Below are 57,671 nucleotides of genomic sequence, written 5' to 3'. Positions count from 1 at the left end.
GGCATTAATATCCTTACCAAAGACTGCACCGTGTTTTTGCAATGTGTTCAAAATGCCTTTTCCAGGAAAACTTTGCGTACCATTAAATGCCATGTGCTCTAAAAAGTGGGCCAAGCCTTGTTGGTCGTCGTTTTCTAAAACAGAACCCACATTCTGGATAATGTAATAAGATGCTGCATCTTTGACCACATCGGTACTTTTGATATAATAGGTCAATCCGTTGGGCAACGTGCCCTTACGAATACTTTTATCGACAGGTAAAGGTGCGTTATAATCAATTGATTGTGCCTCGAGGCCAAATGCCATCAAAAATAGTATACCTGATATTATTATTTTTCTCATGTGTTCTTGGAATGAAATTTTATATCGAATATTTTTTAACTTTTTCATCAAACAAGGACTTATGACCTTTTAATGGGCGATACATTTAATTTTTCTATTTTCTCGGCCATCGCTTTCTTATAGTGCTCCTCTCCCCTAGTTCCTTTTGATAGCTCTATGACTTTATTGTAATTAACCACGGCCTTATCGTTCTCACCCTCAAGTGCAAACAAATCGCCTTGGTTCCCAATTAATCTTATATCATCAGGAAAGGATTTTAGTTCTTTTACAACGAGTTTATGGCAACGTTCTATTTGGGCTTTGGTTAAGGAAGCGGCATCTTCATTATACCTAATATTAGCCAGCAAATTACCTACCGTTGCACTAGGGTACTTTTGGGGCTCCAGAGATGCCATATACTCACTATATTTATTGGACCAATCCAAATAGGCATCATAATCGTTTTGTGACATAGCGTAAGCTCCCTCTCCTACATATCTCATAATGGTATGGGAATCTCCTTTGCTTTGAGGGTTTTCTACTTTAGAATCTAAATGAGCTTGTTTTAAGCGACCGTTAATATCCTCCACGTACTGCCTAAAGGCAACGTCGCCTTCACCACTCGCCCTATGGATGGATTGGTTATTGGTGGTTAACACATACGAGGCCAACTCTTTTACCGAAGCCAATTTTTTGTACGCGTCGTAATTATCATATACAAACTCCACTACAGGATGGCCGTTATTAGGCCCTTCAAGAAATAGCTTGATAAATGAAAAGTCTTCTGCATTCAACATCTCTTTTGGGTCTTTTATGGCAAAATACCAATGGGCTATCTCTTTTATTTCCCCATAAAACTCTTGTTGTTTTTGAGGGTCATTTATGCCTCCAAAAAGATGCAAGCTGCCTTGAGCTAGAAGTTCTTTGATATACTTTAAATCACGATTTCCTTTTTTGTAATCTTCATAAAACGTCATAAAATCAACACCTCCTTCTAGAGCTTTTTTTGCGGAATTTATTAAAAAGTCTGCATTGGGAACAGCTCCAAAAATGCGCTTTTTTTCAGTTTCATCGGGATTTAAAAACAACAGTGTTGGGAAGCCCAGCACCTTATATCGTTTTGCCAAATCAATGCCTTCGCCTTTTTCGGCATCTATTTTTATGGACACAAAATGTTCGTTAAAATAATCGCCCACTTTTTTTACGGGGAAGATGTTGGCATCTATTTCTTTACAAGGGCCACACCAAGTGGTATATACATCTATAAAAACGAGTTTGTTTTCTTGTTTTGCTTTGTTTATCGCTTCTGCAAATGTTATTTTTTGAAAGGCAATGCCTTGTGCATTTATATTGCTTGCAAAAATTAGGCAAGTTACTGCCAGTACTACATAACTTATTTTCTTCATTGTGAGAGATTTTTGAATAATTTGTTATTGAACTATTTATTTTTATCGTATTATTGGTTAACACCTAAAAGCCGACCCGACAAATGGGTTACAAATTGTCTATCAAGGTCTACATGGTATGTTTTTCCCTAATGACTTTCCCCCGCTTTACAACAAAATCAATAGCTTTAGTGTTACTGATTTTTTTCAGCGGATTAGCGTTTAGAACCACCATATTAGCAACCTTACCGATTTGAATGGTTCCAATATTATCTTCTTCCCCAAGAATTTCTGCATTAATGATGGTAGCTGCTCTAATTGCATCAATATTTGACAGACCTGCCTTGGTCAGCAATTCCATTTCAGAATGAATGTTAATCGTATTATCATCTAATGAAATCATATGATCTGAACCTGCTCCAATTTTAACCCCCATATTATAGGCTATCTTTGTGGCCTTCATTGCTATTTTGTATTCTGTTGAGTCTATCTTTTGTCCGTTAATAGGTCTAGTTAAACCAAACGTATATACAAAAAGCGTAGCATCTATAATGGTATTGTTGGCTTTTACGGCATTGAACAGTTGTTTTACTTTGATTGAGTTTTTATCCCATGAAACAGTGTTTAATTTTTCATGATAGGCTTTACGCTCTTCAGTGGACTTAAATTCATGCCTTCCTTTTATGTTTCCTTCCTCAAACTCATACTGAACCATATCTCCTATATGCGACACAGCATCCGAACCTGCATTGGTAACGTCCAAAGCTTTGGTTGGTGGCACCACAGCATGCGACCACACTTTTAAGCCTTGGTACTTGGCTTCATCGGCAACTTTTTTAAACACCTGTTCATCTACGTTATCATATATTTTAATAGCGGTTGCGCCCAAACCTTTTGCTTCGGCAATGACCTGTCTAAAATCTGTGCTGTCGGTTACTGCTCTTTGCCACGATACTTGTCCTGCTTTTGCCCCTTTGGCCACTTGTTGCGGTCTTGGGTCATTTTTAAAAAACTCTGGGCCGGCTATCAAAGTAGAGAAGAATACATCTGGTCCTACATCTTCTCCTATCTGCATATTTTTCTTTAAAAGTGCCAGCATTCGGCCATCACCACCCATATCCCTAACACCAGTAACACCACTTTTTAGGGCAATGTGCAAATGTTCTTGTGCTTCTTTTAAGGTGCCGTGCGTTATATGTACATGTGCGTCTATTAACCCGGGAATGATATACTTTCCCGTTAAATCGTAAATTTTTGCACCTTCTGGTATTTCTAATGTGCCAGTATAGTCTACGGCTTCAATTTTATCCCCTTTAATAATAATATTTCCTTTCTTTCCTATATCTGAAACAGCATTGATGATAGTTGCATTTTTTAAAACAACATAGCTGCTGCCAATGTGCTCTTTTAGAGCGGTTATATATTCGGCAATGGCTTCTTTTACTTTTAAAGATTTACTGGTCTCTTTAATAAACCTCAGTGCACTCAACTGTGAAGCTTGATCGGGAGCATTGAACACAAAGGGAACTATCTCTTTCCTTATCTCTTCTGTATCGGTTAGTTGGTCAACTTTTGCGGTCAAAGTTATTAAGCTTGATTTGACGGAATCTGGTAATTGTGCCGATACTGTTACGGTAAACAAAACAGATATAAGTACTATAAATATTGACTCTTTCATTATTCCTGAATTATCAATGATTGAAAATTTTCCCCAGTACACGTTTAAAATTATCCCCTAAAACCATTTTAATATGATCATCCTTATAGCCTCTTTTTATAAGACCTTCGGCTATATCATAGGTTCTGTATGGGTGGTTCAAACCCTCAATCGTCAACAAATAATCTTCGTTGGTATGTACTTGGTATTTAGCTGGCGCATTATCCAATCTATTTTTACGCCATGCTTTGTTACCGTAATCTTCTGTGTATAGGCCTTGATCGCTGCCAATCCCCACGTGTTCAATTCCTGTTATTTGTACTACGTGGTCTATGTGGTCCAAAAAATGATTGAAGTTCACTGGTTCTTTTTCACGGATCATAAAGCGTAAAATCGGAATACCCACAACACCTCCTGTTTTGGCTATAGCTTTTATAGCTTCGTCGGTTTTGGCCCTTGCTACACCTTTGGCAATAGCTCTACAAGCGCCGTGTGTTACAAGTACGGGCTTGGTACTGGCTTCTATGGCTCCCATAGTGGTTTTATCGCCACAATGGGAAACGTCTATTGCCATACCAATTTCATTCATTCGTTTGATGATTTCCCTTCCATAATCAGTAAGACCCGTATCGGTATCCACAAAAGCACCACAACCTAATCTGTTTTCTCCATTATAGGTGATTTGTGAAACTCGTAAGCCTAAATGATAAAACAAATCAACATCATATACCGTTCTAAACTGACTAGATTCTTGATTGGTAATAAGCATTCCAATCTTGTTGGAAGTGTTGATGTTTTTCAACTTCTCTTTGGTATCAATCCGCTCAAAATAATCGGGATTGGAAGCGATTATCCCATTTTGAAGTGCCATAAACTCTAGCATACCTTCAAATGTTGGCACCATATTTCCCCAACCAAAAATGTTAATGCCACAACTGGTAACGAACTTATAATCTTCTTCTGTAAACGAATTTGGCTTTGTGCTCCAGCACTGCTCTAAACTCATACCTCCCCGTTGTGTAAACCAGTCACCATAAGTGCCCAACATATCAATACAAGTAGCTTCATTTACCAGTTTTTTGGCCTTTGGAGAATACTTTTTCAATACTTCTCTTTTTGAAGTGTCTTTGTCTTGCGTTACTACTACTTTTTCGTCTTTTTTAGGTTTACAGCTTATAAATGCCGGTAGCGTGGCAGCTCCTGTTGTTGCTAGCCCCATTTTTTTGATAAAATTTCTACGCTCTGAACCCATTTATTTTACTTTTTTAGAATTATGTCAAGCCAGCCACTTAAAAAAACCGTTATTATCTTAAATTGCTCTAGAACAAGGATTACAATATTGTTTTAAATATCCAGTATTGGAAGTTTCTCATTGCTCGGTGAACTCGGGCGATGGGATGTGATTTTGATTATTAATTGTAAATATTCACTATCGGGTTTTCAGTGAGGAACACGAGACCTGCAAACTTCCCAACTAAATATCCAACGCTTTTTTAATGGCGTCTTCCAGTTCTACTTTTTCGTCTATATTATCATTGATTCCGGGGGTATCCCTAAAATGAATAATTTTTCCGGTCTTATCAATCATTAGTACCGTAGGCAGGAAGCGTACTTTATACTGCTTTGATAATTCATGGTTTCCAAATACCAAATCAAAGGTGTACTTATGTTTTTTAAGGTACTCGGCGGCTTTTTCTTCTTGGCCTACATCTCCTGAAAGTACACTGATTACCTTTAAGCCTTTGTCTTTATATTTTTCGTGTATTTTCTGTAAATCGGGCATTTTGCCTTTACAGGGACCACACCAGGTAGCCCAAAAGTCTAACAGTACTAAGTTATTTGCATATTCTTTAGATAAAGTTTGTTCCCCGCCTTCTTGATTGGGTAACGTCCAATCTGGAGCTTGCATACCCACTCCCATACTCTCTTTGTCCCAAGGAGCCACATATACTTCTACTTTAAAATCTTCGGGCACTTTTACATCAAACTCAGGCAGTTCTTTATTAATGTGTAATTCTTTAATTAGGGTTTTGGTTACTACACGTCCTTCTTCTCCTTGATATTCAGTTGAATTGCCATAATACAGACCATCCTTTACGCCAAAATAATACCTATCAATGTTTCCTTTCAATAGGGGATTTGCCTGTGCAATTACATAACAATCTTTGCCATTTACAGCTTCAATAGCTTCCAGCGAAACATTACTAATATACTTCCCGTTTTGGGAAAATAAACTATCTGAAGCCCAGTCTCTCATACGGGAATAAAAATTAGCATCGCTATACACCCATGAAAATGCATATATAATCCTAGCATTGGTTCGCGCATCTTTATCGCCTTTTAATACTTTCTTTTGGTTAAGATGTAGTTCTTTTAATCCATTAGAGGTTAAAACACCTTTTATGTGGCTTTGATTTCCTTTTACGTTTTGTTTTGTTTCGTATAATTTACTGCCTTCTGTTCCCGGCTTTCCTCCAAATTCGATATGGATATCTCCGGCATATATTTCTTCAGCTTGCTTACCTTCTGCCTCTTTTGTAGATATTACTTGCGCGTAAACAGATTGAATATCCTTTAATTTGGATTCTGCAAAATCCATTACGGCTTTGGCTCCCGGTCCTGTACCTTGTACATTAGGGTCATCTAATTTTATGGTTTGGTTACAGCTCACTAAGGCAATAGCCAAAACGTATAATGTTATTATATTTTTTATCATTTCTTTTGTTTTTATTAGGTTGAAACTACTGTATCATCATTTCTATATCCTGCTCAATGGTTTTTGGTGGCAAACAAATGTTATCATCGCAGGTTTGGTAGGTTACTTTTGTATTTATGGTGTGTTTAGCCTGGTAAGCTCTCTCCATTTCTTCCCTGTTGGCAGATCTTTTTAGTTTAAACTCCTGTTTAAAGACCACGGCACCTTTGTATACTTTTGCCAGACCTTTATAGGATTCTTTGGGTACGACCAAGTTTCCAACAGGCTCTATCCATTCTGAAGGCTGAAAAGTTACTGTGGTAGGGATAAAGCCGTCCTTTTTGTTGGCTTTATTATCTACATAACCGTGCCACTTATCATCAAAAGTGATGGTTACTTCTGCAAAAAACGAACCTTTCCTAGGGTCAATGCGCTGTGGCACTTTAATTTGGTATTGCACAGGACCTGTTCCATTGCTCCCTACAACAACTTCATTTTTAATTTCTTCCAATACTTCGGCAGGGGCCGCTGTTACCGTTTTTGCAGTGGCTTTTGAGATGGCTTTTTTACCGTACATAACAAATACATAACCTCTGTGACGCATGGTTAAATATTTTTCATCATCTAAATTACCAAGCATCATTTGCTTAAAGAATTTTCCTTGCTGAGGGTCTAAAAATCTTTCTTTTATTTCTTTTAACCCTCCTTTATAATATGCTATTTGCCTCCCGGCATCTTTCCCCGGCATTTCAATCTTTAAGTCTCCAGCCCAAGCCCAAGCTATTTCGTTGGCTGCCTCAAAACCATTGATGGTTGGGATTGACAATCCGAAAACAATATCTTGTACGCCATCGTTGTTGTAGTCGGTCAACGTCATCATAGGTTGTACACCTGGTAAGGCCTTAGTGCCGTCTTTTGCAGTAACTAATGGTACTCTTTTTTCAAAACGGATACCTTTATCGGTATTGACTCCTCGGTAAAAATCAATGGCATTATGGTATTTCTTTTTGTATTCGTAGGTTACCAACAAGTCCAACACACCATCTTTATCCCAATCCACAGGTTTCATATAGGTTTTCCAAACGCCTGCCATACCCACGTATCTTCCACGTTTGGCGGCTTCATCAATTTTTTCTTGCGAGGGACGCTTTACTTCCAACAGCCTTCCGTCGACATGGTGCAGGTAGTTTCTATGACCAAATTTTGGTTGTTCCTTGGTGCCTTCGTTCAATGCCACACGCATATCGCCAGAGCCTCCAACAAACAGGTCTAGAAGCCCATCACCGTTAAAATCGGCAAAATCGGCCGTGGTGTAGTTCCAATAGCTATTGGAATCAGTTTTCCAAGGGGCTGCTTCTTGAGATAATGCTCTGGTATCTCTATATCCTTCCTGTTCTATAAATACACGGGGCAAAAAGCCCTCCTTGGAACCGCGCCACCACGAAATGGCACCGGGGTTATACTGGCCGGACAGGATATCATCATAACCATCCTGATCAAGGTCTACCAACCTTGGGTGGATGCCTATACAGCACCATTGGTAATTGGTGATGGTGTCGCCCTTTACATCGGTAGCATAAAAGTATTCTCCTGAAAATTTTGGGTTCTTCTTAGAGCCTTTGTTGATATATACTTTAATGTTGGAGCCTGTTTGCCCGGTTTCAAACTCACCTAATAACAAATCTTTTTTACCGTCCTTGTTCCAATCGTAAAACGCTGGGTAGATCAAACCGTGTTTTTCGGTCCTTATTTCTTGCTTTGTCCCTGTAATCAATTGGGGTTGCGAAAAGGTAATCGCTCCGGGAATTTCTGTACTCACCAACTCTTTTAACTTGGGGAAGTTGGTGGTCTTTATTTTATCTTCTTGTGGGTTTTGTGCCAATACTGCTGTTGCACAAAACAACCCTATTACTGTACTAAATAGTTTCATCTTTCTTATGTTATTGTAATTTAACCGTTGCATTTAAATTTTCTGTAATCTCTTTTGGTGGCAAACAAATATTTGCATCGCACGTCTGGAACTTTATATGTGCTTTTACTTCGTAGCTTTTAGGTAAGTCATAGAGTTCTTTACGGCTCGTTATTTTTTTGAATTTGAATTTTTGCCTGAATGTTACGTCTCCTTTGTAAACTTTAGATAATCCTTTGTAGGATTCTTTGGGTGCTACCACATCCTCTACGGGTTCAATAAAATCTGGATACTCAAAAGCTACCGTGGTTGGAATAAACCCATCTTTTCTGTTGGCTTTATTATCTACATAACCGTGCCACCCTTTATCAAATGTAATGGTTACTTCTGCTGTAAACATTTCTCTATGATTTGTTCTTTCGGGAACTTTTGCACTATAATTTACTGGCCCTTCTAAATTTCCTTTTTTTACGACTTCGTTCGGAATTAATTTCCTTTCATAAGCTGGTGCTGCTTCTACTCCCATTTTTGGTGTGGCTTTTGTGGTAGCTTTTTTCCCATACATCACAAACACATATCCACGGTGGCGCATCGTGAGATATTTATGATCCTCTAAATTGCCAAGCATCATTTGCTTAAAGAACTTACCTTGCTCTGGATCTTCAAACCTTTTTATAATCTCTTCCAGCCCCCCTTTGAAATATTGTAATTGTCTTCCAGCGTCTTTCCCGGGCATTTCAATTTTTAAATCTGCTGCCCAAGCCCAAGCGACCTCATTAGCTGCCTCAAAACCATTGATGGTTGGTACAGATAGCCCTAATACGATATCTTGTACACCGTCATTGTTATAATCTGTTAAGGTTATCATGGGCTGCACGCCGGGTAACGCTTTTGAACCGTCTTTTGCCGTAATAACTGGTACTCTCTTTTCAAAGCGTAAGCCTTTGTCTGTATTGACGCCCCTATAGAAGTCTATGGGGTTGTGTCCTTTTTTCTTGTACTCATAAGTAACCAGTAAATCCAAAACTCCGTCTTTATCCCAATCTACAGGTTTGATATAAGATTTTCCAACACCAGACATTAATGGGTACCTTAGTTGTTTTCTTGATGCATCAATTTCTTTTTGCTTTGGCTTTTTCACATATAAAATGCTACCGTCTACATGGTATAGGTAGTTGCGAAGTCCAAATTTTGGGTTTTCTTTAGTCCCAATATTAAGGGCCACACGCATGTCTCCTGATCCTCCCACAAATAAATCCAACAGCCCATCTCCATTAAAATCTCCAAAATCTGAAGTGGTATAGTTCCAATACGATAAATGTTCCGGTTGCCATGGGGCAGAACCTAATTTGGTTCGATGTGTATCGCTGGGACCGGCTGTATTGTATCCTTCCTGTGGCACTATTTTTCTTGGTAAGAATCCATCTTTAGAGCCTCGCCACCACGAAATGGCTCCGGGATTGTACTGGCCGGACAGGATATCGTCGTAACCATCCTGGTCAAGGTCTACCACTCTTGGGTGAATGCCTATACAGCACCACTGGTAATTGGTGATGGTGTCTCCTTTTACATCGGTAGCATAAAAGTACTCGCCCGAGAATTTTGGTTTCTTTTTAGAGCCTTTGTTGATATATACTTTAATATTGGAGCCTGTTTTTCCGGTCTCAAATTCGCCCAACAACAAATCCTTTTTTCCGTCCTTATTCCAATCGAAAAATGCCGGGTAGATTAATCCGTGTTTTTCAATTCTTATTTCTTGCTTTGTTCCTGTAATTAATTGGGGTTGCGAAAATGAAATGGCTCCGGGGATATCTGTACTAACCAATTTCTTTAATTTTGGAAAATTGGTAGTCTTTATTTTGTCTTCGTTGGGGTTTTGACCACTTACAATGGCTATGCAGAAAAGTGCCATTATTAAATTTATTGATTTCATGTGCTAATTTTTTATTGTTTTTTGATTGTCCATAATTATATATAATCCACATTTGTCACGCTGAACTGTCACACTGAGCGAAGTGGAAGTGTTGTTTCAGCATGACAAAAGTTTTATTTTTATGATGCATTTACGGATATTATTATTTTATTAAAAACAGGTACTCTTTAGGGAAGATTCACTTTTTGTGATTCTTTTAAAGTGACAACCAACAAGATTGATTAACTATGTTCTTTAATCAGCTTTACAATATCTTCGTACTCATTTGGGTTTGGTTTTGTGGAATGATATAATATCACACCTTTTTGATCGATAACGGTTACTGTTGGCAAAAACATCAAACCATAATCTTTGACCAATTGATCGTTACCATATATAAGTTTAAAGCTATACCCTTTATCGTTAAAATAGGCTTTTGCTTTATCTTCTGCACCAGAGTTCATAGCTAACATGCCCAACACTTCAACGCCTTTTTTGTTATAAGTTTTGTGTAGTTCTTGAATCTTGGGCATCTTCTTTTTACAAGGCCCGCACCACATGGCCCAAAAATCCAACACGACCATTTTTCCTTTAAAATCTGAAAGATTATAGGTGTTCCCGTTAGAAGCCTGCAACTCAAAATTAGGAGCGGTATCGCCAACCTTTAAAGTTTCCTGCGCAGATAGATTCAAACTAACGGACAACATAAATATAACTTTCAAAAAAATTATTTTCTTTTTCATACGATTATTTTTATAATTCTATAATAAATAAGGCGGTACAGCAATCATACCGCCTTATTTAGCTTATTATTTTATCTAGGGTTTTGCACAATTTCACCATTGCTCATATCTATCACATCAGAATAAATGGCATAGGTCCATCTATTATCGTTAGGTCCTAAGGTTTCTGTAACCCCATCACCTACAACATGTGTGACGGAAATATTTGCATTTTCCAAAGCGTTCAACCTTCTGATATCTATTAGCCTGGAAGTTGTAAACATCAACTCCCTTCTTCTTTCCTCCAAAATATGCTGAATGGCTTCCGTTTGATTTGTAGCCGTAAGGATATGTCCATCGGCAGCTACCACGGCTGTATCAAATCGTTTTGCCCTTAAATTGTTGATTATGGACATAGCTTGACCAAAATCTCCGGTTCTGGCCTCAGCCTCCGCTTTAATAAGCCATACTTCGGACACTCTGATGCCATTAAAGGCATTATCAGTCTCGTTAAGAATCCTTCCGAAAGTTCCGTCAGAAGTTCTTCTAGCATATCTCAGGTCATTGGTTTGATCAAAGATGGCCTCTAAATCTGGTGATAGAATTGTTGTAGAAATAAACTCAAAGGTATTTTGATTAAAAAATCCTGGGGCAAATATGAGACCTCTATTTAAAATCATCTCTGGATTTTCATGGTTCACAGGTTCTTCAAATTTGTCATTGCCAACAAAACAAAAACAAGAAAAATCAAATACCTCACCTTCCAGCAAATCGGTATTATAATCCAACAGGTTATCTTTTATGGCCAATGCTTCATCCGCAGCTTCGCCCGCCATGGCATATTGCCCCATAACCAGATACGTTCTTGCCAATATAGCATAGGCAGCCACCTTGCTCAGTCTAAAATTATTGCTTACCAAATCGGCAGGAAACAATGTTATCGCTTCTTCCAAATCTTCAATGATAAGTTCGTAAACCTCTTTAAGAGTTGCCCGTTTTAAGGATTGACCTGTATCCCCAAACGTCCCGATTATGATCGGCACCCCAGAATCTTCATCATTTTCTACTGCTGTGGTATAAGGTTGGCCATAAGTATTCACCAAAACAAAATAGGAAAGAGCCCTTGCCGCTAATGCCTCTGCCTTTATTCTAGAACGTTCGCTATCGGTAGCTTCAACCTCATCTATGAAATCCAGGACAAAATTAGTTTGTCCAATGGTTGCGTAAACCTGATTCCATGTTGGGTCACTTTGTCCTTGAGGTATGGGCTCCGGAAGAAATCGATAAAAATTCAGTTCATGAATATCGTCAGGGTTTTCCTGAGCAAAAAATTCTTGGAAATCAAATGTCCATCCTGTATCATCGGTCAACAAACGCGAGTACATTTGGTCGGCTCTTAAATCAAAGGACTGACCACTTTCCAAAACCAAATCAAGTTCTATGGCACTAACGGGTATAGCAAAACCTTGCGGCTCAATATCTACGTAATCATCACAGGAAACTGTTGTATTCAATAAAAACAACAGTGCTACTATTTTTATATTAAAATACTTCATTTTTTTATTTTTTTATGTTGTTAAAATTGAAATTCCAATCCAAGCACAAATTGTTTGTTAGGTGAAACCGTTTCTCTGCTTAATATAAAGCTATTCTGGTTTTGAAAAGCTCCTCCAGAAAATGGCACGTAGTCTGGATCGATGTCTTCTTTATTTGCCCTCCATAGAAGCCCTAAGTTTCTTACTTGTGCGGTAAAGGATATACCTTCAAAAGGCAACCTTTTAAGCACTTCTTTGTTAAGGTCATATCTTAAAGTAATGTCCCTTAGCCTCACAAAGCTGGCATCTTTATAACGTATGTTGGCATCATCAAAATAACTACTACTATTTGCTCTTTCAGTAAAGCTACTGAACCATGGGTATGGTATATCTGTTGTGGCTTCATCCCCAGGTTGCTGCCAACGGTTTGCTACGTCCCTATGAATAGTGGTTATTCCTGTAAATGGGGTTTCGTAAGGACTTTTATATACATGTCCCATTTTATACGAAATCAATGCCGATAATGTAAATCCTTTATAGGTAAAGGCGTTTGTCCATCCTCCAAAATAAGGAGCCTGAAATGGTTTGGTAAAAGTAAGCGCATTTTCGTCCTCTATACCACCAAAACCAAATTCAGTAGAATCGTATCTTACTATATTTCCATTGGCATCCAATATTTGTGAACCTCCCGTATCGGTTAAACCTGCCCATTGGTAAGCAGCCCTTACACCTAAGGGCATACCTTCAAAATAGCCTCCTGGTTCCCCTCCTCTAATAATATAAATTTGAGCATTTTCAGGAAACTGAAAATCATAGGACACCACCTGGTTCTTGTTGTAGCTAAAGTTGAAATTTGTATTCCAAGTAAAATCTTCAGATTGTACAATATCCCCTGCTAAAACTGCTGTGAATCCGGTATTCTTCAGTTCGCCATCGTTAATAATTAAAGTTCTAAATCCTAAAGTAGGGTTGATTTCCCCGGGAATGAGCAGATCTGTGGATGTTTTGTCATAATATTCAAAACTAGCAAATAAACGCCCAAAAAAGTTTCCTTCTAAAGCTAGGTTTGTTGTGGCCGTACGCTCAAAAGACAGTTGGGGGTTTCCAGGAAGCCCTAGACCAATCACCCCTCGTTCACCATTACTCGTTATCCCTTGCCTTACAGACAGAACAGAGACAGCTCTAGATCCTGGCAAGATATTACCAGCGATACCGTAGCTACCTTTGATATTTAAGTTATCAATCCAGTTTACATTAAAAAACTTCTCGTTGGTCACGTTCCAATTGGCCCCAACCGCCCATAATGGGTTGGTACGTAATCTTGCGGAAACCCCAAATATGTTGGTCTGATCATTTTTTATGGTAAAGTTCAAAGAGTACCTGTTATCAAAGGTATAGACCAAATTACCAAAACTTGAAACTTGTCTGGTTTCCACCGTAGTAATGGCCGCTGGGTTTGAATACCTTGGGCCAAAAGATTGGATGATAGATCTATACGAACGGTCGACGTTTGATAAAAATCTCCAGTCCACAGTTACATCCTGTTGTTTGGTTTGGTCATTATAACCAAGCAATTGCCTATAGTCTTCATCTGTGGTATATTCTCTTATTTCGGCACCTATGGTAGCCGTAATATGGTGTTTATTGAACACTTTGTTAAAGAGCAATTGCCCTCTTAAGGTATAACTGTTAAGTTCTGATTGCCTTAAGTCTAAAACACCCCCTCTTGGGAACGCATATACCGGGAAGCCATTGGCATCGGTTGATAACCAACTATTAATCCTCCACCGTGTGTTATAATTACTCTCATTACGATAGGCTCTGCGTTCATTAAAACCAGTTTCATACTGCCCCTTGGCATCAGCTGTTAACCAATCTGTTAATTTATATTGCAGACCAATGTTAAAACGATAGTTTCTTCTTCTGGTGGTGAAATCGTTATTTGCCATTTCTGTGATGGGATTATAAGAAAAAGGCAAGAACCCCGCTCCTGAACTCAACAATTCATCCTGGTAGGGCAAACTGATTCTTCTTGGAACATTGGCGAGTGAGCCATCCGCATTATACAAGGATGTAAATCTTGGCACCGAAGCATCACCTTGGTCACCGCTTCGAGTTACTGCCACCGTACCTATGCCCTCTGCATTGCGCTCTGCATTGTCAAACACGGCATTAACACCGATATTGGCACTAAATTTATCAGAGAACCTAAAATCGTTGTTCAGCAGTAGATTAAGCCTATTGCTTTTGTCCCCTATCTCTACCGATTCGATGTCATTGTAAGTAGTTGAAAAATAGTAGTTGTGCGCACCATTCCCTCCCCTTACACTAAAATTATGTTGGGTACTAAAACTAGTTCTTAGCAGATTATCTTCCCACTCCCTAAAACTGTCGTTTTGGGAAAGTTGTGCCAGAGCAGCATCCCTCGCTGGTGCAAAATTTGGGTCATCAGGGGCTCCAGGGGAAGTTCCTGATTGGTTGTAATAATCCCACCAAACTTGTTGCACACCGTTTAAAAACCTTCTGTTATTACCACTAGCTGCATCAAAATCCTGTCCTGCTTGAATTCCTTCAGAAATAACGTCCACCAAATCTGCTGCACTAGCTACTTGGTAATCATCTAGGTTTGGTTTTTCTGAAATAAACAAATTTGTGGAATATGTAAATTGAGGTCTTCCTACTCCTCCTTTTTTTGTGGTAATCACAATAACTCCGTTAGATGCCCTAACCCCCCAAAGTGCGGTTGCAGCGGCATCTTGTAATTGGTCTATGGATTCAATATCGTTAGGGTTTACAGAATTTATTCCACCTTCTATAGGAAAGCCATCTACCACAATCAATGGCGCCCTATTGGCTCTTGTAGCCTGTTGTCCCACTCCACCTTGGTCAAACGTACTTTGCCCTCTTAATGTAAATGTCAGTTCTTCCCCGCCATCTGCATTTTCCACTGTGGTCAACAATCCTGGGGAAAGACCCTCCAACCTACTGGCCACATTTAATGTTATTTGACGTTCTATTGCCTTTCCACCAATTTTTGTAGAAGAAGCTGCCGTCCTGTTACGTTTTACAGAAGTATATCCTGTTACCACGACTTCATCCAACTGGTTTTTGGATTCTTTAAGTATAATTTGAAATACCGTTTGGTCCTTTGAAGTAATCTGTTGGGAAAACTGCTCAAATCCAATATAACCAACAATCAGGTAGTAGTTTATTGATACTTCCAATTCAAAATTACCCTCAAAATCAGTTGTGGTACCTCTTATAGCAAAGTCTGATCGGTCAAAATCTTCATTAGGGTTTTGACTATTTACATATACTGAGGCACCAGCCAAGGGTTGTCCTACTTCATTGGTCACGGTACCCGTTATCATAAAAGTATCTTGTTCCGGAAAAATCAAGGTAGCTTTGTTAGGTCTTGGTACCACCAAAATGGTGTTGGCCTTGGTAAACCCAATCTTATAACCGGATTTGGCTACACTTTTCTCAAGGAGCTCTTTAACGGTAAGCACTCCTTCTTCCAATTGTACTTTAGGATGGTCCTTAAATTGATCCGACTTGAAAATAAAGGTGTAATCGGTTTGGGCCTTGATGAGGCGAAAAACCTCTTCAACAGTAACGGTCTTATCAGAATCAATGGTAATTTTGGCGTTTTGGGAGAAGCCATTTTCTGGAGTAAACCCTAAAGCAATACTACAACATAAAAAAAATAGTGTTCTCATGGCAATGTTCAATAATTTTTTCTTAATAGAAAGATGAACATTCGTAAATGTATTTTCCATAAATTTGTGAGAGTTAGTTAAACAATGTTTTAATTAATTATAGATAAAGGGGAGAGGAAGTCTAGGATTGTGAGAGGTCTTGACTTTTCTTTCCCTTATTTTTATTCAAGGATTATCTTTTTAGCATCCGTTTTAAACTTCATATTGTTCGTATTTTTTATAGTATGTAAAATGTGTTCCAAGTTTTGGTTTTTATTGAGCACACCGGTGAAAGCTTCATGTTTTATTGCTTCATTTTTGAACTCGAAATCCACATCATACCATCGTGCCAATACCTTCACGATTTCTGATAGGGGTACTTCCTCAAAACTGAACACTCCCTGTCTCCATGAAATGACATCATAAATATTCACCTTACCAACCGAAAAATCTTGCGTTTCCAAGTTAAATTTGGATTGTTCTCCTGGAGCCAATGTTTTGGAAATATCAGCATTGACAACAGAGACCTTACCTTCAACCAAGGTAGTGGCAATATCAGCTTCATTATCGTAAGCCTTAATATTGAATTCAGTACCCAATACTTCCAATTCTTGATTTTTGGAGAATACCCGAAAGGCACTACCGCCATGTTCCTCGCTTGGTGAAACATCAAAATAAGCCTCTCCATAGACCAACTCCACATCCCGAGAAGTTCCTTTTAGAAAACTTACCGGATATTTCAATTTAGAATCTGAGTTCAACCACACCTTAGTCCCGTCTGATAGTTTCACTAAAAACTGCCCCCCTCTTGGAATGGTCAAATAATTGTACTTTACTTCAGCATCGACGGAACCCTTGTTTGATCTATATGCCAACTGTGTGCCGTCTGTGACCAAATGTTCCAGATTATATTCCTGACCTTCCACTAGGGTAATATTGGCCCCATTTTCTATGGTAAGGACCGCTTTATCCGTTCCGGGCACTATATTATTTGTGACAACTTCTGGGGTTTCCGAACCAATACTATCCCTGTTTAGGAATATTGAAGTTGAAATCAGTAAGACAACAGCTGCGGCAACAGCGTATTTCCAATATTGTATACGTCTACTTTTTGCCTGTAAATTATTTTCTATATTATTCCAGGTTGTATTTTTTAATCCTATATCAACCCCTTTTAGCTGCTCCAACGAAAAGTTAAGGGTGATATATTCCTTAAACAGTTTCTGGTTTTTTGGGGATTGCAGCCATTTATTCAACAGCCGGGCATCGGCTGCATTCAATTGATTATTAATATGCTTGACAATCAATATTTCTATTTCTTCCTTTTTTATCACTGCCTATATTTTCTTTTCATACGATCTATTATTTAAATACCCCTATTTTTACCGTTGTTTTTTTTAAAAAAAGTTTAACTTTTACGGAACTTGAAGATAACAGAGGAAAATACCACCTTGCTGAAGTCGGCTTTGAAAGAAGGGGATAAAACTGCCTTCAAGTTTTTTTATGAGGCTTACCATGATGGTCTGTTCTACTATCTAATGGGTTTAACCAATAATAGAGCAATTGCACAAGACATACTTCAGGAAACTTTTATTAAACTTTGGAACAACCATTCCAGTTTAAATACCGATCAATCCATTAGGAGTTTTTTGTATACCATGGCGCACAATCAATTTATTGATTACTATAGAAAGCACAAAAGGGAGTTAAAGCTTATTGACAGGCTTACCCTTAAGTTTGGGATGGAAAAACAAGACCAGGACGAGGAGTTGGTTCAACAGCAATTAAAAAGATTAAAGTACTCCATTGAAAAATTACCTCCAAGATGCAAGGAAATATTTGAACTGGGCAAGTTACAAGGTTATAAATACCAAGAAATAGCCGAGATTCTCAAGATATCTGTTAAGACTGTTGAAGTTCAGATGAGCAAGGCGTTTTCTATACTTAGAAAGGACTTCAAAAAATAAAAAAGGCAAAGTTCAGTCCACTTTTAGTTGAAGATTTACAGACAATTCAATGTTATTTCTCCATCTAATTAGAGATATCTCTAGACCTAATTGTAGCTTTAGAAAAAGCCCCTATAAACAATCAAGTTTACAGAGGCTTAAAAAACTAACTCAAAGTAAAAGTTATCCTACCTGTTAGAAAAGGTTGACCCATTAAGGGAGTTGTATGATTAAACTACGATTGGCCCACATTGCATTATCACTCACCCGAGTATGCTTCATTGTCAAGTTTATTGTCTTTGTACACGGGTCGGCAGTTCCTTCTCCTGTTATTTCCAAGTTTCCAAAACTATATTGATAAGGCTCCTTGGAAATTGCCGTTGCTACTGATGTTTCTGGATCAACCGTTAAAATTAAATACGTTTCATCCCTATTGGCTATGTAAGACTTATTTGCTGAAAAAATAAAGAATTCATTTTCATTTGTGCCTGCTTCAACACGAATAATATCTTCTGGATCATAGTCTACCCATGCTTCTTCCAGTACGGTAGCATCTCCGGCAAATGTATCCCGATCTAAAGGGCATACCTTTAAAATGTTTATGATTATGTCTTCCGTAAATACATTCTCATCAGGATCTTCAATCTCCAAAACCAATTTACTGGTCACATCCTTTGCGGTAATGGCAATCACCGCCTCATTTGCATTTGCCGGGATAGTGAATGAATTGGGTACGGTATAATCCGAAGCCAAAGCGGTGCTTTCTTCGGAAACTTTTAGGTTGAATGTTCTGTCCAACGTGCTAATATCGTTCGAATAAATGGTTACATCCAACGAACCTGTGGTGTTGAGAATTACACTAAAGTCTATTTCACCCGCAGATAAAAAGGTAAACTCATTGCCGTCTTGAATATCGTCGCAACTGTTAAGAGCAAATAATCCAATAAATGCCACTAACAATACTAAAATTGAAGTATTTTTCATAAAGTCAAATATTTTTATTTCTTATTCATTAATTGTTGATACTGGCATCAATATTTGGGTTTGCATCTATTTCCTTTTGGGGTATTTTCAGGAAAAGGAGCTCGCTATCTACAGGAACGTTGACCACAACCCTATGAACGGGGTCCCTGTTAATAGGTAAGCGATACCGCTTTGCATCGAACCATTCCACGCCAAGTTCCCCATAGAGTTCCTTACGCCTTTCCAATAAAATCTCATCCAACAGATCCTGTCCTGTATTTGTGGATATTATGGCTCCTGGGTCTCTGTCCTTTTGTAGGGCAAAGAGCAGATCGTGGGCAACGGATTCATTCCCCAAGTGGTATTGCGCCTCTGCATCAATCAATACCATCTCTGATTTTCTCATAAGGGGAATATCCGCTTCAAACTCGAACTTAAACTTAGATGATACAAACTCCCTATATGGAGTGGATGAGTTGTAGATATCCGCAAACAAATTTCTTGAATCTGTTGCTGAAAATTCGTTGACAAAGTTTCTGTTAATATAGGTAGCCTTGAAAAAACCTAGGTCATGATCCATCATACCTGGTGCAGCAGACCAGAAAAAATGGGTCTCGACCTCATCTTGGTACAATGCCCAAACCCATTCTGGGTCTGTAAAGTCCACAAATCCAATGCTATAATTGTTGGAAGGCACCGCTGTTTCTGCGTCGCCTCCATAAACTTCCCTTGCCAAGGAAGATACCTTCTCCCAATCGTCCATAGTTACCAAAAGAACCCTGGCCAAGACACCTTGGGCAACGGCCTTATTGATGTAACTTTTTCCGATTCTAGTATCCGGCAAATCTGCAATCGCCTCATTGAGATCAGATAAAATAAGTTCGAACACATCGCTCAAAGGACTGGTAGGGTTACCTTCGGATTCCCCGGTGGCAGGATTGGTATAGATTGGCAATCTTGAAATACTGGGATCGTTTCTGTAGTTTGGCGCGAACTCCAATGCCAGCTGAAAATAGTGAAATGCTCTCCAGAATTTGCCAAAGGCAATAAATTCCCTCTTACTGTTCTCATCCAAAGTACTACTATTCGTCACACCATCAATAAGCACATTGCCATGATTTACATGTTCATAGCAATAATCCCAGGTAAAGACTGGCCTTGAATGCCCTGGCTCCCTATTTTCAAATGTATAATCGGTTGCAAACCAAGTAGCTCTCTGTATCAAATCATTACCCTTTAAATCCCTTGCAAAATACACAGAGTTCAATCCGGCACGATCTGTTCGTGTATGCTGGCTCCTAGACCTTTTTAGGATGCCGGTTATATAGGCCTCAACTCCCAACCTGTCGGCAAAAACCGCATTAGCTGTAATACCTTCTTCACTGGCAGGTTCATCCAAAAAGTCATCTGAACAACTTGTCATAAATATGCAGCCCAGTAAAAGGGCCATATATCTTATTTTTATATCTTTTAATTTCATTGTTTTCATGTTTTTCAGATTAAAAAGTAACTGTTAGACCTCCGGCGATAATTTTAGGAATTCGTGGTCTTGAATTTACAACGCCGCTAAAACCATGCTCTGGATCTATTCCTTTGAGGGATTGGAACGTAAACAGATTATCTGCCTGGATAAACAACCTTAGGCTACTACACCCAAATTTTTCCAATAATTGCCGATCAAAGTTGTACCCTAAGGTCAAACTCCTCAAACGGACGTAATTGTTCGTGAACAAAAACCGTGTTGATCTAAAGCTGTGGTCATGGGGGCTTGCCAACAATAATGGCGTATTTGTTATATCCCCTGGTTGTTGCCATCTGTTAAGATTGTCCACATGTGCTGTAGATCCAGGTGAATTAAAAGTGTTGATCAGGTTTCCATAGTTACCATTGTATAATTCTCCGCCAAAGCTAAAGTTGGCCAATATGTTAAGATCAAACTGTTTATATTTAAAGAACGTTGAAAAACCTCCAATAACATCTGGCAATGCAGAACCTTTCAGGTATCGAGTGGCCTGACTCTGATCTTTTGTTGTCACCTTATCCACCACTTCACCATCGTCATTAAGTATATCCATGAACCACATACCTTGACCATCTGTAGGATCTACACCCGCCCATTCCTGAAGGTAAAAGTCAAAAAGAGAGTTCCCTACTTTAAATAGTTTGGTGCCAGATATAAATTCGTCCTGGGTCAATTCGGTAATTTCATTCTTATCCAGAGAAAAGTTTATCCCCGTGTTCCAGGTAAAGTTTTCTGTGGAAATATTGGTGGTATTCAAGGATACTTCCAATCCATAGTTTCTTACCGCCCCTACATTAGTGGTAATTTCATCAACCCCGGTAGATGTAGGCAACGGTTTGTCATAAATAAGATCCACAGATTCCCTGTCATAATAATCAACTGTACCTGAAATTTTTCCATCGAAGAGGCTAAAGTCCACTCCCAGGTTAGTGGAAGCCGTTTTTTCCCAACTAATTCTAGGGTCTGCAACTTCGGTTAACAAAACACCAGAGTTACCTTCATTGTTCCATCCAGAATTGAACACCGCCTGGTAAGGAAAAAAACCTATTCCCCTATTGTTGCCCAATTCACCATAAGAAGCTCTTAGTTTTAAAAAGGAGAGCACTTTGTTATTTTGCAAGAAGCGCTCATTGGAAACAATCCAACTTGCACCCATTGAAAAGAAATTACCCCATCTGGTCTCTTCACTAAATCTTGAAGAACCATCCCTACGTGCTGAAAATTCTGCAAAATATCTTTTATCATAATTGTAGGCAAACCTTCCTAAATAACTGTTCAACCTTTCTTCTTGTACAAAACCATTTGTAATTTCGGGGGTTGTATTGCCATTAAGACTTGTCACATTTGGCAAAAAACCTGATGCACGAGCGGTCAATCGATCAATCTCCACGGTATACGCCTCGGTCAATAGATCTGTTGAGATATGGTGCGTCCCAAAATCCTTGGCAAAATTTAGACTTTGAATGGCATTGACCGTTGTAGTAATATCCCTTCTTTGCTCAATTCTGCCCCCAGCTTCTGAAGCAAATCCAAACAAATCATCATCAAATTCAAAATCATCGTACAGGTAATGCTGATAGTTGAACTGGGTTTTGAATTTAAGACCATCTATGATTTGTACCTCTGCAAAGGCACTCCCCAAATAATTGATCCGTTTTCTTTTATCTATCCCTAAATTTATGCTTCCAAGCTCGCTAAAACCTGCCAAAGCAGAACCTGGCCTAATGCTGTTAACAATTTGATTGGCCTCAACAGTACCGTTACCATAATCAAAGATTAGATTTCCTTCATTGTCTCTATGAAGATTTCCATCGGCATCCCTCGCATATATCGGATAAATACTCGATACATTGTAAATCCAATTAATTGACTCAACATTGTTGGGATTCGACAAGTTGGATTTCGAACGTGAAAAGCTGGTGTTCAATCCAACTGTTAACCAATCGGTAACCTGGGATTCCAAATTCAAGCTTACCGCGGCTCGTTCAAAATCCGTGCCAATAGACGTTCCTTCTTCATTCAAATAATCGAAGGACATAAGATAGGTGCTCCTTTCATCGCCACCGGACACACTAAGGTTATGGTTGGTCCTCAATGCATTGTTTCTGATCAATTCACTTTCCCAATCCGTATCCCATAACAAGGATGCTCCGGGTACCAGATTTCCATTGGCATCAATTGGATTGTTTACATTATAGGGATTATACCCCAGATAGTCAATGAGTTCATCAGACGCATTTTGGCCAGCATCCCCTGCTTCTTGACCTCTCACATATTGGTTGGTGTTTCTCAATGCTTCCCAAGTCAGCTTCATCAAATCTTCTGTTTCCAAAAAATCGGGTAAATCAACAGCAGGGCTGGAAAAACCGACCTGTGTTCGAAAAGTTACGGAAGGTGCCGTGTTTTTTTTTCCTTTTTTTGTCGTGATCAAGATTACACCGTTTGCCCCCCTTGATCCGTACAAAGATGTGGATGATGCATCCTTTAAAACGGTTATTGACTCAATCTGGTCTTGGCTTATAACGTTTATATTACCATTAAAAGCGGCACCGTCTATTACGATAAGTGGGCTTTGCGCGGCATTGATACTTCCGAAGCCCCTAATTCTTATACTTGGGTTACTTCCCGGTTCTCCATTAGTTGAAAGTACATTAACACCTGGGACCAATCCTTGGAGTGCCTTTAGGGGCGAGGTGACCTGTTGGTTTTGAATCACCTTTTCAGAGACAGTTGCTACAGCACCGACAACCGACTCTTTGGTTTGGGTACCATAGGCCACAACCACAACTTCCTCTAGTTCATTTGCATCAAGTAATTTAATGTTTATGGTACCCACAGTGGCATCTACCACTTTTTCCTCCGGAATCATTCCCACATAGCTGAATACAAGTATTTGTCCTTCATTGGCCGTTATTTCATAATTCCCATCAAAGTCGGTCAGCGTACCTACCGTACTTCCCTTGATTATAATATTGGCCCCCGCCAAGGGCAATTCATTTTTATCCGTAACATTCCCTGTAATGACATGCTGTGGGGGGGATCCAACTTGTCTACTCACATGTCGGTCTATCATTCTTTTAATGATTATTTGTTTCTCCAAATAATGGATGTTCACGTTTAATGATTTGAACAATCTGTCCAGAACAAGGGAAAGCTTTTCTTTTTTTGCAGAAATGCTAACAACTTTGTTGGTTTGGAACACTCCTTTTTCATATAAGAACTTATGCCCTGTTTTTTCTTCAATTTTATTCAAAACAGTCTCTATGGTCACGTCTCGCATTTCCAGTGAAATCTTAGTATTCTGCGAATATGAACTTGCATGGGACTGAAAAAGCGCTATAATAAAGATGAGGTAAGCAAGCTTCATTTTTAAGCTGATTTTTAAAAAATAAGAGACGGGTCCGACTCTAAGAGTGGATTTTTTCATACTTTAGTTTGGATTTAAATTGTTAGTTATTCTCTTTAGATCACTTTAATAAATCGGAAAATCCTAGCCTATTTTCCGATTTTTTTTGGTTGCTTATTTAAAACTTTCGATCAAAAACAATCTGTGTAGATTATGTCCTTGTTTTGTTGGTCAACCAGGATTTACATGTTTAATAAAATTCAATTCATACTTTTTATGGGTTAGGGATTTATAATTATCTGTGTATCTTTCAAGGTATAGCTGAATGAAGCGGATATGCTCAAACTCTCCATTACCTGGTTAATATCCTCGACGTCAAACTTGGCGGTAAAATATCTTCCATAGAGATCTGGATTGTTATTGATTATTTCCACATTGTATTGGCGTTCCAATCTTTTAAGGATAACCTCAAAAGCCACTTCGTTCAATATCAATCTACCTTGCATCCATGCCAAATAGGGCTCAATATCTACTTCTTCAACAGTCATGCTTTTTGAACTTTTATGCCATGTTGCCATATGTCCAGGCTCTAAAAGAGCAGAAGGCGTTTCGTTGTGGAGCACTTCTACGGACCCCTCTGCCAATACTGTACTTATATGTTCATTTTCTGGGTAGGCCTTAACATTAAATTTTGTTCCTAGTACATTGACACTCAAATTATTGGAATTCACCAAAAATGGATGGCCCCTGTCCTTTACAACATCGAAATATGCCTCCCCATCAAGATAGACTTCTCTATTTAGTCCACTTATAAATTTTACAGGATACCTCAAGGTAGTCCCGGCATTGAGGTGCACCTTGGTACCGTCTGACAATGCCACCTGAAAACGTTTACCGTAAGGAACCATCAACGTATTGAACTCAAGTTTTTCAGCAGATACGTCATTCCCATATACAATACCATTACTGGTATGGGTGCCCACAACCAAACCATTTGTACCGATTATTTGACCCTCTTCTTCTGAAACTATTTTTGTATCACCGTTACCGAGTTGCAAAATAATTTTCTCGTCTACAAGATTCAACGTGGGCTCTCCACTGGTATTTATTTGATTTACAAAATAGAGATATCCAATACTAAACAGTAGTGCCAAGGAAGCTGCCATCATATAAACCCTAGGGACCAATTTTCGTGGTTCTTTTCGATTTATTTTTTCTAAAGTATCCTCCAATAATTCTGTATTCTTGAATGAATATTGGGGAGCATTCTCAGCTTCTGAATTGATTTTCTCCCAATGCTCATTCATTAGGTCCTTGATTTTATCTTCCGAATCCGGTTTTTCAAACAGGCCAAAAAACCTATTAAAATCTGATTTGCTTATGGTATTGCGTATAAAACGTTTGAATAACGCTATAACGTTTTGATTTTCATCCATTTTTGCAATGTTTTTGTTCGTTTCTGGTTGACAAGACTTATGGTATATATAAGTAATACACCTGAGATTAATGAATATCCTTTAAAAAATTCATTTTTTTTTCAAATGAATGATTTACCTTAAAAAAATATGACCGCCTTTCAGATGTATGAACAAAGTGTTGTAAGCCTATAAAAAGGGAAATAATAAGGCTAGAATGGTAGTGTTGGAATTAATATAGGGAAGTAGTTGATCTCTTATCGATCGCTTGACTTTCCATAAATGGTTTCCAACTGTTGATGACTGGATACCCAACAGAGAAGCTATTTCTATATTACTTTTTCCCTGTTCTACTGAAAGTAAAAATACAGATTGTTCTGTTTGTGGGAACGATTGAACAATATTATCAACGATTTCTCTATACTCGGAAAAAATGATGTCGTTTTCAACATGTTCATATTGCTTGGAAAGATTATGCCACAATTCGGTTTTTAATGAATTTCTTCTGCCAACATCCCTCAAGTAGTTCATGGCACTATTTCTTGCAAGTACAAAGATGAAGGAGTGAAAAGATTTATCCAATTCAATACTTTCCCTGACATTCCAAATCTTGATAAATACCTTTTGTACAATTTCTTCCGTGATATACTCGGATTTGGTAAAAGAAAAGATGAAGTAGTACAGCCTTCTTTCGTAAATATAAAAAATAGTTTCAAAGGCCTTTGTATCTCCCATTTTTAGGGATTTTACCAAGTTTTTGGATACTAGCGCCCCTGAATCCTTACCCATAGATATTTAAACTTTTTTTACAATAATATAAAAAAATATGTCAAAATATTTGAGCAATTTATGTCAATGCCTGTAAACTCTAGAATGTTTAGGAATTTTCCCGTCAAAATAGGAAAAGTGTTTGCATATGGTAAAAAAGCTTATGGACATTCAAAATATTTTTTTAGCAATCCTTACTTAAACAAACATCCGAGCAAAAAAAATATCATAATTTGCTCAGTTAGAGGTGGCATTGGGTTCAATTAATCATACTTTTATAAGTTCATGTATGAAAAATGGACAATGGAATCGAAAATTAAATTCCTCAGTGGAAAATCCTTTAGGTTCTGAATCCCTTCTAATAATAAAAAAATATGCTTTTCTTAAATAATCAAGGTTTGAAACCAATATTCATGTTTTTATCCTTCATATTGATGCTATCCTTCATTTCTTGTGATACAGTTGCGCAAAAGAAATTGAATAGTACTACTGAAGTTACTTGGGAACATTCTGCCCATGGGATTTGGAGAGCAAGTGTTGGACGTACACAGAGCATAAGTTTGCTTAAAGCGGCTGATATTAGTCCTAATTATGAAGCGATAGCAACACTCTCCAATCCGGAATTTCCTTTGGACAAAGAAAAAATAAGTGCGGAGGTAATCAACGGTGAGACCTATCTTCGTTTTCCACTTCAAAAAGGTGAAGAACTGTTCGGGTTGGGCTTAAATTTCAAGACCCACAACCAAAGAGGTCGCATTCTTAAACTGCACATGGATCACTACGGAAATGAAGATAATGGGCGTAGCCATGCACCGGTACCTTTTTATGTTTCAACTGAAGGGTATGGTGTCTTAATCGATGCTGCAAAGTATATTCAAGTTTACGCTGGAACCGGAGTTCGTGCAGAAGCCGATGAACCTCCCGTGCTTCATGACAGAAACACCGATAGTGGTTGGGAGGCACAACCTTATTCTGACGCCGTCGAGATATTAGTACCCGCTGATGGCACGGATTTTTACGTATTCGGAGGCGATTCCATGCTTGAAGTGGTACAACGCTATAACCTTTTTAATGGCGGTGGCACCTTACCTCCAAAATGGGGCTTAGGCTTCACTCAGCGTGTTCCCACATTGTTCAGTGCAAAGGATATCGAAAAAGAAGTAGCCGATTTTGAGTCTCACGATTTTCCACTTGATTTTATAGGTGTTGAGCCTGGCTGGCATACAATGGCCTATCCATGTACCTTTGAATGGGAAAAAAGTCGTTTTCCGCATCCAGAAGGATTTGTGCAGGGCCTTCTTGACAAGGGTATCCGGGCCAATCTTTGGATAAATCCATACGTATCACCAAAAGGTAGCCTTTATCCCAGGATAAAGCCATTTACTGGTTCACATACAGTTTGGAATGGGATTGTTCCCGATTTTACTCTTAAAGAAGCCAAAACACTTTTCAAAAGCCACTTTATGGAAAATCATATTGACATAGGTGTAAGCGGCTATAAAATTGACGAGGTGGACGGATTTGACCAGTGGTTATGGCCCGATGTAGCCACTTTCCCTTCAGGGACTACAGCTGAAGAAATGCGACAAATCTATGGCACCATAATGCAGAAAATGACCGCCGACTGGTTCAAGGAAAAAAACCAGCGCACCTACGGATTGGTCAGAGCGGCCAATGTTGGAACCAACAGCTTGCCATACGTAATCTACAATGACTATTATAGCCATAAAGACTTTATTACTGCACTTATAAACAGCAGTTTCATTGGGGTTCTATGGACTCCTGAGGTACGGGCATCCGGTTCGGCCGAAGAATGGTTGCGCAGAATGCAATCCGTTTGCTTCTCTCCTATGGCTATGCTTAACGCATGGGCAGATGGCACCAAACCCTGGTCATTTCCAGAAGTGGAAAAAGAGGTAAGGGAAGTTGCACGATTGCGCATGCAACTGTTACCCTATATCTATACTGCATTTGCCAAATATCAACAAGAAGGGATTCCACCATTTAGAGCCATGCAATTGGTAAAAGGTTTCTCTTTTAAATCTGAAAAAGTAAAGGGCGAACTTGATGGTACAGCGAATCCCTATGCTGATGCAACAATTCGTGAGGTCAAATACCAATACATGATGGGTGATGACATATTGGTAGCTCCCATGTTTACGGGAGAAAAAACAAGACAAGTAATATTACCGACCGGTAAGTGGTATGATTTCTATACTGGGGCATTTGCAGGAGAACAGGAAATCATAACAATAGCACCTGGATTAGATCAAATACCGTTGTTTGTGAAAGATGGAGGTATTATACCCATGATTACTGCACGAAATAGAATGCCCTCTGCCAATGAAACTCTCCAACTCACCGTCCGTCACTACGGAATGGCGCCAGGAAAGTTTTTGCTTTATGATGATGATGGCACCACGTTTGACTATGAAAAAGGAAAATACAGTCAAGCAATATTGAAAGTAGATAAGCTTAATAATGAATTTAAAGGAAGTATCAAAATTGATAACAAAGAATACTTTAACTACAAATCCGAAATTAATTGGGAATTTATGACCCAAAATAAATAAAAGACAGAAGCTCATATAAAGAAGGTCACATTATTTTATCACAATGAACATTGCGTAGACCAATAGCTATTTGAAAACTAAAGAGCATCCAATATATGGTGTTCCCTGATGGGATTGGGTGTGACTTCAAAAACAAGCTAGTTCAAACCTTTCGGGTCAATGAAATTTTTAACACAATCCGTTCATTTTCAGGAAATTTGAAGGAAATAAAAAACGGGAGTTTCCACTCGATTCGTGAAAAATCCCGTTTAGTGACCACGGTAGGGTCGTAATACCTCAATTATCTATCTGATATTCAAAAAGTTATAATTTTATTTATTTTGGGTGCGCACCGAAATGCCAGCTGGATCGCACTTGGATTTTAAATGAACTTATTTGACCCTAAATTTAACCATTTTTTTCCAGTCCAAAAGCTACAAAGCCAGTCCATCTAAAGAAAGAAAGCTTGTAACAGAATTAGTTTAAATAAAGGTGGGATTAATTACTTCATAACTATAGGTGGGTAGTTCTAAAAAATGTTCCTTTTATAGAAATATTTAAAACAGAGGATAAAGTTTACAAATTACATAGTTTATCTATTGCTATTGTACCTGCTTGGGGATGTTGCACCCCATTCCTTCCCAAGGATACAGTCCTGCTGGCAAAGCCTCTTCAACGGTTATCAATGGCAAGAAAATTTCGGCATCCATGACTACATTGGAACCTTGAAGATTAAGTCCAAATATACTTCTCAATTGGTTTGCACCAGTATTTGAAACAGTAACCGCAGCATCAACTTTTGCTCTACTGACCTCTCTTCTTCTGGCATAAATTTCTGCCCAGCGTTCTGCTACTGGTATTTTAATCAATAATCCTTTATTGCTGTCGCTCATCGGATCTAAATGCATGGCTTCATCCAAAATATCCTCAATGGCCATCTTGTCATTGATCTCCTTATAATCATATTTTCCATTGCCAGTAAAAAGGTTGTTCATCAGCGTCAATTTAGCTCCTAAATTATAGATTCCCCCCTTATGGCCGAAGCCTAATACATTGTTTTCCACAATTGCGGTTAAATTTTGATCAAAGGCTACGGCAGCGCCCCCATATGATGCAATGGGATCATGTTTCCAAGTAAATAACACCGTATTATGCCTTATGGTATATTTGGGTATTTTCGATTCATTTGAACCTGCATATCCTGTTCGCACATGTATGCCATAGCCCGTATTGTTGAAACAGAAATTGTTTTGGATGATTCCTTTTCCACCTTCGAATACCTTAACAGATATTGCCCCCTCTGAAGGAGCTGTATTCATTACGACACAATTTTGAACGATGACGTTGGTATACCTACTGGCAACAATGGAAATTCCCCCAGATTCAGGGGAAGGATTTCTTCCAGATGTTGGACTGGCCTTTCTTCGAATGGCCAAATTTTTGTCTTGATGATACCTATTTCTTGGACCATTGTCAAAGATAATCCCATCGACAATAATTTTTGATCCGGTAGATTTTAAGCCTCCCGATTCACGCTGTTGATCGGTACGGATGTACAACCTGGTATTAGTGGATTTCTGATATTCATTTACCCCGGTAAAGATAGTCTTATGGGCATTCCAAGGATCTCTCCTGTCAAAGGTGATATCATATCCCCCATATATTTGAACAGGAACATTGATCTCGTCCGCACCTCTTTTTCCTTTGCTCATATATATTCCTTCGGCAATATGAATTCTATCATTGGGTTTTAGATGGTGTATGATATTACCCAAATCTTTGGCGGGTCGATCTTTGGTTCCCATCTGTCCCGAACCTGTAGTTTTGCTAATGTACCAGTCCCGACCTTTGTTTAAAAAGTTTTTTGAGGTATTCTCTTGGGCATGGCCTTGAGAAAAAAGGAATATAAAAAAGAATCCCAAAGCAAGAAATTTATTGAAGTATCTCATTTTAATAAAAGTTGAATTATTTACTTACGTGTTTTTAATAGGGGTTGCTTATAAATGGAATTAAAATTCAAGATCAAAACCTTGGATGTAATCGTCATCGGTATCTGTAGATACCGTTACATAATATTCCTGTCCATGCCCGTCTGCAAAATTTAAATACCCCGTAAAATGATATAATTTGCGACCGTCGGATAAATTATAAAACCCAAATCCTGTTCTTTTGTATCCTTTCAATTTCCCGTGGAGTTTCTCCAAGTTTTCAATGAATTTGCTTAAGTTGTCCCTTAGACCAGGGGTTCTAAATTTGGGTACCACTGCATCCGAAATGCCTTTATAGTCACCGTTCAGTAAATTGTCGGAAAAATTATGATAGATAGAGGATTGGTCCAAGGCCGGTTCTAACATTTCCCGTTCATAACCATAGGTTTTTGGTTCTTGCGCCGAGGGCATTGCAAATTCAACCCTAATGATGTCATATTTGATTCTTTCATCGGGCTCAAGGCTCCCATACATCATCAATGCAATATTTGGCCCCGTAATATCCTGTCTAAGACTATCCAACATTTTACTATCGGATACAGTTATCGTAAAATCATTTCGTGTCACCCCGTTATTGGTCTGAAACCCCTTGGAAAAAGCCGTTTTCGCTCCATAATGTTCAGCAATACGATCCATTCCCTTTTTCTGGGAATCAGATGCACATGAACATACAGCCATTGCCAATGATAGATATATCAATTTTTTCATAATCAGTGTTTGGTTTCCCTATATTTCTTAATGTTGATCAGTCTCCAGTCAAGCAATCAACAGATATCATAAATGTAGATTCATTGTTCGGTTTTCCTTTATCTGAAAACCATGAAAACAAAAAATATATGAAATCATATAGGAAAAAAATAGTTACACTTTAGAAGATAAAATAAGTTACTTATGCAACTCGTATTCCAAAGCAACTCTAACCAGGCCTGCGGTATTTCGGGTTCCTGTCTTGATGAGCATATTTCTCCGGTGGGTCTCAACTGTGCCAAAACTTATAAAAAGCTTGTCCGCAATCTCCTGTGTGGTATGTTCGTCCAATATTAGTTGAAGTACTTCTTTCTCGCGTCGGGAAAGTTTGGGAAACAGCGTATTGTATTGACTGCTTTTTTTGGAGTTAGTCATTGTATTGATGACTATTTCGTTTGAAATGTCATCCAAATACATTTTCCCTTTATAAACGGTCTCTATGGCTTCTATGAGTTCTTCCTTACCCGCATTTTTAAGAACATATCCCTTTGCCCCATTGCCCAGCATCATTTTAATCAAACTGCTTTCTTTGTGCATGGTAATGGCAATTATCTTAACAGCGGGCATCATCTTCATTAATTGTTTACACGCGTCTATACCATTCATCCCCGGCATGTTGATATCCAATAAGATTACATTTGGCGTTGCTTCAGAGATAGAATCCAATGCTGCTTCTGCATTAAATTCATGGCCTACCACTTCAATTCCGGTTTCGTCTTTCAACAATAATCGAAACCCTTCTATGACCATTTTATGGTCATCGACTATGAATACCTTGATCATACTTTTGGAATGTTGATGGTTATTGTCGTGCCCTTGCCAGACTGAGTGTCCCAGTCAATTGTTCCGTTTAAAAATTCTACTCTACCATTGATGCTTTTTAAACCCACACCGCCAGACACTATAGCTTTTTCGTAATCAAATCCATTACCGTCATCCTCTATAATAAGGCTTAGTCCTTGATCAACCCCCAAAATTTGGATAAGGATGTTTTTTGCATTGGCATGTTTTCTGATATTTGAGATAACTTCTTGGACCAACCGATAAAGCATGGCCTGCTTGGTCTTTACTACATCACTTGGAAATTCTCGAATATTCAGCTCAACAGTAAATCCTTCATTTCTTAGGTTATCCGCCATATCTTCCATTGCAGTAGGTAGACCGGAAAGGGTAAGGGCATGCGGAATCATATTATGAGAAATGCGTCTTACGGCAATGCAGGCCTCATCTATCAGCTCATTGGTTCGCTGAGTGAGTTTGATTTTTTCCACTTGTTTAGCCTCGTTTTGGATCGTTGTAAAATGAGCTTTTACCGTACTTAGCAATCCTCCCAAACTGTCATGTAAGTCTTTGGCAATTCGTATGCGTTCCGCTTCTTGGCCTTCGATCATACTGTTCAGCGCTAGCAGTTTGTTCTGTTGCTGTAGTTTGGTAATTTTTTGTGAATGAATTTCTTCATTTTGGGCAGCCATTTTTCTATTGATTCTTATTCGATTGCGGAGAAAGAAGAAAACGGTCAAGGCAAAAACTGTAAGGCCAGAAGCCCCAAATAAAAATATGTTACGTTGACGTGTCCGCTGATTTAATTTTAATTGACTTATTTCGAGTTCTTTTTCTTTTTCCTTGACATCAAATTTAGCCTGCATTTCTTCCATGGCCTTGATACGATCGGTTTGATTCAACGTATCGTCCAAAGCAGACGCCTCTTTTAAAATCTCATATGCCTGTGCGTCTTTTGCCAGTTTATGTTTTATATCACTTAAACCGTACATAAGTTCCAATTGATCGACTTTTTGATCATATTCCCTTGCCAGCTTCAATGCCTCTTCCATGTAACTTTCAGCTGCTTTATCATCACTTTCCTTGAGGGCTATATTGCCAAGGTGACCCAATACCACAACTGAGTATTGCTGACTTCTATTAGTCTTGAAATAGTCCCAGGCATTATTTAAATGTTTTTTTGCCCTTTTAAGATTATTTAAATCATGAAAAATTTCGCCTAAAGCAACGTCGCTAGTAGCTACGTGATACGACAGTCCCAAAAGATTATATATCTTTTGGCTACCTTGCAATTGTTGAATGGCTTTATCTTCCATTCCGCCCATTTCATGATAGATCATTCCAAGGTTCATTAAACTTCCCGCTATACCAAGGCTGTCCTTAAGCTCTTTCTTTAACTCATATGACTTTAGATAAATTTTCTCGGCCCTATCATACTTTTTTTGTATGCGATATATTATACCTATGTTGTTAAGTACTTTTGCAAGATCTTCCTTGGACATATATTTGCTCAAATCATAAGCGGAAAGGTAATTTTTTAAAGCTAGATCTAAATCTCCTGCGTAATAGTAACCTACCCCAATGTTGATGTAGTATTTTGTCTCAATCTCCTTTTCTCCTTGTATTTTGGACATTTTTAGGCCTTCATCATATAACGGTATTGCCTTGTCAAACTGTGACATAATATCCAATGCCACCGCTTTTCGTAAAGTCATTTGTATTACCCCTTTTTTAAAACCCAATTTATTGGATAGCGCTAATCCATCCTCTGCCGCCTTCAACATTTCAGATTGATTGTTAAGTTGCATCTGGGTTTTGCTTAAAGCATTATAACTGAATACTTTTAGAGTATCATCCGGAGTGTTTGCAATTAATTGCTCCAAACTATCAATTTTTTGTTCGAAACGATTTTGTGAATATGTTTTAAAAAGGGATAATTGTAAGAAAACGCAACAAACAACAATTATTGAGACTTTATGCTTGTTCATATATAAATTGTTGATTGCCATTAGCTTGCTTAAAGCAAGCTAATAAGTTACTGTTTTATTTTTAATTTGCGCTGACGTGCGGAATCGAGCTTATTTTATGGGCGGATTCAATGAGAAATATGTTTCAAATATTCTATTGCTCCTTGGGGTCACTTCCATATGGATTATTTCCGCTATTACCTTCGGTTACATAAAGCACTATCAACCATATGGGGCCAACAATTGGAATCAAAGCAATAAATAACATCCATCCAGATTTTCCGATATCGTGCAGTCTTCTCACTGAAACTGCTAAACCGGGAATAAAAGTGACCAGAACATAGGTAACATATAAAATCCCCAATTGGGTATGGCCAATTTCCATATCGAACAAATAATCCAAATAGGACAGGGCAACTGCGAAAATTGTATTGAAGAGTACGAACATCCAAAACTCGGTCCTTCTCGCCCTTCCCTTAAAATCTGCGTACTGTTTCAATACTTTTATATACCATTTCATGTTTCAACGTTTTTATAATGGATTATAGCAAATCAAGATATTCTTTTACCTGTTGCTCCATTCTTTTGAACTTTTTCTTTGTTACGGCCCATACTATACCATAAAACAGGAAGCCCCCTATAAACCCAAATACCAAACCGATACCGAAGCCAAGGGCTATCCAAATATTCCCAAGATTGACACCGCTGTCCACTTTGATACCTTCAGATTTTGGTATAACCCTGACCATGGAGGCTCCTTTGGTCACCACGATTATTTTTTTGTTGATTAAAGGGTGTTTGACCTTGCAGTCCTTAAAGTGAGACTGGAGTTTGTTTTTTAAACTTTCGGTATCGATTTGCTGGTCGGTTACTGTTTCCATTTTTGTTTTTTAAATATTGTTGAGTCCTAAGCCCATAAAAGCAGTCATGTCCGGGCTTATCGAACCATTTTATTGTTTTAATTTTGATTGCCCAATACCCTTTAGCGAGTATATTCGATCCAGATACATTTTAAAACGGGCCGTTAGGGCTCCAGCAGTGTCTCCTGGGTACTTTTTTTGAGCTTTCTTCAATTCTTCGGATGATAATATTTTTCCTCCCTTGCCCGCCTTTAATTTCGTTTCCAAATCTTTGATTTTTGTGGTTAGGAAAGTTGGAAAGTTATCTGGGTGTTGAAGTCTTTTGGTATTGATATCCTCGACCAGACTCTTTACCTAACGGTCCATGGTTTGATCTTTCTCCAATAGTTGGTTAATGTCCACCTTGCCTTGAGCCATGGTATTTATGCCAACAAACAGACAAGCGAAAATCATTGTTAATCGAATTGTTTTCATGAGATAATATGTTTTTATGTTATGAAAATGAAGTTAGTGCGACCTGGTCATTGGAAGGTCCTTGTTTTCTGTTACCCACCAAAAATCCATGAATTCCGGTATGGAGTGTCCAATAGGCGAGTGTAGATTATGTCTATTGTACCTATTTCACATGAATTATCAACAGGTTCTAAAATCTAAAATGGAAAACCATGTCTTCTGCCTTCACAATCCTTTCCATCTGGTCTGGCAACAACTCCTTGGGAGTCACTGCCATTATCTCCAAGCAGTACATCATACAACTTTCCCACAACGTTCCCTGTAGCTTTACCAGCTGCGGCACCGGCATTGGCCATGTTTTCATATGTCCCTGCAATTGTTGCTCCGATATATTCTGCTGTCTCCTGTACCATGCCTTGGGCTTGGTAATCGTAACCATCCTTTGCAAAGATTACTTCTCTTTTTAATAGACAGTCATAACATAACTTTGCAACATACTGTTGGTCTTCTTTGGACAGTGCGTAAAAAATGGACATCTTTTCCAGAAAAGTTTTTCTTTGCGCTTTAGGCAGTTTTTTTAGTTCAGAAATCACTTTTTTGTCCGAGCTGATTGCTTTATGGATGGCTTCTTTTTGTTTTAGGCTATACGTCATGGTTTTTTGCCCATTCACTACTGATGTAATCGCCATTAAAAATATTGATATAAGTATTTTTTTCATTTTTAATAGAACTTTTGTTAAGCGAAAACAAGATAGGAATGACAATCGGTAGGGGTATATATCAAATCATGTACTTTTGAAAAACCCATGATTTCATATACTTGGGAAATAAGGAAAATTTAGATTATGTTGGAAAGTTTTGGTAATTCATTAATGAAAAGTCACGGATTTTAGGCATGGAAACATTTTATGATTTAGGAATAGAAAGAAAGAAGAATGAAGCTCTAATACAGAGTGTTTTAGAATATGATAAAAAAGGTCAGGAAAGCGGAATTAACACCGCAAGAGCCTTTTGAAACGGAAATATCCGAAGGAAACACTTTATTTGATATTGTAGGTTACCAAGACACATCAAATTTTGCTATTTCTAAGAGAATATATGAACTACTAAAAGAGAATGGAATCACAGGTTGGAAAAGGGTATGAAATATCAATTAAAGGGAAAAATGAAAGCTATTATGGTTTTCAAGTAACTGGAAAGTGTGGTAAACTCAATATGCCAAAAGAAGCTGGTTTTTATACTGGATATAAATTTGACTACAGTTCTTGGAATAGATTAGATTTTTTCAGCCCTAATAAAACCATGTTACTTTTTTGTACAGAGAAAGTTCAAAACCTGTTTAAGAAACATAAAGTTACCAATGTTGAATTAGTGGATATTAGTACCGTTCAAGTTTATTCAGTCGGTAACCTTTAAAGGTGTAATAAATTAAAAGAAAGCCTTCCCACTCCCCCGCTACCACTAGTCTACTTCGGCAAACTCAGTACAGGATTGACCAGTAGAGGTAGGAGCAAGCAGAAACAAAAACAATAAAGCCATGGCTAGACGGTCATGGCTTTTGGTTTTAGTAGATTTGAATACCACGAGTTATAAACTTGCGGCTACATGAATAACCTTAATAATCCAAACACACTACATCAGCATAGGTTTGCCTTACCATAAGCTGCAGGTCTTTTTTGGGTGCATCAATGGTAAACTGCAAGCACAACTTATGTGCATGTATGGCCAAAGTACCTTCGGCCAAGGGGCGGGACAGCCGTAACATTTTGGTATGGTACTCCAAGTTCTGCGTAGGCCTTTCAAACCAAAACCAAAAGGGGAACACCAGATTGTCCACCACCCGTATTTTGGCAAAACGTTCGTTTTTAAATTTATGGAGTACCAATCGGCTATTGGGCCGTATCATGGTATTAAAATAATGCCCGTTTCGGTAGGTATCAACCTTTAATTGGGTAAAGGTGAGCTTTAGGGTGTTTCCTGTTTCACTATCAAGAAAAGTGGTCAGGGTCTTAAATACATCGGATGTAATCATAAGTAAAGATTTGGGTTGTTAAAATACAATGGCGGGGTAAATCAAATTTAAAATATTTTAATGACTCTTTGGTCATTGTTGAAAAGTTATAAAGAAAGGATCTTGAGGTCATGGAAAAATTGTCCAAAGACCAAGAGCTATTAAAACTCGCCAGACGTGTGGCCCAGCTTCGTGATGAGAAAGGTGTAAGTCAACAAAACGCTTTTAATGATACGGGAATACACTTTGGACGCATTGAACAAGGTAAGAGAGATATTAGCTACTTCACCTTAATGAAACTCTGCCAATACTTTGAAATTTCGCTCCATGATTTTTTTGACGGGTCTTTTGAGAAATAGCAATATAATTTGTTACTATAAGTTTAGGATGGTGGTAGCCAAGGCTTCAGATTGACTTCGCCCTTCCCTCAAAACTCCGTTCGGAAAATAATTCAAACAAAAAAACGCTCAAGCTAGCTTGGCGTTTTTCCTTATCGAACCATTTATTTGTGACCACGGCAGGGTTTAAGTCCTTGCCCTTGTGACCTCCGTAGGATTCTGATGTTTCAGAGGATGCGGAGATTTTATAGGTTTTAAAAATTGCTATACAAAATCTGTTGACCGAATTGTTGACGGTCTATTTGATTACAAATGATATCATTTGACTTTCAGAACAAAGATAAAAATCTATAATTCTTAAAGAAAGTATATTATTAAATTATCAATTAGTCCCACTCCCTTCCATTTTAAGCTTCCCATAGTTTTTTAATTCACTTACCGAGCCCTCGCTAGCAAACTTTTTTGTCAGCAAAACACCAACATTCAGTTTTGAACTACGGCATAAACCAGGCTCATACTTCGCTCTTTTTTATACGTCTTATCAAACCTGAATATTGAAAATGTGTGGCATCAAAAAAGGTAACAACGAAGGCTCTATGGGAAGTAAATCAAAATATCAAACCATGAAATCATCTCAAAATATCCAAAAAGGGAGTGGAACTAAAAAAATCAAAAAGGAAAACACTCAGGATATAATAAGTAAATCAATTTTTTAATCATTTAAATCTTTAATTATGAGTACTATCAAAAATCATGTACAGTTAATTGGAAATGTTGGTATTGAGCCAACTATCACAAACCTAGAAAGTGGAAAGAAAGTAGCCCGTTTATCCTTAGCTACAAATGAGAATTACAAGGATAGCAACGGAGAAAAACAGACCGATACCAATTGGCATACGGTTGTAGCTTGGGGCAAGGTTGCAGAAATCATTGAGAAATATGTGACCAAAGGCAAAGAGATTGGTATTTCGGGCAAGCTCAAAACACGCTCCTATGAGACTCAAGATGGTAACCAACGCTATGTTACCGAAGTGGAAGCAAATGAAATCCTGCTTTTGGGGAGTAAGTAAACATTAAAAATAAAGAGGGTGATACCGTGGAAAGTTGCACCCTCTTTTTCATCATTCACTTAATAAGAAAACAATGAGAGGCAAAGTTAACGAAATAAGCATCAGCTATAAAGAAGGAATCAACTTATCCCATTCACCTAATATCAAGAGTTCAATGGATGCTGCAGAAGTATTATACAAACAATGGGATAAAGACAGTATTGAACTGCATGAAAGTTTTAAGGTGCTATTATTGAACAACTCCAATAAAGTCAAAGGAATTTACGAACTATCCAAAGGAGGAATCACAGGAACGTTGGTAGATATGCGAATCCTTTTTGCAACCGTTTTAAAATCTCTATCCGTAGCCATTATTTTGGCACACAATCACCCTTCAGGAAAATTACAAGCCAGTGAAGCGGATATTCGATTGACCAAGAAAATACAAAAAGCTGCAAAGTTTTTAGATATTGCAGTGCTAGACCACTTAATCATAACACCAGATGGAAACTACTATAGCTTTTCCGATAATCATATTATTTGAGGCTAATTGATACGAATTACCTATGGTCGGGTTTCGTCAAATTTCTTAGATTTAAGAGGTTGAAACTCGACTATTTTTACGTGTGATTATCCTATCTTGATTTGACTTTCCTGATAATCGTACTCATCAAAAATTACAGCTAAAAGCAACTGACTTTTTAGTCAGGTTGTTTGGAATTTTGTTCGCTTTGGGCGAACGAAATGGAAAAGCAAGAGGGTAACACGCTGCGCGATGTTTCAGCAAGCCTCTTGTTTTTAAATAACTGTAAAACAGCTATTTAAAAAATAATTTCAACGATAATAATATTTAAAGTGTTGGTTTTTAGAGTAAAAAAGTGTTCAGCCCAGAAAAACCAATGAATTTTTAGAGTAAAAATGGATAACGGATACGAAAAAGAACAATTTACCACAATCAGTTTTAAAAGCTCGATAGCTAAAAAATTTCGGTCTTTTAGTAAGAAAATGGGAGTATCAAATTCGATGACCTTACTGATGATGTTGGACTTTTTTGAAACCAATAATGTTTCTCCAAAAGAGTCTATTGGTCCGACAGTCCATACCCTTGAAAACCTGATTAAAAAACGAGTAAGTGCGGTCATTGCCATTCTAAGGGATATGGAAAAAAGTCAGACCCGACCCACTGTGGCGATGATGCAATCCCTTTTTGAAGAAGCAGAACCAAAAAACAAACCTGCATTGGTCGAAAAGAAAGTATTGTTTCAGGAAAAGAAAACCAATGAAAATCAATTATAAATCGTAATGTATATCACCATAACACCCCAAAAGCTTGGAGGTTCATATTCACAAAGTGTTGCTGATTATGTGGATTATCTGGAGAAAGAAAATCAAGGTCTGGAGCAACAGGATATGGAACATTTTTTCAATCAATACGGTGATGAAATATCTGCTAAGGAAGTTATTAAAGAGATTGACGGCAACACAGCAAAATTGAAAAAGACAGAACCCAAGTTTTATTCCATTACGATAAGCCCAAGCAAGTATGAATTGAAACAGTTACAAAACAGTAGCAGCGATTTAAAAGCATACACCCGAGAAGTAATGAAAGACTATGTGGCATCGTTTAACAGGGAAATCAATGGCAGAGCCGTTACCATTGATGACATAAAATACTATGCGAAGATTGAACACCAACGTAAGTTCAAGGGAACCGATTTTCAGGTAAAAGAAAACCAACCCTATGCCACTAAAATACTTCAGTTGAAACAAGACACCCGAAGGATTGAAAATGGCAAACTGGAAGGTGGTATTTCAAAACTGAAGAAAAGAATCAACCAACTTGAAAAAGAAGCTCCGCACCAACAAAACGGAAAGCGAATTGTTCAGGGGATGAAAAAGGAAGGCAATCAGAGCCATATCCATATTATCGTAAGTCGAAAAGATGCTTCTAATTCCGTGAGCCTATCTCCAGGAAGTAAATACAAAGCTTCAGAGGTTGTGATGAATGGCAAGAATGTCAAGCGGGGGTTCTATAGAGATTCATTTTTCGCTAATGCAGAAAAGACCTTTGATAAGCAGTTTGGATACAAGCGGAACTATGCAGAAACCTACCAAGCGAAGAAGGACTTTATCAAAAATCCCAAGCTCTATTTTTCGGTATTAATGGGTTTACCCACAACTGAAAAAGCAGCAGCTTTTAAAATCTTGGGAAAGTCAGGAGTGCCTATGATGAACATCCCAACCAATAAGGCGCAATTGGCTATCAAAGCTTTTAAAAGACTTAAAAAAGGTGTGGATGTCGCCATTAAATCTAGCTCCATTGGAATATGAGTTGGTCAATGGCACATATCATTCTTTATATAGTTGCTCCAACATTGTTTTTATGTTCAGTGCTTTATGTGTTTTTAAGTTCTTCTGGTGATAAGGCAGATAAAAAATATCAAGTCCAATTCAAAGTCAAATCAGGAACCTTTCAAATTGATAATATCAAACGAGGTGTTTCGGTAATAGGTTCTGCAGGGAGCGGAAAAACTGAAAGTGTCGTTTATAATTTTCTAAGGCATTTCAGCCAGTATTCCTTTTGTGGAGTCATTCATGATTACAAACATTTTGAACTCACCGAGATTGCTTATCCTTTATTCAAAGCTGTCAAAATTCCGTTTTACATTGTCTCCTTTGACACCATATATCATCGGGTGAATCCCATTGCTCCAAGTTATATGATAAATGAAGAAAGTGTCAATGAAGTTTCTAGAGTATTGATTGAAAATTTACTAGAACAAAAAGAATCAGGTAGTACGGGAACATCAAAATTTTTTACCGATGCAGCAGAAGGCTTGATTGCAGGATTGATATGGAAACTAAAAACTTCATACTCCAAGTATTGTACTTTGCCTCATTTAATAGCTATCTATCAGCTTTTAGATACGGAAAGCCTTATTGCGTTTCTGGAAAGTAATGTAACGGCTAGAGCTATGGCAGATGCTTTTATTAGCGGTAAAGATTCAGATAGACAAACTGCAGGGGTAAAAAGCACATTGGCCAATGCGTTTAAGAAGATAAGCACACAGCGCATCTTTATGGCATTATCTGCAGATGAAGTGCCATTAGACATCAATAGCCAAGAAAAGCCAGGTGTGATTTCCGTAGTGAACAACCCCAAATACGAATCGGCTTATTCTCCTATCATCGCCACCATAGTCCACACTATTACTAAGCAAATGAGTGTACGGAATGCAAAGCCTTCATTTTTAATGATGGAAGAGGCTCCCACCATTCGATTGTTGAATATGCACCGTATTCCTGCCACTTTACGGAGCTATAAAATTGCCACGGTTTATGTGATGCAAGACAAAATTCAAAATGATATGATGTATGGCGATAAAGCAAGTAAAGCGATTTTGAGCAATCTATCCTATCAGTTCTTTGGAAAGGTCAACGACCCCGATACTGCCAAATACTATGAACGCTTTTTTGAACTCATAAAGCAGCCTACCAAAAGTATAAGTAAAAGTAGCGGACTGAGTTTTGAAAGTCGAATCACAAAAGGAGAAAAGGAAGTCTCCAAACGTAGAGCGGATATCTTCTTTAGATTGAAGCAAGGTGAGTTTATAACATTCGCTGATGGAAAGGATAAAAAAGTACGGTTCAGATTATCCAAAATCAAAAAAGAACTTCCTGAAAAAAGAGAGCAGTTTTCACAAGTTGAATTACAATCGAATTTCGAGAAAGTATACCAAGAAGTAAGGTCACTTTTTAAAAACTGATTTATTCATTATTGAATTTTGTCTGTTTAGCAATAGTAAAAAAATACCAAAGAAAAGGTATCTTTTTTAGTGTTAAATTCTTATTTTGAATGCATTAAAAAGTAGTTAAAATGAAAGAAATCGATAATAAGAAAAGCTTCGAAATATGGTTAGATAATGGAGCAAAACAACCTTCGGCTATTCAAGCCGTAGAGCTAAATGATTACAAAGAAAAAATAATGAGACTAACATTTGACGAGTCTATATTTCTGGGATGTGAAATGACAGATGAACTGGCAGGTCATATTGTAAAAACAGGGGGGATGGTCATTTCTAACGGAGAAGGTATTGCTTTTGAAAACCACAGAGCGCATTTGTATACTGTAAAAGAGTTATTCAAAGGATTTGATATCAACAAGGTGAAAGGTTATGAAGAGACTTATGATTATAAAGTTTATGAAGAATACGTAGCTAATGGAATGGAAAACCCCTTATCTATTAGGACAAGTCTTATGAGACGGCTTCATGACCATAGCATTACAGATGCTTTGGGTGAAGTCTTAAAAGGTCGAAAAGTGGTGGCGATAATGGGAGGTCATTCTATGGAGCGTCGAGACCCATATTATTTGAGAGTTGCTAAAATTTCAAGAACACTGACGCAAAAAGGGTTTTTAATGGTGAGCGGTGGTGGCCCTGGTGCAATGGAGGCTACACATTTAGGTGCATATTTCGCTTGTAGAACATTAGAAGAATTAGAGCAAGCTGTTAACGAAATAAAAGTCCGTCCGTCTGGAGCTCCAGACGGAAAAGAATATGCTGATGAAGATTGGCTACATAGAGCTTGGAGAATAATAGAAAAATATCCTATTCCCAATGGCAAAGAAAAAGAATCGATGAGTGTTGGTATCCCGACTTGGTTGTATGGACATGAACCACCAGCACCCTTTGCAACACATATAGCTAAATATTTTGCAAATAGTGTTCGGGAAGATGGGCTTTTAGCTATAGCAAAGTATGGAGTGATTTTTGCTCCTGGAAGTGCAGGTACCACCCAAGAAATTTTTCAAGATGCAGCCCAAAATCATTATGCTCCATATAACAAACACGATTTTAAGAAATATGTCTCACCAATGATTCTTTTTGGAGAAAAGCGATGGACAGAGGAAAGACCTGTTTGGGATTTGATTAAAAAGGCGTCAGAAGGTAGACCTTATGGAGAATTACTTCATTTGTCGGAAGATGAGAATGAAATTATTGATATCATTTTAAAGTATAATCCAGAAGACTATTCTTTCCCTAAATAAAATTATTTTGTCTAATGAAATCAACTCAAAAACATAAAGATTATATCGGACGGATAAATAAAGCTATTCAATTCATCAACGAAAATCTAGGGAAGGAACTAAATTTAGCCATAGTTTCTAAAGTTGCATTTTATTCACCTTTCCATTTCCATAGGTTATTTTCCACCATTACTGACGAAACACTTAATGAGTATATTAATCGAAAAAGATTGGAACGGTCTGCTGCCGAATTAATGCGAGATAAATCCCTGACCATTGCAGATATTTTTTCGAAATATGGCTTTGCTTCCAATGCGTCCTTTAGTAAATCTTTTAAAAAATACTATGGTATTAGTCCATCTGAATTAAAAAATAAGACCAACGTATTCAGCAAGATTGAACAAATCAATAGCAAGAACGGACAAAAACAACTTTTGATTGACAGCTACATTTGCAACATTGATAATTATAAAAAATCGATGACGATGAATGTAGAAATTGAAATAAAGAAAATGCCTGCGAAAAAGGTAGCCTATATGTCTTATGTCGGCCCATTTGGACAATTAGGAAATACTTATGGTAAACTAATGCGTTGGGCAGGGCCTAAGGGGTTATTGGGCGGAAAAACAATTACAGTTTATCATGACGATCCTAATATTACAGATATTTCCAAAATGCGACAAAGCGCCTGTATAGAGCTTCAACAAGATGTGAAAGTAAGCGGTGAAGTAAATAAAATGACATTAAAAGAAGGGAATTATGCTGCAGGAAAATTTGAAATTGACTTTTCAGAATTTGGAAAGGCTTGGGGAAATATAATGATTTGGGTAGAAGAAAATGGTTATACCTTGGATGTAGCAAGTGATTGTTATGAAATTTATCATAACGACTTTAACAAGCATCCAGAGAAAAAGTGCATCGTTGAAATTTGTGTTCCTGTGAAATAATTCAGAACGACTGTATTGATATGACAAATCGTGAACAGACCAACACAATAGGTATTTTAGGTGCTACTGGAATAATCGGATTTGAGCTAACTGCTCATTTTTTACAAAAAAATGAAAATGTAGTTGCGATTGTTCGAAATCAAAATAAGTTGCACGATTTACTCAAATCACGGAACATATCTTCACTTAATAACCTTACGACCATTACGACATCAGACTTGTTTTTAAAAAATATGCTCGATGATTCATCTATAAAAAATCAACTGTTACAATGTAATTATATTTTTAACTGTGCCTCTCCACCTCTATCGTGGATGCCCTTTTCAAAAGCAAATAGAAATTGGAGAGCACCTGTTTCTACTTTGACAAAAAGTATAATTGCTCTAACAAAAAAGACTACTAAAACACCACATATAGTTGCGTTTTGCGGAACAGATTATTTTAAACAAGTTGATGGTACCAAAGGACCTTTGTTCGGCTTGATGTCCTCAGTCTTGCGAAGTTTTATTGGTGGATTAAAAGATAATCGCATTGAAGCTCTTTTCTTATTGAATAGTAATTATGATAATTGGACCGTATTACGTTGTGGCAGCATTAGGCCAAATACAGATTTAGAAGGAGATACAACAAAGATAGGTGTGGATTTTCATAAAGATAAAAGTGATTACAGGAAAGGCAAAGGAAAAGCATTGGTTATAGAAGATTTAGCTGCATTCTTAGTAGAGAATATTAGAAATAAAAAGTTTAAGAGTTTTACTAAAAAAATGCCTTTTATTTATAACACTAAGTTTTAAAAAAAATATGAAATACATTGAAATAAAAGGTGCAAAAACTCACAACTTAAAAAATATTGATGTCAATGTGCCAAAACATCAACTAGTTACTTTTACTGGTGTTAGTGGGAGTGGAAAATCGTCATTGGTTTTTGATACTATTTACACCGAAGCACAACGTCAATTAATTGATACATTTAGCACATTTGCCAGAAGACGTTTACCACAACTTACACGCCCAAATGTAGACGATATAAAAAACATCGCACCATGTATCGTTATTGACCAAAAACGATTAGGCAGAAGTAGCCGAAGTACAGTAGGGACGGTTACTGAAATCTACACCTATTTGAGAATGTTATTTTCTCGTTGTGGAAGTCCTTTCATTGGATGGAGTCACCTATTTTCATTCAACCATCCTGAAGGAATGTGTTCTACTTGTAGTGGACGTGGAAAAAAAATGATGATAGATGTCAATTTACTTCTTGATAAATCAAAAAGCATCAAAGAAGGAGGCATACTTCACCCATCTTATGACATTGAAAAGTGGTATTGGCGGGAAATTTTATATTCTAATGTCCTGCCATTTACGAAAAAGTTGGAGGATTTTACGAAAGAAGAAATGGAACTATTGCTTTATGCAAAAGACCATCCTATTAGTTATCAAGACAGGGGAAGAGTATATCATAGAAAATTTAAGGGAGTAATCTATAAATTAGAACAACTCTATATTGAAAAAGACGAAGACCAATTGGCTGGCGTTCAGTTAAAAGCTTATCAAAGGTTATTTAAACAAAGTACTTGCCCCGACTGTAAAGGTGCTCGGTTAAACCAAACCTCACTTTCTGTACAATTAGCAGGTGGTTATACTATTTCGCAACTCGTAAAAATGGAACTCATCGATTTGGATGTTGTAATAGAACGTTTACCAGAACACGAAGCATACGCAAATATGAAAGAGGTTGTTCAGACTTTGGTAGATAAAATACGGGCTGTACTGAAGCAGTTAATTGATATTGGCGTAGGTTATTTGTCATTGAACAGAACTGTACCAACGCTATCTGGCGGCGAAAGTCAACGAGTTAAATTGGCAAAACAGCTTAATTGTGACCTAGTGGATATGATATATATATTGGATGAGCCATCAGTTGGTTTGCACCCAAGAGATATCAATCACCTTATTGGCATTTTGCATCGTTTGCGTGACAAGGGTAATTCGGTTTTGGTGGTGGAACACGATGCGTTAGTTATAAATGCATCAGATTGGATTGTGGATGTAGGTTTGGGAGCAGGAAAAAATGGTGGAACAATTTTGTATTCTGGAACAACAGATGACATTCAAAAGCAAGATACGCCAACCGCAAGAGCATTAAAGCCTAAATTTTCTGAAACAACTTTCAAGCGAAGAAGTTGGAATGAAGCCTTTCAAATAAAAGATGCTACAAAGAATAATCTTAAAAATGTATCTGTAAATATTCCAAAAAATATTATAACCTGTCTTACAGGTGTGGCAGGTTCAGGAAAAAGTTCACTATTAGAAGAGTTTATTGACACAACTAAAGTCAATGACCAAAAAGACAAAATAATCATTATCGACCAAAAGCCAATTGGTAGAACATCTCGTTCTAATCCAGCAACTTATATGGGCATTTTTGATGAAATACGAAAACTATTTGCTTCGGAAAATAAGGTGCAAGCTTCCATCTTCAGCTTTAATTCAAAAGGAGCATGTAGTGAATGTAAGGGCAAAGGGTTTATTGAAATGGAGTTGTCTTTTATAGACGATGTAAGACTAGAATGTCAAATTTGTAAAGGAAAGCGTTATAAGAAAGAAGTATTACAATATCAGTATTCGAAAAAATCAATCTTTGATGTATTAGAATTGTCCATTTCGGAAGCCATTGATTTCTTTGGACAAAGAGAAGATATACAACACCAAAAAATCTTACATGGATTACAACTATTGCAAGATGTTGGTTTGGGCTATCTTAAATTAGGGCAATCACTTTCAACCCTTTCAGGAGGTGAGGCACAACGTGTAAAACTAGCATCTGAACTCAAAAAAAGTGGTAATGTCTATGTAATGGATGAGCCCACAACTGGATTGCACCCATCAGATATTGACAGGTTAATGAAAATTATTAATCAATTAGTAGAATCAGGTAACACGGTAATTCTTATTGAACACAATTTAGATGTTATTAGTCAATCAGATTGGATAATAGATGTTGGTCCTGAAGGTGGAAAAAATGGAGGAAAAATTATCGCTGATGGTACACCAGAAACGATTGCAAATAATGAATCTAGTATTACGGGGAAGCATTTGAAAAATTTACTAAAGTTAACCAGTGAGAGAGTATAGGGAATTCTAAAATTGAATTAGTCTACAATCACAAACTAGACTTAATGATAGAACTAACACACAGATTTAAAAACAAGCAAATTGACAGTCTTCAAAAAAATACTGGAGGAATTCAATTCGTCTCTAAATTCATTAGAACTCGAAATAGATGATGTTGTTTTAAAGTCTGAAAAAGGAATAAAAATTACTAAGTCAGCACTAAAATCAATCCGAAAGTATGCAAACGATTATCAATTTAATGATAAGCAAGAAGAGATAGACTTTTTTAAGAATATAAAACCAAGAATATATTGTAAACTGATATATTATGTGAAACTCTTCACTATTGAAAGTAAGCGACCTAGAAGCAGCAATAAATCACAAATTAAATATTTGGATTCTTATATCGAGAAACTTCAGGTTTATTTTAATGATAATTTGGAGTTCTATCAATATTACCGAAGAAATGCGACCTCATTGGATGAACAATATTTCTTAAGAGGGAGAACAGATATACGATTATTTCCAGATACATTTCATTGCTTTACCGATGAAGAATTCTCAACAAGCCATGATAATACTGTGGCCACCATTATGGCCTATGACATGCTCATAATTTATTTAAAGAAAGAAATTGATAAATTAGAAAACTATAATGGAATGGAAATGGCAATTAACCCTTATAATGGTTCAACTAATCTTTTTTGGACGGCTCATAAGACCGATTTAATAGAACTCATTTATGCGCTCCACAGCAGTGGGGCTGTGAATAGTGGAACTGCAGACATAAAGAAAATGGCTGCAGCCTATGAACAAATGTTCAATATAGATTTAGGGAATTACTATCACACATTTGTAGAAATTAGGTCTAGAAAATCAAACAACACCAAATTCCTTGATAAACTAAAAGAATCTTTGCTTAAAAAATATGAAGATTCAGACGAATAAATACCATAGTTGCACCCACGTTGGGTGATTGAAAAGTAGGTGTCCATTCATTTTTTTTGCTATCGTTTTGTGTCCTGATTTTTATCCATAGCAGACAATTTAAAACATTGTAACTCATTAAAAATGAGATAAAAAAGAACCCAACTTGGGATTATCTATTGAATTAATAGTACTAATCTTACCCAAATTTGTAGGACGAAAGTCAAATCAATGCAAAGCCGTCTAATATCTCTCATTTGATTGCAGACGGTTTTGTTTTCTAAAATCGTTTTATAAATGGGAGCAACTATAATTACTACCGAAGACCTTCGAGAGTTTAAAATGGAACTACTCGATGACATTAAGCAACTTTTACAAAACCAAAGCGGACAACCTGCTAAAAAATGGTTGAAATCTCCAGAAGTACGGGAGCTTTTAGGCATCTCACCTGGTACGCTTCAAAACCTGCGTATCAATGGTACGTTACCATATACTAAAATTGGTGGCGTACTGTATTATGACTATCAGGAAATCATACAGGTTCTGGAGAAAAACAAGATTCACAATAAATTCTAGCATTTGGTTTGCAAGACATCAATTATATCAAACATCTGAATGGTGTGTTTGAGCAGTTTTCGAAAGACAGTAGATTAAATCCAACCCACATCAGTTTGTATGTAGCCTTATTTCAAATTTGGAATAACAACTTTTTTAAGGATGAATTCTATATCAATCGAGAAGAAGTGATGGCATTTTCAAAGATTGGTTCTAAATCAACGTATCACCGCTGTATCAAGGAATTGAGTCATTGGAACTATTTGCTGTATACACCATCTCACAATCCATTCAAGGGAAGCCGAATCAAGATGTTCAATTTTGGAACAAGTACCGAACAAGCTCTGTACCCAAGCAATACCAAAATCGAGACAAGTACTGGACAAGCATTGGTACCTATAAACAAACATATACAAACCTTAGAAAACAGTAAAAACATAAACAAACGGCAATTTTTAGAAAATTCAAATTCTGAAAACGATGAAAACCATTTGGCAAGTGTCCCATATCAGGACAACCTAAAGACCAGTTCAGATAAAAACTATGATGACCCTTTATGAGCAATCCAAAACCACATATCATTGTTGAAGGAGCTGTCCAGTATGCTTTGGGTACCATGCGAGGTAATCAAATTTTGTATGATTTTGATAAAATGCTGGTCTACCTGGATGCTAAAGGGAAATTGCTTTTCGGGCAGAAATTTAAAATCTATAAAGAAGACCGAGATATTTTATACAAACTATGTCTGTACTTCATTCAGGATAGAATTGCCTGTAAAGAATTCGGAATTGATATCGATAAAGGGATTTTACTTTCTGGTCCTGTAGGCTGTGGTAAAACTTCCTTGATTCGCTTATTAAAACATCTCGTACCACATCGAAAGCCTTATGAAGTTGTACCCACACGAAACATTGTCTTTGGATTCAATCATATCGGTTACAAGACCATTGAAGATTATGGTAACACTCAATTTTTCTGCTTTGATGATTTAGGGGTCGAGCCTATGGGCAGACACTATGGTAAGGATTGTAATGTGATGGGCGAAATACTGCTATCTCGCCATGACCTATTTCTGGACAAGAAAATTAAAACCCATGCTACTACCAACTTAAATGCTGCAGAATTGGAAGAGCTTTACGGCATCCGTGTTCGTAGCCGTATGCGACAGCTTTTTAATTTGGTGGCTTTTGATAGGGGGAGCAGGGATAAAAGGAAGTAAAATCTAGTTAATAAGTCTTATGAAAACTACCTCAGAAATATGTTAAAAATATCCTTGACTTTTCTTATTTTGTTCAAAATTTGTCAAGTCCCTCATTGAACATTGAAAATAATGATTGGAGAGCACGTTAGAGTCCTCAGAGAGAGCCAAAACCTCTTGTTAAGAGAGCTGGCAGCAGAACTAAAAATAGATACAGCAATGTTGAGTAAAATGGAAAGAGGTGTCCGTCCTTTCCGAAAGGAAGACCTTGTGAAGCTTTCCAAAACTTTGAAAGAAGACCAAAATGAATTATATAAGATGTGGCTGGCAGACAAAATATTAAGAACAACAGATAATGATGAATTTACAAAAGAAGCACTAGAAATAGCACTTCGTAATTGTAATTCTGATGACAATAACTAGCGAATAGTTTTTAAAATATATGTCGAAAAGAATAGATAAAATAGTTGATGAAATAGTAGACCAATATACCTACGGTGATACTTCAGAAAGACCATGGATTATCGGCTTTAGCGGAGGTAAAGATTCTACTGTTTTATTGACATTGGTTTGGAAAGCATTAGAAAAGATTAAAGAATGGCCTACACCATTTCAACTTAGAAGACCAGTTCATGTAGTATGCAATGATACTTTGGTTGAAAACCCAGTTATCACTTCTTATGTAGATGATGTATTGGGTAAAATCGAAGTTGCCGCAAGAGAACAAGATTTACCAATCTTTGTAAAAAAGACAGCTCCAGCCATAGATGAAACTTTTTGGGTGAATGTATTGGGAAAAGGTTATCCAGTACCTAATAATTCGTTTCGCTGGTGTACTGACAAGCTAAAAATTAGACCAACATCAAAGTTTTTACATGAACAAATAGACGAAAAAGGCGAAGCCATTGTACTTCTTGGTACTCGATATGACGAAAGTGCTACTCGTGAACGTTCAATTAGAAAACATGAAATAAAAGGACAACGATTATCTAAGCATCAAAGTAGTATTAATACATATACCTATGCTCCGATAAAAGAATTGATGCTAGAAGAAGTATGGTATATCATCAACACTTTCCCTTCTCCCTGGGGATATGATAACTCTATCCTTTTTCAAATTTATGCAGATGCCAGTGCGGATGACTATGAATGTCCTACTGTCGTGACCAACAAAGAGCACTCATCTTGTGGTCAGTCAAGATTTGGATGTTGGACATGCACCGTAGTTAAAAAAGACAAGTCAATGTCTGCTTTGATTGATAATGGTCAACAATGGATGAAACCGTTATTGGATTTCAGAAATCAATTAGTAGAAGAAAGAAATGTACATGAGTACAGAATGCCAGAGCGTAGAGATGAAAGACCAGCAGTACGAGAAGATGGAACAAACTGGGGACCTTACTGGCCATGGTATCGTCATAAGAAATTAAAACAGTTACTAGAAATACAGAAAGAAATACAAAAAGAAAGACCTCATATCTCTTTAATATCAAACCAAGAATTGATTGCTATTCAGGTTACGTGGAATAGAGACTTGTATTTTGATAAAACCGTTGGTGACCTCTATCGTGATATTTTCAACAAAGATATTTCAACAAGCGAGCCTAATTCTTTGAATAATACTGAGAAACGTATTCTAAAGGAAATCTGTGAGGATGACATGTCTTACTATCATTTGATTGACAATCTTATTGCATTACAGGAAACAAAAACATTGATGGTATCCAAATATGGACTTCACAATGATATTGAGAAAAGAATTGAACGTTTTGTAAATCCTAAAGAATATGAAAATAAGTAAGATTACACTGCATAACTTTAGGATATATAAGGATACTAACGAAATAGTGTTTACTCCTTTCTCCAAGAAAAACATCAACGTTATAGCAGGAAGGAATGGGTATGGAAAAACTACACTGTTAACGTCTTTGTTGTGGGCTTTTTATGGAAAATTAATTGCACAAGTAGAGAATAAATATCGTTTAGATATTAAACAAGCAGGAGGCTATCAGAATTATTTAGAATCTCTTTTGAATAGAGAAATCAAATCAAATAGTGAGATTGAAAATCAAAATTTCTCAGTAGAAATAGAGCTCAAAGATTTGGCGATTCCAGCTTTACCATGTGATTCAATCACTATTAAAAGGTCATATAGCTTTATTAATAATGAAGAGAAGTTAAACATACTGATAAACGGTGCTGAAAATGAATTGACAAAAGAAGTTGGTTATGAGCTTTTTATCAATGATTTTATTCTCCCTAGAGAAATTGCTAAGTTTTTCTTTTTTGATGCTGAAAAGATAGTATCGCTGGCAGAAGCCAAATCTTTAGAAGAACTACGAAATTTAAATAAAGCCTATTCTGAAGTTTTAGGAATTAAGAAATACGAAGAGCTTAAAAAAAATCTAGAATCATTACGTTCTAAGCTGATTAGAGATGAAATTACCGAGAAGCAAAGACAAGAATTAGACAGGTTAAAAGACAAAGAAAGTCAATCAGCTAAATTGCTTGAAAATAACCTAGAAGAGCAACATACTTTAGAAGAACAAATAACTCACCTTAATCAACAAAGTAACCAACTTCAAGAAAAGTTGATTCGAGAAGGAAACTCGATAACCCTTGAAGAATTAACGGCTTTAAAAAGGGAACGAGACAGCTTAAAAAAAGAGTCTATTGAAATCAAGGGAGAGTTGAATTCAATTCTTGAATTAGCTCCTTTAGTGATGGCAGGAAAAAAGCTTACCGAATTAAAAAATCAATTAGATTTTGAATTCGAAAATAACATTGGTGCTAACAAGGTTGTAAAAAAAGAACTGGAAAATTTTTCCAACGACTTACTTTCTAAGCTTAAAAAATCGAGTTTAAAAAACACCTCTAATTTTGTTAGTATGATTGAGTCTTCACTTAAAGAAAAATTGGATAGCTCAAATCAAAAAGGAGATGTACTGGTAGCTTTAGAAGAAGAGCAGTATCGAAATTTCAAGGCTATTTATGCTAACATTAAAGGTGCATATAGCAATCAATTAAAGGATATAGTACAACGAGAAAAGAATAATCGTGTATTGCTATCCAGAACGTTGAATAAAATTAGGGAAGCGGAAGCTAGAAAGGATAATCATTTGGCGGTTAAACTTAGAGACAGAAAAAAACAAGCTGATAAAATGATAGACGAGATTCGTCTACAACAAAAAGCCCTTTCAGTAGAGGAAGGAATGCTAAAGGCCCAGAACAATTCTGATAAAAGGCAAGTTTCTGAACTAGAAAAGAAGTTTAAACTTGTGGATATTGACAACAAGAAGTTAAAAGCCACAGATATTGCTCTGGATAAAATCACCAAGCTTATTTCTAAAATCAAAGAAGAAAAAAAATACACGCTTCAAAAAACACTAAAGCTTATCCTGAATAAATTAATGCATAAGGAGAATTTTATTCATGATATCAATATTACCATTGATAAGGATACAATGAATATTGATTTGATTGATAAGAATGGAATCACAATAGATAAGGATTCATTATCCAAAGGAGAGCAGCAACTTTATGCTACAGCTTTATTAAAAGCATTGGTTGATGAATCTGGAATAAAATTCCCCGTATTTATTGATAGTCCGTTGCAAAAGTTTGATAAGTTTCACTCTAAGAATATTATTGAAGAATTCTATCCCTCTATTTCCGAGCAAGTAGTACTATTACCATTATTAGAAAAAGAACTTACAGCTAAAGAATATGAATCACTCAAAAATAATCTTCATAGCTCTTATTTAATTGATAATATAAATCATAATAGCTCCAGGATATCAGAAGCTGATTTAGATAATGTGTTTAGTGAATTAAATGAAGAAACCTATGTTTAAACAGATTAAGACCAGTGAAGATAATAGAGAAGTTGTAGCACAACTGACTAGAAAATTAAATCTAGGAAAGGAAAACATTATTGCTAGAATGGCATTAACTCATTCACTTTCTACAGACAGAAAGTTATCTTTAAAGGATATTCAAGATTCCAAAGGGAAAGAGTATTCAAAATCGGTTCTTTTAGGGGAACATGAGGATATATACATTGGTTTAATCTGTACACATTATAAGTTATATAAAACAGATAAAAATCTTCCAAAATATATCAAAATGCATATTGATGATGGTCTTGAATTACTTGATAATGAAATAAACGAAAATCCTAAGTTTGATGGATTTGATTTTATTGTGAATAAAATTAACACTAGTCTAAACCAACTATAATACCATGTCTCAAGATTTTAAAAAAATAAAAATTGAAGACCTTAAATTGGATTTGAAGAATCCTAGACTTCCTAAGTCAAAACAAGGGAAAGACGAAAAAACCGTCATTGAGTTCATGCTTCTTGAAGCGGCTACTCTAGAACTTATGATGGCTATAGGGCAAAATGATTATTTCGCTGGAGAACAACTTTTAGTTATTCCTGATGAAGATGATGAAGGCAAATATGTAGTAGTGGAAGGTAATCGCAGACTTACAGCTGTAAAGTTATTAAATGACCCTTCAATTTCGTCTGTCAAAAAAGAAAGCCTTCAAAAAGTATGTGCAGAAGCTGATTTTAAACCGAATGAGATTCCTTGTTTAATCTTTGAGCAAAAAGACCAAATACTTAAGTATTTAGGTTTTAGGCATATAACAGGAATTAAATCTTGGAGACTTTTAGAAAAGGCTCGATATCTTTTTGATTTAAAAGAGAGTGAATTTGCAGGGGTAGGTTTTTTACAGGCATGTAGAGATATAGCTAAAATGATAGGAAGTTCAAGTAGTTATATACGACGACTTCTTACAGGATTAAGTCTTTATAAAAAGGTAGAGGATGAAGGTTTTTACAGCATAGAAAATTTAAATGATACCAGATTTCACTTAAACTATTTCGTTGATGCACTAAATAAAGAAAATATTAGAAACTTTTTAGAAGTTGATTTCAATGAGGATGACCCAATTAAAAAGTTAAATGGAGATAATTTGGAATTACTTACTCATTGGTGGTTTGAAAAGACTGAAGGAAAATCCAGAGTTTTAGGAGATAGTGAAGGATTAAAAATGTTAGATGCAGTTATAGGAAGCCCAATAGCTTTAAAAGCTTTTAAGGATGAAGGAGCCACTATTGATGACGCTTATGACTTAACAGGTGAAATAGACTTACTTTTTAGAAAAGAAATTGAGAAAGCACTTTCATCTCTTCATAAAGCTGACGCTTATTCTAATAAAGTAGACGATTTTTACTCTGGAATGATTGAAGACTTGAAGACTATTAGGGAAATCGCTCTCAAAATAAGAAATTTTAAAATTCAGAAAGAGAACGAGGACGATGACTTTTAAAGAGAAAATTACCAGTAGTATTACAAATTTCACGAATATAGATATGCCTGATTACACGAGGGATAAGATGAATCTATATTGTGATTTCATAGAATTAATTGCCCTTTTTTCTAACCAAGACGGAACTAGTTATGGGGATGTCCAAGACAGATTTTTTGGAACCAAAGACTACAATTCCAGTAATCAAAGAGATGAAGATGAAACTTGGCTTTTAGAGGTTTTACTTATTGTTGAGGAACGGATAAATCTATTTGGAAACGATTATCCTTTTGATTTTCAAAATAGTGAAGTCTTGAAATTAAAAGAGGATTTGTCTTGGAAAAATAAGATGTATTTAGGAATGCTCATATCCTCTAAGCTAAACATTTTTAAAAGTTTTAAAACTGAATTAACTACAGAATTCGAGACAATCTCATATTACGTTTTAAAGAATTTTTTACCATCCAATTCTGTAATTAAGGAGTTTGGTAAAAATTCAGAGTATGCGGGGAACGCAAAAGCTAAAATTAGAGCTTTGGCTTCTGATTTGGGGTTGAAAATTGATGAGGATGAACTGGAAGGAATCTCGGAAAGAAATAATCAAGAAAGAGGTCTTGACATCATTGGTTGGATTCCATTTACGGATAGATGTATGAATCAACTAATTTATTTAGCCCAATGTGCTTGTGGAAAAGACACAGAGTCTAAATATCACGATACTAGAAGATTTGAAAATTATTTGAATTTTTACAAGACCAATCCACAGCATATTATGTTTATTCCATATTCTTTAATAAATCCCAAAAAGAATAAATTTTATCATTCTGATTTAATTGAAAAAGATTTCTTGGTTTTTGAAAGAAAAAGAATTTTAGATGTTTTTGACCAAGAAGAGACTTTTTCTGGATTAGATATTCTTAAAATAGTCGATGCCTGTACAATTGCTGTTACTGATTTGGTTTAACTAGAAGTACTTTTTTTATACAAATACGAATTCCCCTTCTTAATGAATTTAAGTTTGCCAGCTTCTCGCATATGCATGAGGTCGCAGGCTGAAATTTTCAGTTCTTTTCTCATTTCTTTACTGGTCAGGTAATTTGTTTCTTCTTTCATGATTATTTGGTCGAAGTAGGAACCAAAAAATTACGTTCCATTAGTCTCAACCAAATCAGTAGATATTATATGAAAAGAGTATTGCACCCACTAGTTCAAAAAACGAAAATCGAATTAAAAAGATTGGATAAAATAAAAGAACGAAGAAGTTGGGAGGAGCAGCGAAAATATAATGGCGAGTTTTTGCCTATTTCTGTTGAGCCAAAATTAAGGGCAAGAGCTCTGAAATTTATGAGTGATTTAATACATCTACTGGAAGCAAATGGACACGGTATTAAATTTGAGTATGACCGTTGCCATATCGAAATGTATGGGCAGCTTACCGAAATAAATTTAAGGCAAAAGTATTTCAGAAAACGTATTAAAGATTCATGGGGTTATGGTACTGATACTTATGAAAAAAGTGATAAGCTTGAATTTCAAGTTGGGTCTTATGCACGTAAAGGTTGGATTGATAGAAAAACTAAAAGTCTAGAGGATTACCTGCAAGTCATATACGATTACATTGAAAAAGACAGTAAGCGATGGGCTGATTTAAGAGAACGACAACGTATACAGGAAGAGAAAAATAAAATTCTGAGGGAGCAAGAAGCTGAGAAAGCTAGATTAATAGCGATAAAAGCCGAAAAATTGGAAAAACTAATTTTAGATGCTGAAAAATATGAAAAGGCTGTAAAGATTCGTACTTACCTAAAAGCCTTTGAAGAAAAGATGAATTCTAACAATGGATTAAGCACTTATGAAGGAAAAGAGTATTTGAAATGGGCCTATCAACAAGCTGAAGAGATAGACCCATTGACTGATGTTTATATGTAATAGTTAAGACTTAATCTGACAATCTTAATAAATTAGTTTAACCCTTAAATTAGATTTGTCAGATGAGTACAGAAGAAAAGATCATCAAACCAAAGTTAGGATTATTAGAACTTGCC

At 36.9% G+C, this 57,671-nt stretch carries 49 protein-coding genes (1 of these 49 running past the window's edge); 24 read left to right on the top strand and 25 right to left on the bottom strand.

Features of this window, described 5'->3' with window-relative positions:
* The 11 genes from E4661_RS16805 to E4661_RS16755 form a co-directional block, all read right to left on the bottom strand.
* Window positions 1–342, bottom strand: partial view of a M16 family metallopeptidase gene (locus E4661_RS16805; RefSeq protein WP_136468628.1) — the 5' end (the start) only. The gene continues 2,466 nt to the left of window position 1, outside the view; only the first 342 of its 2,808 coding nucleotides appear in the window; it begins with the start codon at window positions 340–342; its stop codon lies off the left edge, out of view.
* Between the two features lie 59 nt (window positions 343–401).
* Window positions 402–1,727: a thioredoxin family protein gene (locus tag E4661_RS16800; protein ID WP_136468627.1), complete on the bottom strand. Its 1,326-nt coding sequence runs from the start codon at window positions 1,725–1,727 to the stop codon at window positions 402–404.
* Window positions 1,728–1,836: 109 nt separating this feature from the next.
* Window positions 1,837–3,384, bottom strand: a complete 1,548-nt coding sequence (locus E4661_RS16795) for an amidohydrolase family protein (RefSeq protein WP_136468626.1) — start codon at window positions 3,382–3,384, stop codon at window positions 1,837–1,839.
* A 13-nt stretch (window positions 3,385–3,397) separates the two neighbouring features.
* A complete protein-coding gene (locus E4661_RS16790) occupies window positions 3,398–4,582 on the bottom strand; it encodes a dipeptidase (RefSeq protein ID WP_168796408.1) in 1,185 nt (394 codons plus the stop codon).
* Between the two features lie 255 nt (window positions 4,583–4,837).
* On the bottom strand, window positions 4,838–6,079 hold the full coding sequence (locus E4661_RS16785; RefSeq protein WP_136468624.1) for a peroxiredoxin family protein: 1,242 nt from the start codon (window positions 6,077–6,079) through the stop codon (window positions 4,838–4,840).
* Window positions 6,080–6,104: 25 nt separating this feature from the next.
* Window positions 6,105–7,988: an FG-GAP-like repeat-containing protein gene (locus E4661_RS16780; protein ID WP_168796407.1), complete on the bottom strand. Its 1,884-nt coding sequence runs from the start codon at window positions 7,986–7,988 to the stop codon at window positions 6,105–6,107.
* 10 nt (window positions 7,989–7,998) lie between these two features.
* Window positions 7,999–9,900, bottom strand: coding sequence for a protein-disulfide reductase DsbD domain-containing protein (locus E4661_RS16775; RefSeq protein WP_136468622.1), 1,902 nt, complete (start codon window positions 9,898–9,900; stop codon window positions 7,999–8,001).
* Between the two features lie 221 nt (window positions 9,901–10,121).
* Window positions 10,122–10,622 (bottom strand): peroxiredoxin family protein, encoded by a 501-nt coding sequence (locus E4661_RS16770; RefSeq protein WP_136468621.1) that lies wholly within the window; start codon window positions 10,620–10,622, stop codon window positions 10,122–10,124.
* A 71-nt stretch (window positions 10,623–10,693) separates the two neighbouring features.
* On the bottom strand, window positions 10,694–12,157 hold the full coding sequence (locus E4661_RS16765) for a RagB/SusD family nutrient uptake outer membrane protein (RefSeq protein ID WP_136468620.1): 1,464 nt from the start codon (window positions 12,155–12,157) through the stop codon (window positions 10,694–10,696).
* Between the two features lie 20 nt (window positions 12,158–12,177).
* Complete coding sequence (locus E4661_RS16760; protein WP_168796406.1) at window positions 12,178–15,855, bottom strand: SusC/RagA family TonB-linked outer membrane protein; 3,678 nt, start codon at window positions 15,853–15,855, stop codon at window positions 12,178–12,180.
* 161 nt (window positions 15,856–16,016) lie between these two features.
* The gene (locus E4661_RS16755; protein WP_136468618.1) at window positions 16,017–17,168 is read right to left on the bottom strand and encodes a FecR family protein; all 1,152 of its coding nucleotides are present in this window, start codon (window positions 17,166–17,168) and stop codon (window positions 16,017–16,019) included.
* 90 nt (window positions 17,169–17,258) lie between these two features.
* Between E4661_RS16755 and E4661_RS16750 the strand changes: the two genes are divergently transcribed.
* Complete coding sequence (locus E4661_RS16750) at window positions 17,259–17,801, top strand: RNA polymerase sigma factor (RefSeq protein ID WP_136468617.1); 543 nt, start codon at window positions 17,259–17,261, stop codon at window positions 17,799–17,801.
* A 192-nt stretch (window positions 17,802–17,993) separates the two neighbouring features.
* Here E4661_RS16750 and E4661_RS16745 read toward each other — a convergent pair whose 3' ends face one another.
* The 5 genes from E4661_RS16745 to E4661_RS16725 form a co-directional block, all read right to left on the bottom strand.
* Window positions 17,994–18,764, bottom strand: coding sequence for a hypothetical protein (locus E4661_RS16745; RefSeq protein WP_136468616.1), 771 nt, complete (start codon window positions 18,762–18,764; stop codon window positions 17,994–17,996).
* Window positions 18,765–18,792: 28 nt separating this feature from the next.
* The gene (locus tag E4661_RS16740) at window positions 18,793–20,223 is read right to left on the bottom strand and encodes a RagB/SusD family nutrient uptake outer membrane protein (RefSeq protein ID WP_168796405.1); all 1,431 of its coding nucleotides are present in this window, start codon (window positions 20,221–20,223) and stop codon (window positions 18,793–18,795) included.
* Between the two features lie 19 nt (window positions 20,224–20,242).
* Entirely contained in the window at window positions 20,243–23,632 is a 3,390-nt protein-coding gene (locus E4661_RS16735) for a SusC/RagA family TonB-linked outer membrane protein (protein WP_168796404.1), read from the bottom strand.
* A 260-nt stretch (window positions 23,633–23,892) separates the two neighbouring features.
* Window positions 23,893–25,047 carry a FecR family protein gene (locus tag E4661_RS16730; protein ID WP_136468613.1) on the bottom strand — a complete coding sequence of 385 codons (1,155 nt, stop codon included), beginning with the start codon at window positions 25,045–25,047 and terminating at the stop codon, window positions 23,893–23,895.
* Window positions 25,048–25,215: 168 nt separating this feature from the next.
* Entirely contained in the window at window positions 25,216–25,761 is a 546-nt protein-coding gene (locus tag E4661_RS16725; protein WP_168796403.1) for a sigma-70 family RNA polymerase sigma factor, read from the bottom strand.
* Between the two features lie 446 nt (window positions 25,762–26,207).
* Between E4661_RS16725 and E4661_RS16720 the strand changes: the two genes are divergently transcribed.
* On the top strand, window positions 26,208–28,367 hold the full coding sequence (locus E4661_RS16720; RefSeq protein WP_136468611.1) for a glycoside hydrolase family 31 protein: 2,160 nt from the start codon (window positions 26,208–26,210) through the stop codon (window positions 28,365–28,367).
* 581 nt (window positions 28,368–28,948) lie between these two features.
* Here E4661_RS16720 and E4661_RS16715 read toward each other — a convergent pair.
* The 8 genes from E4661_RS16715 to E4661_RS16685 all read right to left on the bottom strand — a co-directional run bounded on the left by E4661_RS16715 (window position 28,949) and on the right by E4661_RS16685 (window position 35,860).
* Window positions 28,949–30,295 carry a right-handed parallel beta-helix repeat-containing protein gene (locus tag E4661_RS16715; protein WP_136468610.1) on the bottom strand — a complete coding sequence of 449 codons (1,347 nt, stop codon included), beginning with the start codon at window positions 30,293–30,295 and terminating at the stop codon, window positions 28,949–28,951.
* A 60-nt stretch (window positions 30,296–30,355) separates the two neighbouring features.
* A complete protein-coding gene (locus tag E4661_RS16710; protein ID WP_136468609.1) occupies window positions 30,356–31,042 on the bottom strand; it encodes a hypothetical protein in 687 nt (228 codons plus the stop codon).
* 177 nt (window positions 31,043–31,219) lie between these two features.
* Window positions 31,220–31,864, bottom strand: coding sequence for a response regulator (locus E4661_RS16705; RefSeq protein WP_136468608.1), 645 nt, complete (start codon window positions 31,862–31,864; stop codon window positions 31,220–31,222).
* Window positions 31,861–33,744 carry a tetratricopeptide repeat-containing sensor histidine kinase gene (locus E4661_RS16700; protein ID WP_168796402.1) on the bottom strand — a complete coding sequence of 628 codons (1,884 nt, stop codon included), beginning with the start codon at window positions 33,742–33,744 and terminating at the stop codon, window positions 31,861–31,863. The genes E4661_RS16705 and E4661_RS16700 overlap by 4 nt, the downstream gene beginning before the upstream one ends.
* A gap of 238 nt (window positions 33,745–33,982) precedes the next feature.
* Window positions 33,983–34,348, bottom strand: a complete 366-nt coding sequence (locus E4661_RS16695; protein ID WP_136468606.1) for a DUF805 domain-containing protein — start codon at window positions 34,346–34,348, stop codon at window positions 33,983–33,985.
* Between the two features lie 22 nt (window positions 34,349–34,370).
* Window positions 34,371–34,709, bottom strand: a complete 339-nt coding sequence (locus tag E4661_RS16690) for a hypothetical protein (RefSeq protein WP_136468605.1) — start codon at window positions 34,707–34,709, stop codon at window positions 34,371–34,373.
* Between the two features lie 69 nt (window positions 34,710–34,778).
* Window positions 34,779–34,955 carry a hypothetical protein gene (locus E4661_RS19145; protein ID WP_168796401.1) on the bottom strand — a complete coding sequence of 59 codons (177 nt, stop codon included), beginning with the start codon at window positions 34,953–34,955 and terminating at the stop codon, window positions 34,779–34,781.
* Window positions 34,956–35,338: 383 nt separating this feature from the next.
* Window positions 35,339–35,860: a hypothetical protein gene (locus tag E4661_RS16685; RefSeq protein WP_136468604.1), complete on the bottom strand. Its 522-nt coding sequence runs from the start codon at window positions 35,858–35,860 to the stop codon at window positions 35,339–35,341.
* 397 nt (window positions 35,861–36,257) lie between these two features.
* On the opposite strand from E4661_RS16685, the gene E4661_RS16680 reads away from it, so the two are divergent.
* Window positions 36,258–36,557, top strand: a complete 300-nt coding sequence (locus tag E4661_RS16680) for a hypothetical protein (protein ID WP_136468603.1) — start codon at window positions 36,258–36,260, stop codon at window positions 36,555–36,557.
* A gap of 199 nt (window positions 36,558–36,756) precedes the next feature.
* Here E4661_RS16680 and E4661_RS16675 read toward each other — a convergent pair whose 3' ends face one another.
* Window positions 36,757–37,173: a hypothetical protein gene (locus E4661_RS16675; RefSeq protein WP_136468602.1), complete on the bottom strand. Its 417-nt coding sequence runs from the start codon at window positions 37,171–37,173 to the stop codon at window positions 36,757–36,759.
* A gap of 110 nt (window positions 37,174–37,283) precedes the next feature.
* On the opposite strand from E4661_RS16675, the gene E4661_RS16670 reads away from it, so the two are divergent.
* From E4661_RS16670 to E4661_RS16565, 21 genes are all read left to right on the top strand, one after another.
* On the top strand, window positions 37,284–37,511 hold the full coding sequence (locus tag E4661_RS16670) for a helix-turn-helix domain-containing protein (protein WP_136468601.1): 228 nt from the start codon (window positions 37,284–37,286) through the stop codon (window positions 37,509–37,511).
* A gap of 713 nt (window positions 37,512–38,224) precedes the next feature.
* Window positions 38,225–38,560 carry a single-stranded DNA-binding protein gene (locus E4661_RS16665; protein ID WP_136468600.1) on the top strand — a complete coding sequence of 112 codons (336 nt, stop codon included), beginning with the start codon at window positions 38,225–38,227 and terminating at the stop codon, window positions 38,558–38,560.
* A 73-nt stretch (window positions 38,561–38,633) separates the two neighbouring features.
* Window positions 38,634–39,083: a JAB domain-containing protein gene (locus E4661_RS16660; RefSeq protein ID WP_136468599.1), complete on the top strand. Its 450-nt coding sequence runs from the start codon at window positions 38,634–38,636 to the stop codon at window positions 39,081–39,083.
* 374 nt (window positions 39,084–39,457) lie between these two features.
* Window positions 39,458–39,835 (top strand): BfmA/BtgA family mobilization protein, encoded by a 378-nt coding sequence (locus tag E4661_RS16655; protein WP_136468598.1) that lies wholly within the window; start codon window positions 39,458–39,460, stop codon window positions 39,833–39,835.
* Between the two features lie 6 nt (window positions 39,836–39,841).
* Window positions 39,842–40,870, top strand: coding sequence for a MobB family relaxase (mobB, locus tag E4661_RS16650; protein WP_136468597.1), 1,029 nt, complete (start codon window positions 39,842–39,844; stop codon window positions 40,868–40,870).
* An 8-nt stretch (window positions 40,871–40,878) separates the two neighbouring features.
* A complete protein-coding gene (locus E4661_RS16645) occupies window positions 40,879–42,306 on the top strand; it encodes a type IV secretory system conjugative DNA transfer family protein (protein ID WP_240751514.1) in 1,428 nt (475 codons plus the stop codon).
* 110 nt (window positions 42,307–42,416) lie between these two features.
* Window positions 42,417–43,589 (top strand): LOG family protein, encoded by a 1,173-nt coding sequence (locus E4661_RS16640; protein ID WP_136468595.1) that lies wholly within the window; start codon window positions 42,417–42,419, stop codon window positions 43,587–43,589.
* Window positions 43,590–43,603: 14 nt separating this feature from the next.
* Complete coding sequence (locus tag E4661_RS16635) at window positions 43,604–44,515, top strand: AraC family transcriptional regulator (protein ID WP_136468594.1); 912 nt, start codon at window positions 43,604–43,606, stop codon at window positions 44,513–44,515.
* A 20-nt stretch (window positions 44,516–44,535) separates the two neighbouring features.
* Complete coding sequence (locus E4661_RS16630; protein WP_136468593.1) at window positions 44,536–45,309, top strand: NAD(P)H-binding protein; 774 nt, start codon at window positions 44,536–44,538, stop codon at window positions 45,307–45,309.
* Window positions 45,310–45,316: 7 nt separating this feature from the next.
* The gene (locus E4661_RS16625) at window positions 45,317–47,650 is read left to right on the top strand and encodes an ATP-binding cassette domain-containing protein (protein WP_136468592.1); all 2,334 of its coding nucleotides are present in this window, start codon (window positions 45,317–45,319) and stop codon (window positions 47,648–47,650) included.
* An 81-nt stretch (window positions 47,651–47,731) separates the two neighbouring features.
* Complete coding sequence (locus tag E4661_RS16620) at window positions 47,732–48,577, top strand: RteC domain-containing protein (RefSeq protein WP_136468591.1); 846 nt, start codon at window positions 47,732–47,734, stop codon at window positions 48,575–48,577.
* A 276-nt stretch (window positions 48,578–48,853) separates the two neighbouring features.
* A complete protein-coding gene (locus E4661_RS16615; protein ID WP_136468590.1) occupies window positions 48,854–49,132 on the top strand; it encodes a helix-turn-helix domain-containing protein in 279 nt (92 codons plus the stop codon).
* 8 nt (window positions 49,133–49,140) lie between these two features.
* Window positions 49,141–49,671, top strand: coding sequence for a hypothetical protein (locus tag E4661_RS16610; protein ID WP_136468589.1), 531 nt, complete (start codon window positions 49,141–49,143; stop codon window positions 49,669–49,671).
* A complete protein-coding gene (locus tag E4661_RS16605; protein ID WP_136468588.1) occupies window positions 49,668–50,330 on the top strand; it encodes an ATPase in 663 nt (220 codons plus the stop codon). The genes E4661_RS16610 and E4661_RS16605 overlap by 4 nt, the downstream gene beginning before the upstream one ends.
* 111 nt (window positions 50,331–50,441) lie before the next feature.
* On the top strand, window positions 50,442–50,732 hold the full coding sequence (locus E4661_RS16600; RefSeq protein ID WP_136468587.1) for a helix-turn-helix domain-containing protein: 291 nt from the start codon (window positions 50,442–50,444) through the stop codon (window positions 50,730–50,732).
* A gap of 19 nt (window positions 50,733–50,751) precedes the next feature.
* Window positions 50,752–52,110: a DNA phosphorothioation system sulfurtransferase DndC gene (gene dndC / locus E4661_RS16595; protein ID WP_136468586.1), complete on the top strand. Its 1,359-nt coding sequence runs from the start codon at window positions 50,752–50,754 to the stop codon at window positions 52,108–52,110.
* Window positions 52,097–54,163, top strand: coding sequence for a DNA sulfur modification protein DndD (gene dndD / locus E4661_RS16590; protein WP_136468585.1), 2,067 nt, complete (start codon window positions 52,097–52,099; stop codon window positions 54,161–54,163). Before dndC ends, dndD begins: the two co-directional genes overlap by 14 nt.
* A complete protein-coding gene (locus tag E4661_RS16585; protein ID WP_136468584.1) occupies window positions 54,156–54,548 on the top strand; it encodes a DndE family protein in 393 nt (130 codons plus the stop codon). The genes dndD and E4661_RS16585 overlap by 8 nt, the downstream gene beginning before the upstream one ends.
* 4 nt (window positions 54,549–54,552) lie before the next feature.
* Window positions 54,553–55,647: a ParB N-terminal domain-containing protein gene (locus E4661_RS16580; protein WP_136468583.1), complete on the top strand. Its 1,095-nt coding sequence runs from the start codon at window positions 54,553–54,555 to the stop codon at window positions 55,645–55,647.
* A complete protein-coding gene (locus tag E4661_RS16575; protein ID WP_136468582.1) occupies window positions 55,637–56,590 on the top strand; it encodes a hypothetical protein in 954 nt (317 codons plus the stop codon). The genes E4661_RS16580 and E4661_RS16575 overlap by 11 nt, the downstream gene beginning before the upstream one ends.
* A 218-nt stretch (window positions 56,591–56,808) precedes the next feature.
* Window positions 56,809–57,555 (top strand): hypothetical protein, encoded by a 747-nt coding sequence (locus E4661_RS16565; protein ID WP_136468580.1) that lies wholly within the window; start codon window positions 56,809–56,811, stop codon window positions 57,553–57,555.
* Window positions 57,556–57,671: the final 116 nt, after the last annotated feature.

It is taken from the genome of Flagellimonas onchidii (assembly GCF_004804315.1).
In the GTDB taxonomy this organism is placed as follows: Bacteria; Bacteroidota; Bacteroidia; order Flavobacteriales; family Flavobacteriaceae; genus Flagellimonas; species Flagellimonas onchidii.
Note: the sequence above shows the minus strand (reverse complement) of the source record. Positions and strands in the feature narration are given on the sequence as shown.

Excerpts from the sequence above, each read along its gene's own strand:
- E4661_RS16765 (WP_136468620.1), bottom strand. The coding sequence starts at position 12,157 with ATGAAGTATTTTAATATAAAAATAGTAGCACTGTTGTTTTTATTGAAT.
- E4661_RS16665 (WP_136468600.1), top strand. The coding sequence starts at position 38,225 with ATGAGTACTATCAAAAATCATGTACAGTTAATTGGAAATGTTGGTATT.
- E4661_RS16780 (WP_168796407.1), bottom strand. The coding sequence starts at position 7,988 with ATGAAACTATTTAGTACAGTAATAGGGTTGTTTTGTGCAACAGCAGTA.
- E4661_RS16680 (WP_136468603.1), top strand. The coding sequence starts at position 36,258 with ATGGAATCACAGGTTGGAAAAGGGTATGAAATATCAATTAAAGGGAAA.
- E4661_RS16625 (WP_136468592.1), top strand. The coding sequence starts at position 45,317 with ATGAAATACATTGAAATAAAAGGTGCAAAAACTCACAACTTAAAAAAT.
- E4661_RS16640 (WP_136468595.1), top strand. The coding sequence starts at position 42,417 with ATGAAAGAAATCGATAATAAGAAAAGCTTCGAAATATGGTTAGATAAT.
- E4661_RS16800 (WP_136468627.1), bottom strand. The coding sequence starts at position 1,727 with ATGAAGAAAATAAGTTATGTAGTACTGGCAGTAACTTGCCTAATTTTT.
- E4661_RS16715 (WP_136468610.1), bottom strand. The coding sequence starts at position 30,295 with ATGAGATACTTCAATAAATTTCTTGCTTTGGGATTCTTTTTTATATTC.
- E4661_RS16705 (WP_136468608.1), bottom strand. The coding sequence starts at position 31,864 with ATGATCAAGGTATTCATAGTCGATGACCATAAAATGGTCATAGAAGGG.
- E4661_RS16710 (WP_136468609.1), bottom strand. The coding sequence starts at position 31,042 with ATGAAAAAATTGATATATCTATCATTGGCAATGGCTGTATGTTCATGT.
- E4661_RS16585 (WP_136468584.1), top strand. The coding sequence starts at position 54,156 with ATGTTTAAACAGATTAAGACCAGTGAAGATAATAGAGAAGTTGTAGCA.
- E4661_RS16655 (WP_136468598.1), top strand. The coding sequence starts at position 39,458 with ATGGATAACGGATACGAAAAAGAACAATTTACCACAATCAGTTTTAAA.
- E4661_RS16690 (WP_136468605.1), bottom strand. The coding sequence starts at position 34,709 with ATGGAAACAGTAACCGACCAGCAAATCGATACCGAAAGTTTAAAAAAC.
- E4661_RS16685 (WP_136468604.1), bottom strand. The coding sequence starts at position 35,860 with ATGAAAAAAATACTTATATCAATATTTTTAATGGCGATTACATCAGTA.
- E4661_RS16580 (WP_136468583.1), top strand. The coding sequence starts at position 54,553 with ATGTCTCAAGATTTTAAAAAAATAAAAATTGAAGACCTTAAATTGGAT.
- E4661_RS16635 (WP_136468594.1), top strand. The coding sequence starts at position 43,604 with ATGAAATCAACTCAAAAACATAAAGATTATATCGGACGGATAAATAAA.
- dndD (WP_136468585.1), top strand. The coding sequence starts at position 52,097 with ATGAAAATAAGTAAGATTACACTGCATAACTTTAGGATATATAAGGAT.
- E4661_RS16660 (WP_136468599.1), top strand. The coding sequence starts at position 38,634 with ATGAGAGGCAAAGTTAACGAAATAAGCATCAGCTATAAAGAAGGAATC.
- E4661_RS16720 (WP_136468611.1), top strand. The coding sequence starts at position 26,208 with ATGTTTTTATCCTTCATATTGATGCTATCCTTCATTTCTTGTGATACA.
- E4661_RS16645 (WP_240751514.1), top strand. The coding sequence starts at position 40,879 with ATGGCACATATCATTCTTTATATAGTTGCTCCAACATTGTTTTTATGT.
- E4661_RS16745 (WP_136468616.1), bottom strand. The coding sequence starts at position 18,764 with ATGAAAAATACTTCAATTTTAGTATTGTTAGTGGCATTTATTGGATTA.
- E4661_RS16790 (WP_168796408.1), bottom strand. The coding sequence starts at position 4,582 with ATGGGGCTAGCAACAACAGGAGCTGCCACGCTACCGGCATTTATAAGC.
- E4661_RS16675 (WP_136468602.1), bottom strand. The coding sequence starts at position 37,173 with ATGATTACATCCGATGTATTTAAGACCCTGACCACTTTTCTTGATAGT.
- E4661_RS16730 (WP_136468613.1), bottom strand. The coding sequence starts at position 25,047 with ATGGATGAAAATCAAAACGTTATAGCGTTATTCAAACGTTTTATACGC.
- E4661_RS16770 (WP_136468621.1), bottom strand. The coding sequence starts at position 10,622 with ATGAAAAAGAAAATAATTTTTTTGAAAGTTATATTTATGTTGTCCGTT.
- E4661_RS16600 (WP_136468587.1), top strand. The coding sequence starts at position 50,442 with ATGATTGGAGAGCACGTTAGAGTCCTCAGAGAGAGCCAAAACCTCTTG.
- E4661_RS16630 (WP_136468593.1), top strand. The coding sequence starts at position 44,536 with ATGACAAATCGTGAACAGACCAACACAATAGGTATTTTAGGTGCTACT.
- E4661_RS16725 (WP_168796403.1), bottom strand. The coding sequence starts at position 25,761 with ATGGGAGATACAAAGGCCTTTGAAACTATTTTTTATATTTACGAAAGA.
- E4661_RS16695 (WP_136468606.1), bottom strand. The coding sequence starts at position 34,348 with ATGAAATGGTATATAAAAGTATTGAAACAGTACGCAGATTTTAAGGGA.
- mobB (WP_136468597.1), top strand. The coding sequence starts at position 39,842 with ATGTATATCACCATAACACCCCAAAAGCTTGGAGGTTCATATTCACAA.
- E4661_RS16575 (WP_136468582.1), top strand. The coding sequence starts at position 55,637 with ATGACTTTTAAAGAGAAAATTACCAGTAGTATTACAAATTTCACGAAT.
- E4661_RS16615 (WP_136468590.1), top strand. The coding sequence starts at position 48,854 with ATGGGAGCAACTATAATTACTACCGAAGACCTTCGAGAGTTTAAAATG.
- E4661_RS16775 (WP_136468622.1), bottom strand. The coding sequence starts at position 9,900 with ATGAAATCAATAAATTTAATAATGGCACTTTTCTGCATAGCCATTGTA.
- E4661_RS16670 (WP_136468601.1), top strand. The coding sequence starts at position 37,284 with ATGGAAAAATTGTCCAAAGACCAAGAGCTATTAAAACTCGCCAGACGT.
- dndC (WP_136468586.1), top strand. The coding sequence starts at position 50,752 with ATGTCGAAAAGAATAGATAAAATAGTTGATGAAATAGTAGACCAATAT.
- E4661_RS16795 (WP_136468626.1), bottom strand. The coding sequence starts at position 3,384 with ATGAAAGAGTCAATATTTATAGTACTTATATCTGTTTTGTTTACCGTA.
- E4661_RS16735 (WP_168796404.1), bottom strand. The coding sequence starts at position 23,632 with ATGAAGCTTGCTTACCTCATCTTTATTATAGCGCTTTTTCAGTCCCAT.
- E4661_RS16785 (WP_136468624.1), bottom strand. The coding sequence starts at position 6,079 with ATGATAAAAAATATAATAACATTATACGTTTTGGCTATTGCCTTAGTG.
- E4661_RS16760 (WP_168796406.1), bottom strand. The coding sequence starts at position 15,855 with ATGAGAACACTATTTTTTTTATGTTGTAGTATTGCTTTAGGGTTTACT.
- E4661_RS16605 (WP_136468588.1), top strand. The coding sequence starts at position 49,668 with ATGAGCAATCCAAAACCACATATCATTGTTGAAGGAGCTGTCCAGTAT.
- E4661_RS16565 (WP_136468580.1), top strand. The coding sequence starts at position 56,809 with ATGAAAAGAGTATTGCACCCACTAGTTCAAAAAACGAAAATCGAATTA.
- E4661_RS16740 (WP_168796405.1), bottom strand. The coding sequence starts at position 20,223 with ATGAAATTAAAAGATATAAAAATAAGATATATGGCCCTTTTACTGGGC.